Source organism: Uliginosibacterium sangjuense (assembly GCF_059132465.1).
The window spans coordinates 733,032-775,000 of record NZ_CP101132.1 but is presented as its reverse complement, the minus strand read 5'-3'; the positions used below and the strand labels follow the sequence as shown (position 1 = coordinate 775,000).

At 64.7% G+C, this 41,969-nt stretch carries 46 protein-coding genes (1 of these 46 only partly in view); 26 read left to right on the top strand and 20 right to left on the bottom strand.

Annotation, left to right across the window (positions count from 1 at the left end; translation table 11 throughout):
- Positions 1–689: 689 nt before the first annotated feature.
- On the top strand, positions 690–1,838 hold the full coding sequence (locus tag NMB43_RS03570) for a M23 family metallopeptidase (protein ID WP_494352107.1): 1,149 nt from the start codon (positions 690–692) through the stop codon (positions 1,836–1,838).
- 77 nt (positions 1,839–1,915) lie between these two features.
- On the opposite strand, the gene erpA is transcribed toward NMB43_RS03570, so the two are convergent.
- The 5 genes from erpA to rpsP form a co-directional block, all read right to left on the bottom strand.
- On the bottom strand, positions 1,916–2,266 hold the full coding sequence (gene erpA / locus NMB43_RS03565) for an iron-sulfur cluster insertion protein ErpA (RefSeq protein ID WP_494350787.1): 351 nt from the start codon (positions 2,264–2,266) through the stop codon (positions 1,916–1,918).
- Positions 2,267–2,383: 117 nt separating this feature from the next.
- Positions 2,384–2,773, bottom strand: coding sequence for a 50S ribosomal protein L19 (gene rplS, locus NMB43_RS03560; RefSeq protein ID WP_494350786.1), 390 nt, complete (start codon positions 2,771–2,773; stop codon positions 2,384–2,386).
- Positions 2,774–2,858: 85 nt separating this feature from the next.
- Entirely contained in the window at positions 2,859–3,590 is a 732-nt protein-coding gene (gene trmD, locus NMB43_RS03555) for a tRNA (guanosine(37)-N1)-methyltransferase TrmD (protein WP_494352106.1), read from the bottom strand.
- A gap of 41 nt (positions 3,591–3,631) precedes the next feature.
- Entirely contained in the window at positions 3,632–4,141 is a 510-nt protein-coding gene (gene rimM, locus NMB43_RS03550) for a ribosome maturation factor RimM (protein WP_494350785.1), read from the bottom strand.
- 22 nt (positions 4,142–4,163) lie between these two features.
- Entirely contained in the window at positions 4,164–4,415 is a 252-nt protein-coding gene (gene rpsP, locus NMB43_RS03545) for a 30S ribosomal protein S16 (RefSeq protein WP_494350784.1), read from the bottom strand.
- Between the two features lie 198 nt (positions 4,416–4,613).
- On the opposite strand from rpsP, the gene NMB43_RS03540 reads away from it, so the two are divergent.
- Positions 4,614–6,107, top strand: a complete 1,494-nt coding sequence (locus tag NMB43_RS03540) for a cyclic-di-GMP receptor FimW-related protein (protein WP_494350783.1) — start codon at positions 4,614–4,616, stop codon at positions 6,105–6,107.
- Position 6,108: 1 nt separating this feature from the next.
- Here NMB43_RS03540 and NMB43_RS03535 read toward each other — a convergent pair whose 3' ends face one another.
- On the bottom strand, positions 6,109–6,960 hold the full coding sequence (locus NMB43_RS03535) for a YihY family inner membrane protein (RefSeq protein WP_494350782.1): 852 nt from the start codon (positions 6,958–6,960) through the stop codon (positions 6,109–6,111).
- 92 nt (positions 6,961–7,052) lie between these two features.
- On the opposite strand from NMB43_RS03535, the gene NMB43_RS03530 reads away from it, so the two are divergent.
- Positions 7,053–7,421 carry a DUF2069 domain-containing protein gene (locus tag NMB43_RS03530; protein WP_494350781.1) on the top strand — a complete coding sequence of 123 codons (369 nt, stop codon included), beginning with the start codon at positions 7,053–7,055 and terminating at the stop codon, positions 7,419–7,421.
- Here NMB43_RS03530 and NMB43_RS03525 read toward each other — a convergent pair whose 3' ends face one another.
- The 6 genes from NMB43_RS03525 to NMB43_RS03500 all read right to left on the bottom strand — a co-directional run bounded on the left by NMB43_RS03525 (position 7,422) and on the right by NMB43_RS03500 (position 14,202).
- Complete coding sequence (locus NMB43_RS03525; protein ID WP_494350780.1) at positions 7,422–8,966, bottom strand: 2-isopropylmalate synthase; 1,545 nt, start codon at positions 8,964–8,966, stop codon at positions 7,422–7,424.
- A gap of 3 nt (positions 8,967–8,969) precedes the next feature.
- Positions 8,970–9,755: a CDP-diacylglycerol--serine O-phosphatidyltransferase gene (gene pssA, locus NMB43_RS03520; protein WP_494350779.1), complete on the bottom strand. Its 786-nt coding sequence runs from the start codon at positions 9,753–9,755 to the stop codon at positions 8,970–8,972.
- Positions 9,756–9,894: 139 nt separating this feature from the next.
- Positions 9,895–10,812 carry a LysR family transcriptional regulator gene (locus NMB43_RS03515; protein ID WP_494350778.1) on the bottom strand — a complete coding sequence of 306 codons (918 nt, stop codon included), beginning with the start codon at positions 10,810–10,812 and terminating at the stop codon, positions 9,895–9,897.
- A 90-nt stretch (positions 10,813–10,902) separates the two neighbouring features.
- Positions 10,903–11,919, bottom strand: a complete 1,017-nt coding sequence (gene ilvC / locus NMB43_RS03510; RefSeq protein ID WP_494350777.1) for a ketol-acid reductoisomerase — start codon at positions 11,917–11,919, stop codon at positions 10,903–10,905.
- 74 nt (positions 11,920–11,993) lie between these two features.
- A complete protein-coding gene (gene ilvN, locus NMB43_RS03505) occupies positions 11,994–12,485 on the bottom strand; it encodes an acetolactate synthase small subunit (protein WP_494350776.1) in 492 nt (163 codons plus the stop codon).
- Positions 12,486–12,498: 13 nt separating this feature from the next.
- The gene (locus tag NMB43_RS03500; protein WP_494350775.1) at positions 12,499–14,202 is read right to left on the bottom strand and encodes an acetolactate synthase 3 catalytic subunit; all 1,704 of its coding nucleotides are present in this window, start codon (positions 14,200–14,202) and stop codon (positions 12,499–12,501) included.
- Between the two features lie 101 nt (positions 14,203–14,303).
- On the opposite strand from NMB43_RS03500, the gene NMB43_RS03495 reads away from it, so the two are divergent.
- From NMB43_RS03495 to NMB43_RS03480, 4 genes are read left to right on the top strand one after another with little or no spacing between them, the layout of a single operon-like run.
- A complete protein-coding gene (locus NMB43_RS03495; protein WP_494352105.1) occupies positions 14,304–14,873 on the top strand; it encodes an RNA polymerase sigma factor in 570 nt (189 codons plus the stop codon).
- A complete protein-coding gene (locus NMB43_RS03490; protein ID WP_494350774.1) occupies positions 14,870–15,244 on the top strand; it encodes a DUF3619 family protein in 375 nt (124 codons plus the stop codon). The genes NMB43_RS03495 and NMB43_RS03490 overlap by 4 nt, the downstream gene beginning before the upstream one ends.
- On the top strand, positions 15,217–15,759 hold the full coding sequence (locus NMB43_RS03485; protein WP_494350773.1) for a DUF3106 domain-containing protein: 543 nt from the start codon (positions 15,217–15,219) through the stop codon (positions 15,757–15,759). Before NMB43_RS03490 ends, NMB43_RS03485 begins: the two co-directional genes overlap by 28 nt.
- The gene (locus tag NMB43_RS03480; RefSeq protein ID WP_494350772.1) at positions 15,756–16,235 is read left to right on the top strand and encodes an RDD family protein; all 480 of its coding nucleotides are present in this window, start codon (positions 15,756–15,758) and stop codon (positions 16,233–16,235) included. Before NMB43_RS03485 ends, NMB43_RS03480 begins: the two co-directional genes overlap by 4 nt.
- Before the next feature lie 11 nt (positions 16,236–16,246).
- Here NMB43_RS03480 and lptG read toward each other — a convergent pair whose 3' ends face one another.
- Both lptG and lptF read right to left on the bottom strand, forming a co-directional pair.
- Positions 16,247–17,320, bottom strand: coding sequence for an LPS export ABC transporter permease LptG (gene lptG, locus NMB43_RS03475; RefSeq protein WP_494350771.1), 1,074 nt, complete (start codon positions 17,318–17,320; stop codon positions 16,247–16,249).
- A complete protein-coding gene (gene lptF / locus NMB43_RS03470) occupies positions 17,317–18,393 on the bottom strand; it encodes an LPS export ABC transporter permease LptF (RefSeq protein ID WP_494350770.1) in 1,077 nt (358 codons plus the stop codon). The genes lptG and lptF overlap by 4 nt, the downstream gene beginning before the upstream one ends.
- Positions 18,394–18,516: 123 nt before the next feature.
- Here lptF and NMB43_RS03465 point away from each other — a divergent pair, with 123 nt between their 5' ends.
- The 4 genes from NMB43_RS03465 to NMB43_RS03450 all read left to right on the top strand — a co-directional run bounded on the left by NMB43_RS03465 (position 18,517) and on the right by NMB43_RS03450 (position 24,257).
- The gene (locus NMB43_RS03465; RefSeq protein WP_494350769.1) at positions 18,517–20,004 is read left to right on the top strand and encodes a leucyl aminopeptidase; all 1,488 of its coding nucleotides are present in this window, start codon (positions 18,517–18,519) and stop codon (positions 20,002–20,004) included.
- Positions 20,001–20,426 (top strand): DNA polymerase III subunit chi, encoded by a 426-nt coding sequence (locus NMB43_RS03460; RefSeq protein WP_494350768.1) that lies wholly within the window; start codon positions 20,001–20,003, stop codon positions 20,424–20,426. The genes NMB43_RS03465 and NMB43_RS03460 overlap by 4 nt, the downstream gene beginning before the upstream one ends.
- Complete coding sequence (locus NMB43_RS03455; protein WP_494350767.1) at positions 20,423–21,331, top strand: hypothetical protein; 909 nt, start codon at positions 20,423–20,425, stop codon at positions 21,329–21,331. Before NMB43_RS03460 ends, NMB43_RS03455 begins: the two co-directional genes overlap by 4 nt.
- A gap of 73 nt (positions 21,332–21,404) precedes the next feature.
- Positions 21,405–24,257, top strand: coding sequence for a valine--tRNA ligase (locus NMB43_RS03450; RefSeq protein WP_494350766.1), 2,853 nt, complete (start codon positions 21,405–21,407; stop codon positions 24,255–24,257).
- Positions 24,258–24,311: 54 nt separating this feature from the next.
- Here the strand turns inward: NMB43_RS03450 and NMB43_RS03445 are convergent, their stop codons facing one another.
- The 5 genes from NMB43_RS03445 to NMB43_RS03425 all read right to left on the bottom strand — a co-directional run bounded on the left by NMB43_RS03445 (position 24,312) and on the right by NMB43_RS03425 (position 29,366).
- Entirely contained in the window at positions 24,312–26,099 is a 1,788-nt protein-coding gene (locus NMB43_RS03445) for a putative bifunctional diguanylate cyclase/phosphodiesterase (RefSeq protein WP_494350765.1), read from the bottom strand.
- 31 nt (positions 26,100–26,130) lie between these two features.
- Positions 26,131–27,306 (bottom strand): S-methyl thiohydantoin desulfurase domain-containing protein, encoded by a 1,176-nt coding sequence (locus NMB43_RS03440; RefSeq protein WP_494350764.1) that lies wholly within the window; start codon positions 27,304–27,306, stop codon positions 26,131–26,133.
- Between the two features lie 216 nt (positions 27,307–27,522).
- Positions 27,523–28,017, bottom strand: a complete 495-nt coding sequence (locus tag NMB43_RS03435; protein ID WP_494350763.1) for a TPM domain-containing protein — start codon at positions 28,015–28,017, stop codon at positions 27,523–27,525.
- A gap of 5 nt (positions 28,018–28,022) precedes the next feature.
- On the bottom strand, positions 28,023–28,760 hold the full coding sequence (locus NMB43_RS03430) for a TPM domain-containing protein (RefSeq protein ID WP_494350762.1): 738 nt from the start codon (positions 28,758–28,760) through the stop codon (positions 28,023–28,025).
- Between the two features lie 9 nt (positions 28,761–28,769).
- Entirely contained in the window at positions 28,770–29,366 is a 597-nt protein-coding gene (locus tag NMB43_RS03425) for a LemA family protein (protein WP_494350761.1), read from the bottom strand.
- 217 nt (positions 29,367–29,583) lie between these two features.
- On the opposite strand from NMB43_RS03425, the gene folD reads away from it, so the two are divergent.
- The 5 genes from folD to NMB43_RS03400 are packed head-to-tail and all read left to right on the top strand — an operon-like array spanning position 29,584 to position 33,927.
- Positions 29,584–30,444, top strand: coding sequence for a bifunctional methylenetetrahydrofolate dehydrogenase/methenyltetrahydrofolate cyclohydrolase FolD (gene folD, locus NMB43_RS03420; protein ID WP_494350760.1), 861 nt, complete (start codon positions 29,584–29,586; stop codon positions 30,442–30,444).
- 1 nt (position 30,445) lies between these two features.
- Positions 30,446–30,946, top strand: coding sequence for a 5-(carboxyamino)imidazole ribonucleotide mutase (gene purE, locus NMB43_RS03415; RefSeq protein ID WP_494350759.1), 501 nt, complete (start codon positions 30,446–30,448; stop codon positions 30,944–30,946).
- 5 nt (positions 30,947–30,951) lie between these two features.
- The gene (locus NMB43_RS03410; protein ID WP_494352104.1) at positions 30,952–32,097 is read left to right on the top strand and encodes a 5-(carboxyamino)imidazole ribonucleotide synthase; all 1,146 of its coding nucleotides are present in this window, start codon (positions 30,952–30,954) and stop codon (positions 32,095–32,097) included.
- Positions 32,098–32,101: 4 nt separating this feature from the next.
- Entirely contained in the window at positions 32,102–32,953 is an 852-nt protein-coding gene (locus NMB43_RS03405; RefSeq protein WP_494350758.1) for a dienelactone hydrolase family protein, read from the top strand.
- Positions 32,950–33,927: an L-threonylcarbamoyladenylate synthase gene (locus tag NMB43_RS03400; RefSeq protein ID WP_494350757.1), complete on the top strand. Its 978-nt coding sequence runs from the start codon at positions 32,950–32,952 to the stop codon at positions 33,925–33,927. Before NMB43_RS03405 ends, NMB43_RS03400 begins: the two co-directional genes overlap by 4 nt.
- Before the next feature lie 67 nt (positions 33,928–33,994).
- Here the strand turns inward: NMB43_RS03400 and NMB43_RS03395 are convergent, their stop codons facing one another.
- The gene (locus tag NMB43_RS03395; RefSeq protein WP_494350756.1) at positions 33,995–34,882 is read right to left on the bottom strand and encodes an NAD(+)--dinitrogen-reductase ADP-D-ribosyltransferase; all 888 of its coding nucleotides are present in this window, start codon (positions 34,880–34,882) and stop codon (positions 33,995–33,997) included.
- Between the two features lie 165 nt (positions 34,883–35,047).
- Here NMB43_RS03395 and nifH point away from each other — a divergent pair, with 165 nt between their 5' ends.
- From nifH to NMB43_RS03345, 10 genes are all read left to right on the top strand, one after another.
- Complete coding sequence (nifH, locus tag NMB43_RS03390; RefSeq protein ID WP_494350755.1) at positions 35,048–35,929, top strand: nitrogenase iron protein; 882 nt, start codon at positions 35,048–35,050, stop codon at positions 35,927–35,929.
- 140 nt (positions 35,930–36,069) lie between these two features.
- A complete protein-coding gene (gene nifD / locus NMB43_RS03385) occupies positions 36,070–37,542 on the top strand; it encodes a nitrogenase molybdenum-iron protein alpha chain (protein ID WP_494350754.1) in 1,473 nt (490 codons plus the stop codon).
- Positions 37,543–37,640: 98 nt separating this feature from the next.
- A complete protein-coding gene (gene nifK, locus NMB43_RS03380; RefSeq protein WP_494350753.1) occupies positions 37,641–39,233 on the top strand; it encodes a nitrogenase molybdenum-iron protein subunit beta in 1,593 nt (530 codons plus the stop codon).
- A 69-nt stretch (positions 39,234–39,302) separates the two neighbouring features.
- Complete coding sequence (gene nifT / locus NMB43_RS03375) at positions 39,303–39,527, top strand: putative nitrogen fixation protein NifT (RefSeq protein WP_494350752.1); 225 nt, start codon at positions 39,303–39,305, stop codon at positions 39,525–39,527.
- Between the two features lie 75 nt (positions 39,528–39,602).
- Entirely contained in the window at positions 39,603–39,800 is a 198-nt protein-coding gene (locus tag NMB43_RS03370; RefSeq protein WP_494350751.1) for a 4Fe-4S dicluster domain-containing protein, read from the top strand.
- 93 nt (positions 39,801–39,893) lie between these two features.
- The gene (locus tag NMB43_RS03365; protein ID WP_494350750.1) at positions 39,894–40,595 is read left to right on the top strand and encodes a dinitrogenase iron-molybdenum cofactor biosynthesis protein; all 702 of its coding nucleotides are present in this window, start codon (positions 39,894–39,896) and stop codon (positions 40,593–40,595) included.
- Positions 40,592–40,864 (top strand): DUF6129 family protein, encoded by a 273-nt coding sequence (locus NMB43_RS03360; protein ID WP_494350749.1) that lies wholly within the window; start codon positions 40,592–40,594, stop codon positions 40,862–40,864. Before NMB43_RS03365 ends, NMB43_RS03360 begins: the two co-directional genes overlap by 4 nt.
- The gene (gene cowN, locus NMB43_RS03355) at positions 40,857–41,183 is read left to right on the top strand and encodes a N(2)-fixation sustaining protein CowN (protein ID WP_494350748.1); all 327 of its coding nucleotides are present in this window, start codon (positions 40,857–40,859) and stop codon (positions 41,181–41,183) included. Before NMB43_RS03360 ends, cowN begins: the two co-directional genes overlap by 8 nt.
- Positions 41,180–41,776, top strand: a complete 597-nt coding sequence (locus tag NMB43_RS03350) for a hypothetical protein (protein ID WP_494350747.1) — start codon at positions 41,180–41,182, stop codon at positions 41,774–41,776. The genes cowN and NMB43_RS03350 overlap by 4 nt, the downstream gene beginning before the upstream one ends.
- Before the next feature lie 13 nt (positions 41,777–41,789).
- Positions 41,790–41,969 carry the start of an NAD(P)H-dependent oxidoreductase gene (locus tag NMB43_RS03345; protein WP_494350746.1) on the top strand. 411 nt of this gene lie beyond the right edge of the window, so 180 of the gene's 591 nt are visible here — the first part of the coding sequence; its start codon is at positions 41,790–41,792; its stop codon lies beyond the right edge, outside the window.

The window sequence follows — 41,969 nt, the reverse complement described above, 5'->3', positions numbered from 1 at the left end:
TCGATCAACCAACCAATCAAGCACCCACACCTATCGGTTGTCATCTTTTTAAAGAGCGTCTCGCTTGTTTGCGAGAGGTGCGCATTATACACACCTTATTTACTTCGTCAAGCTATTTTTGAAATTTTTATTTCAAACTTTGCTCGACTGTCGCAGACCCAAAACACCGGGACTGCAACCCAACAAAGCCGCTGAACTACACTTCGCCGCCTTGCTGTCTCGCCGCGTCAGCAGCAGAGAAGCGAGATTATGGACACCCCTCGCGCACCTGTCAACACCCTTGGCGCGATTTCTTCAAATTTCTTCGCAACGCAGCATCGGTCCAGACTTGGCGCTCTACGGAGCTCTTGGCTGACAACCGGCAGAAAGCGGCGGTACGGGGTTGTCGTATATGTATTGGTGCGGGAGATCCTCCGGTGACGCGGCGTCGATCCGCACTCTCGGGCGCCTGCAACCGCTCAACTAAGTCACGAATTTTGTTAGACTTTTTTACCTAACCAGATCAGAAGTCTACGATGCCATTTTCCGGTTCGATTGAAGTGCACGCCCGACGCTTGGCCGAGAAGTGCTTGCAGCTAGCCCGGCACCCATTAGCTTGGGCCGCCGTTCTTGGAAGCAGCGCCGCAGTGACGGCGGTAGCAGTCGCCGTTCCACAGGAGCTACAGCCTCCTGTGTCTGCCGTGTCGCTGATGCTGCGCCACCCCGACGAGGGCGTCTTGTCGCTCGATGAGAGTCCTTTTACGCACAGTACGACCGTCCAGAGCCAAGACACGATCGCAACCGTGTTGGCGCGCCTTGCTGTCAATGATGATGAGGCGTTGCGTTTCATCGCCATTTCTCGCGAGACGCAAAGCTTGGTGCGTAGCCTGAGGCCCGGCATGCAACTCATGAGCAGCACAGACCGCAACGGCAGGCTGATCTCGCTGAGCGTGCCAGGTTCGGGGTCGGCAGAGACCCTTGTTCTGCGGCGTACTGACAGCGGGTTCACGCTCCAGTCAATCCCCTTGTCTCTGGAGTCAGGCTATCAAACGACATCGGGCGTGATTCGCAGCTCGCTCTTCGCTGCCACCGACGCCGCGGGCTTGCCGGATGAGATCGCGGTCGGGCTGGCAGATATCTTTGGCAGCAAGATCGACTTTCGCCGCGACCTGAGAAAGGGTGATCGCTTCACGGTGCACTATGAGACGCTTACGCTCGAAGGACGTCTTGTGCGCGGTGGGCGCATCCTGGCTGCGGAGTTGATCAATGACGGCCGCCGCCTGACGGCGGTGTGGATGGCGCAGGACGCCAAACGAGGTGAGTATTACAGTGAGGATGGGCGTCCGCTACGCGAAGGATTTCTGCGCTCCCCGCTGGAGTTTTCGCGCGTTACGTCCAGTTTCTCCATGCGGCTACACCCCATCCTGCGCCAATGGCGCACCCATCGTGGCGTGGATTTCGGCGCGCCGACCGGAACGCGTATCCGCGCCTCAGGCGGCGGCACCGTCGGCTTTGTGGGTGTGCAGAACGGCTATGGCAACTTCGTGATCGTCAATCACACCAATGGCATTTCGACGGCCTATGCGCATCTGAGTCGCTTTGCCGCCGGCCTGCGGGTGGGGCAGCGCGTTGAGCAGGGAGAGGTGATCGGTTACGTGGGTCAGACGGGGTGGGCAACAGGCCCGCACCTGCACTATGAGTTCAGGGTCAACGGTAGCCCCAAGGACCCCATGACCGTAGCGCTGCCGACCGCACCGGCGCTGACCGGCGACCGCTTGGCCGCTTTCCGCCAACAAGCTGCGCCATTGCTTGCACAACTCAAAGCGTCCGCCTCGGTGGCCGCCGTGGCTGCCGACTGACTAGCGCGGGCGCAACTCTCACAGAGCAAACGGGCGCCCGCAGGCGCCCGTTTTTTTGCGACTCTTCCGCCCCTGGATCAGACGGAGAACGACGAGCCGCAGCCGCAGGTCGTCGTCGCGTTCGGATTGCGGATGACGAACTGCGAACCCTCCAGGCCGTCGCTGTAGTCGATTTCCGCGCCAACCAGGTATTGGTAGCTCATCGAGTCGATCAGCAGGGTCACCCCGTTTTTGCTCATGGTGGTGTCGTCTTCATTGACGTCTTCATCAAACGTGAAGCCGTACTGGAACCCGGAGCAACCGCCGCCTGAGACGAAAACACGCAGCTTGAGGTTGGGGTTGCCTTCCTCGTCGATCAGTTCCTTGACCTTGTTGGCCGCATTGTCGGTGAAGACCAGCGGTTCGGGCATTTCGGTCATGGCGTTCATGGTGTTGCTCCTAGGGGGGTCACGTATTGATTATCGAACTGGGGGTGAGTTCCGTCAATTTCAAGGCGCACAAAGAAAAACGCCCCGCGAACGGGGCGTTGTCCGAGCAGGCCTCGATCAGGCTTGTTCCTTCTGGGCCGCAGCTGCGCGCGACACCAGCTTTTCCTTGATGCGCGCCGACTTGCCGGAGCGTTCGCGCAGGTAGTACAGCTTGGCGCGACGGACGTCGCCGCGACGCTTCACTTCGATGCTGGCCACCAGCGGGGAGTAGGTCTGGAAGGTACGCTCCACGCCCTCGCCGGACGAGATCTTGCGCACGATGAAGGAGGAATTCAGGCCGCGGTTGCGCTTGGCGATCACGACGCCTTCGTAAGCCTGCAGACGCTCGCGGTTACCTTCCTTGACCTTCACTTGCACGACGACGGTGTCGCCGGGCGCGAATTCGGGAACGGTCTTGCCCAGGCGGGCGATTTCTTCCTGCTCGAGTTGTTGAATCAGGTTCGACATGTGCGTAGCTCCAATCAAAGTTAATGGCCTGTGGCCTCGCACGCAGAGCAGGTCGCCACCTGATGCGTGCCTTTCTGTCTTCCGGTCAATCCTGACCGGACGCTTCGTGCTCACGCCGGAACTCCTCCAGCAAGCGCACATCCTCTCGCGACAAGGCCCGCCTCTCCAACAGGTCGGGCCGCCGCAACCAAGTCCTTCCCAGCGACTGCTTCAATCGCCAGCGCCGGATTTCCGCGTGATTACCTGACATCAACACGGGCGGCACGCCCTGTTCTTCGTACAGTTCGGGCCGCGTGTAGTGCGGGCAATCCAGCAGTCCGTCAGCGAAGGAATCTTCCTGCGCCGAATCGGCATCATTCAAGGCGCCAGGCAGCAGCCTGACCACCGCATCCACCAGCATCATTGCCGGCAACTCTCCGCCGGATACCACAAAATCACCGACAGCGATCTCTTCGTCGACCCAGCCGTCAATCAGACGCTGGTCGATTCCTTCATACCTGCCGCACAGGAGAATCGCCCCTCCCGCCTCGGCCAGACGCACGGCCTGTTCGTGACTGAAGGGGACGCCCTGCGGCGACATGTAGATCACCTTGCCCGCCCGGCCCGACACGGCCTGCCGAGCCGCCTGCGCCGCCTCGATCGCACGTCGCAGCGGCTCAATCAGCATCACCATGCCAGGACCGCCGCCGAAAGGCCGGTCGTCCACCGTCCGGTGCGCGTCCTGCGTGAAGTCGCGCGGGTTCCAGCACTGCAGTTGCCACAAGCCGCGCTCCAGCGCGCGCCTCGAAATTCCGTGCTCACACACGGCCCCAAACATCTCTGGGAACAGGCTCACTGCATCGAAGCGACACAGGTCGCTCACCAGTCCGTTCCCCACTCGACCCGGATGCGCCGCCCGGCGAGATCGACATCCTTGACGTAGGCCGCCACAAACGGAATCAGTCGCTCTTTCTCACCATCGGCCAACTGGAGCACGTCATGCGCCCCGGTTTCGATCAGTCCGGTCACCACCCCCAGCACTACGTCCTGCTGGTTAAGAACTTCGAGGCCAATCAGGTCGGCCCAGTAGTACTCATCCGCCGCCGTACTCGGCCATGCCTCGCGCGGCGCGGCCAGGTACAGACCTTCGAGCGCCTCGGCACCGGAGCGATCGGTGATGCCCATAAAGGACGCCACCAAGCCCTTTCCGTGCGGCTTGCACTCGTCCAGCGAGTACGCCCGCCAAGCAGTGGCGTCGCCCGCATCTGGATCCGCGCCCAACCACCATGTCTTCATGCGCCGCCATTCGACAGGATCGTCGCCGAACGGATGCACATGCACCCAGCCACGCACACCAAAGGGGGTCGCAATCCGCCCCAGTACGATCATGGCGCGCCGACCGGGTTGTCGCTCAGGCGGCAGCCTTGGCGCTTTGCTTGACCAGGCGCTCGACCGTCGGCGACAGTTGGGCGCCGTTCTGCTGCCAGTAGCTCAGACGTTCGCTGTTGATCGACAGACCCACGTCCTTGCCCGATGCCACCGGGTTGTAGAAGCCCACGCGCTCGATGAAACGGCCATCACGGCGGTTACGCGAGTCAGTGGCAACGATGTTGAAGAAGGGGCGGCCCTTGGAGCCACCACGCGAAAGACGAATCACGACCATGATAAATCCCGTTCTGTGAAGCGGAAAAACCCGGCATTCTAAGCGAGAGCGCCAGTTAACTCAAGCACTTGAGCAATGCCTGCGTCAGACATACCGCCGCCGCCTGGCGAAGTGCCCGATGGCCCGGCTGCGCAAGGGCTGGGCGATGCAATAGAATGGGGCGATCCTGACACTCGGCCCCGGCGCTGCCTCCTGAACATGACCGCCGCCTTATCCAGCAGCGACGCGACCTCTGCGATCCTGGACTGGCTCACTTCGCCGCCCTCGCTTGACAACGGGGAGGACACACGCGCCCTGAGCGCGCAACTGGCCGCTATCTATGCGCCGGGGATCACGCATGCGCAGTTCCATCGCTGCATTGAGCTGTTCTACAGCCGGGCGCTACGCCTATGCAGTGAGTTCCGGCGTGAGCTGCGCGGCGCGGCCTTGCCGCTGCCCCAGCCGCAAAGTCAGGACGTGCGCCTGCTACTGGACGCCCTGCTTCGCATCGCAGAGGGCTTCGAGCGCGTACTCGGGCATGCACGGCAGGGGGCGATCCGCACTCAGCGACGGCTCAACGAGACCGTCTCGGCGCGCGCACTGCGCCTGCTCTCCGAGCACTATGTCATTGCCAACCAGGTCGGCACGGAGCCCGGGCGCTCGCTGTGGCGCGCCACCGGGAAGATGTACCTGCTTTCCCGCACCGAAGCCAATCCCAGTGCGGCCCCGGGCAGCCCCGCGGAAACCTCGCTGTTTGTGCTTAAGCGCCTGCTGGGCCTGATCGCGCTGGAGCCACACTCCCTGTCCGCCGCCGAGCTGGATTGGGCGGCAGAGTACTTGGCGCGCATCTGTGGTCAGATGCATGTACAGGAGGAGCGCCCCAGCTCACTGGACGGCGCCTGGTACTGGATGGATCTGGAGCGTGGCGGCGAGCCGATTGCGTGCCTACGCCGCGAGCCTCCCACCGACAGCAAGACCCTGCTGTTCTTCTCGACCACCGCGCTGGCGCGCCGCGCGGCCGAAGCGCTGGCCCGACATGAAGGTGGCCGAGCCAATCTGGAGCTCGAACCCAGCGAGATGTTCCCGGGCGTCCAGCCTGTCTCATTGCTGGGGCGGCTGCGTCAGCGCTGGTCGACGCCCGCCAAGCGGGAGCTGCCGCGCCGCAAACAACAGTACGGTGTGCAGGCCTGCACCGGCCTGCCAGCGATCTGGCAGGTCATCTCCGGGCGCGACTCGGCAGAGAACAGCCTGGTCTCAGAATGGGATGTCACCAATGAGAGCCCCAGCGGCTTCTCCATCATGCATGTGAAGGGCGCCAGCAGTGGCCTGGCTGCTGGGATGGCCATCGCCCTGCGGCGCGACGCTGCGGAACCCTGGAGCCTGTGCGTGGTGCGCTGGTTGCGCAGCGAGAGCCCCGGCGCCATCGAAATGGGCGTGCAGATCGTTTCGCGCGGAGCGATCCCGGTGCAGGTGGGCTTTCGCAACCCTGACCGCAACACGACGATGGTGAAGGCATTGGTGCTGCCGGTGCTGCCGGCCCTGCGCCAGCATCAGGCAGTTTTGGCGCCGAGCGGGACCTACACCTCGCGCCGCTTTTCGCTGGTATCGGACATCGACCGCCTCTACGTGGCGCAAGGCCGGCTGCTGAGCCTGGACATGCAGACCTCGAACGTGGAGCTGTTCCAGTTCGAGATCGACCCTTACCCGCTTTGATTCACTCCGTCGTCGCGCCTGCCCGTCGCCGGCTGGGCTTGCCGCCGGCATGTTCGTGCAGCGTGGCCGCCACGGTGGCACCGAACAGGATCACCAGCCAACTCGAATGCAGCCAGATCAGGAAGATCGGCAGCACGGAAAAAGTGCCATAGACCAGAGTGAAGTTCGGCAGCTTGGACAGGTACAGCCCGAACAGGCGCTGCACCAACACGATGCCGACGCCCGCCACGATGCCCCCCACCACGCTATGCCAGCGCACCAAGGCCTTGTTGGGCACCACGTGGAAGACATAAGCGAACAACACCGACAGCAGGGCGGCCGAGGCGAACTGGTACACCAACTTGGCGACCCAGCGTGGCTCGTCCAACAGGCCCAGCGAGGCCGATACAAACAATGAGGTGACATATACCCCAAGGCCAAACAGCACCGGCCCCAGGGTGAGCGCCAACAGGTAAGCCGGCAAGCGCACATACCAGGGACGCGGGGTATTGATGTGCCAGATGCTGTTGAAAGTACGGTCAATGGTCTGCAAGAGCATCAGCGCAGTGAGGACCAGCAGACCAGTGCCCAGCAAGGTCAGGCCTGCTGCCTTCTGACTGAACTGCAGCGCGTAAGTCGTGATGACCTTGCCGGCACGGTCCGGCAGCAGATTGCGGATCAGGAACTGGCGCACCCCAGCCCCCACGCTCGCGAAAGCGTCAACCTTGCTGGTCACCATGATCATCACAGTCAGCATCGGCACGATCGACAGCAAGGTAGTGAAGGACAGGCTGCCTGCCGTCTGCATGGCACGCACCTCGCGTAGCTTGCGGAACAGATGCTGAGGGAATCGAAAGAGGCGCAGGACGGCCATGGCGGCGGTGATGAGTGGCGGGAACCTATAATGCGCGCCATTCTAATGGCTCAGCGCCCAGACCCGCGCGCAGTGAAACCTTATTCCGACAGATGAAGATGACCCTCCACCGCCTGCAGCAGCTCAGCCTGATGGTTCTTGTCGCCCTGATTGCCTTGGGGCTCGCGATGGAGCTGTGGCTGAGCCCGATCCGGCCCGGCGGCTCCTGGCTCGCACTAAAAGTACTGCCGCTGGTGCTATGCCTGCGCGGCGTGTGGCATGGGCGTCGCTACACTTTTCAGGCACTGAGCCTGCTCGTGTGGCTGTACTTCGCCGAAGGCATCGTGCGGGCCACCAGCGATGGCGGCCCCTCGGCCTGGCTGGGCGGCATTGAGGCCGCGCTGGCGCTGGCGCTGTTCTGCACCTGCGCCGCCTATGCCCGCCTCAGTGCGCCGTCGCGGCAGCGCCCGGGCGCGACCTGATCAAACCGTCTCGCCCTGCGGATCAACGCGCTGCGTGTTGGCATGCAGCTTGTTCAAGGCATTGATGTAAGCCTTGGCCGAGGCCACCAGGATGTCGGTGTCCGCCCCCTGCCCATTGACGATGCGATTGCCATGCGCCAGGCGCACGGTGACCTCACCCTGCGCATCGGTACCGGTGGTGATCGCGTTGACGGAGTACAGCAGCAATTCGGCCTCGCTGCGGGCGACCGTTTCCAGTGCGCGGAACACCGCATCGACCGGCCCCGAACCACTGGATTCGCATTTGTGCTCGGCACCGCCCACCGTGAGCGTCAGCGCGGCAGAAGGCGGCTCGCCGGTTTCCGAGGTGATGCGCGAGGCGACCAATTTGTAATGCTCGGTCTCGGGCGTGACGGCCTCGTCTGACATCAAGGCATGCAGGTCCTCGTCGAAGATTTCCTGCTTCTTGTCGGCCAGCTCCTTGAACCGCGCGAAAGCGTGGTTGAGCTGCTCTTCCGACTCGACACCGATGCCCAGCTCCTGCAGGCGCGCGCGGAAGGCATTGCGCCCCGACAGCTTGCCCAGGGTCAAGCGGTTGGCGGTCCAGCCCACATCCTCGGCGCGCATGATCTCGTAGGTCTCGCGGTGCTTGAGCACGCCGTCCTGGTGGATGCCCGACTCATGCGCGAAGGCATTGGCACCGACGATGGCCTTGTTCGGCTGCACCGGGTAGCCAGTGATCTGCGAAACCAACTTGGAGGCCGGCACGATCTGCGCGGTGTCGATACGTGTCTGTACCGGAAACAGGTCACCGCGCGTACGCACGGCCATCACCACCTCTTCCATCGAGGCGTTGCCGGCGCGCTCGCCTAGACCATTCACGGTGCATTCGACCTGGCGTGCGCCGGCCATCACGGCGGCCAGCGAGTTGGCCACGGCCAGGCCGAGGTCGTTGTGGCAGTGCACCGACCAGATGACCTTGTCCGAATTCGGCACGCGCTCGATGAGCGTGCGGATCACGGCGGCGAACTGCTCCGGCACGTTGTAGCCCACGGTATCCGGCACGTTGATCGTCTTGGCGCCGGCCTTGATGACCTGCTCGAAAATGCGGCACAGGAAGTCGATCTCGGAGCGCCCGGCGTCCTCGGCAGAAAACTCCACGTTGTCGGTGTACTCGCGCGCCCAGCCGATCGCCTTCACGGCCTGCTCGACGACCTGGTCGGGCGTCATGCGCAGCTTCTTCTCCATGTGAATAGGGCTGGTCGCGATGAAGGTGTGGATGCGACCGGACTTAGCGGGACGGATCGCTTCACCGGCGCGCCGGATGTCGTTCTCGTTGGCACGCGCCAGCGAGCAGACGGTGGAGTCCTGCACCGCCTCGGCCACCGCGCGCACGGCTTCGAAGTCGCCGTTGGAAGCGGCGGCGAAGCCGGCCTCGATGACGTCCACGCGCATCTTCTCGAGCTGGCGCGCAATGCGCACCTTTTCCTCGCGCGTCATTGAGGCGCCCGGACTTTGCTCACCGTCGCGCAGTGTGGTATCGAAAATGACCAGGTTGTCCTTCATCACTTACTCCTCGGAACCGATGCGCGGTGCGGAAGGCGGCAGCGCCAGCCCGCGCCGGCGACGACGCCAGCGCAACACACTCATGATGTAGCCCGACAAGGCGTAGCAGACAAATACGCCGAACAGCACACCCTGCGGATAGCTCGACACGAACAGCAGCACCACCACGAACAGCAGCGCCATGGCGAAGGGAATCGCGCGCCGCAGGTTGATGTCCTTGCCGCTGTAGAAGAAAACGTTGGAGACCATCGACACGCCGGCAAACACCGTCATGCCGGCGGCAAAGTAGCGCACGTCCTGACCGGCAATGCCGTTGTCTATCATCAGCCAGACGAAGCCTGTCACCAACGCAGCCGCCGCCGGGCTGGGCAAGCCTTGGAAGAAGCGCTTGTCGACGACGGCGATGTTGGTGTTGAAACGCGCCAGGCGCAGCGCGGCGGCCGCGCAGTAGACGAAGGCGGCGATCCAGCCCAGCTTGCCCATGTCGCGCAGGGCCCATTCGTAGGTCACCAGCGCGGGCGCGGCGCCGAAGGACACCATGTCGGCCAGCGAGTCGTACTCGGCGCCAAAGGCACTCTGCGTATTGGTCATACGCGCCACACGACCGTCCAGACTGTCCAGCACCATGGCGATGAAGATCGCCTGGGCGGCCTGATCGAAATGCCCGTTCATGGCCTGCACGATGGCGTAGAAGCCGCAGAACAGGCAGCCAGTAGTGAACAGGTTGGGCAGGATGTAGATCCCGCGGCGACGCTTTTCGGCGCCGATGATGGTTTTAGGACTCGGCACGCTGGTGCTCCAAGATGACTGACGTTGTCGGGACCACGTTCAGGCTCGCGGGTTCCGCGCGACGCGCACGAATGCGGCGCGCCTTGTCGATGCGCAAGACGGGTCCGTCCGGGCGCCAATTGTAGCCGCAGGCGAGCCCTCAGGCGCCTGAGGCAAACACGGTATCGCCCAGATAACGCTCTAGGGACTGGATGAACAGGCGCACGCGCGGCGGGACGTGGCGCGTATCAGGGTAGACGGCATGGATGGTCTTGAGCGGCAGCGTCCAGTCCTCCAGCACGCGCACCAGATCGCCACGCTGCAGGTCGTGCATGCAGTCGAACTCGGTCACCGCGCTGAGGCCCGCGCCTTCGCGCAACAAGGCTTGCAAGGCGGCCGGGTTGTCGGCCTTGACACGACCCGAGGTGTGCACCGTGACTTCGTCTTCCCCCTTGCTGAAAGTCCAGGTGTAAGGCGAGGCGATGCGCGAGAACGCGACCCAGCTATGGTTGGCCAGGTCTTCCGGGACTTCGGGGTGTCCGTGTCGCGCGAGATAGGCCGGCGCGCCCACCACGAAGCGGCGGAACTGCCCGATGTTGCGCGCATGCAGGCTGGAGTCGCGCAGCGGGCTGTAGCGCACGGCCACGTCGACACGATGCACGACCAGATCCAGGGTGTCGTCCGTCACCATCAGGTCGACATGCAGGCGCGGATACTCGGCAGCGAAGCGGGCCAGGAAAGGACCAATGACATGCTGGCCGAAGCCGGTCGACACCATCACGCGCAGCAGGCCCTGCGGTTGGCTTTCGACCTCGGTGAGGTTCTCCAGGACACCCTCGAGCTGCAACAGCAGGGGCGCGCAGTCGGCATACAAGCGCTGCCCACCCTCGGTAGGCACCACGCGCCGCGTATTGCGCGTGAACAGCGACATATGCAGCTCGGACTCCAGGCGCGCGATCTGTTGGCTCACATGCGTTTTGGCGACGCCCATGCGCTTGGCAGCTGCGGTGAAACCACCCGACTCCATGACGCGCAGAAAGATGATGAGCCGGTTCAGATCGACGGACGGGAGTTCCATGCCTGCCACCACGTGAGTCCGGAACGCCACCCGGGCGGGCGGCAAGAAAGGGGCCGGTGATCAGCCGGCCCCGACACTGCTTCTGACTGCTTAGTTCTTGCTCTGGTCGACCAGCTTGTTCTTGGCAATCCAGGGCATCATGCCGCGCAACTGGCTGCCGACCGTCTCGATCGGATGCACGGCGTTCAGGCGACGACGCGCCGTCATGGCCGGGTAGTTGGTCTTGCCTTCCTGGATGAACATCTTGGCGTATTCGCCGGTCTGGATGCGCTTGAGCGCGTTGCGCATGGCTTCGCGCGACTGGGCGTTGATGACTTCCGGACCCGTCACATACTCGCCGTACTCGGCGTTGTTCGAGATCGAGTAGTTCATGTTGGCGATGCCGCCTTCATACATCAGGTCGACGATCAGCTTGAGCTCGTGCAGGCACTCGAAGTAGGCCATCTCGGGCGCGTAGCCGGCTTCCACCAGCGTCTCGAAGCCCATCTTCACCAGCTCCACGGCGCCGCCGCACAGCACGGCCTGCTCGCCGAACAGATCGGTTTCAGTCTCTTCGCGGAAGTCGGTCTCGATCACGCCACCCTTGGTGCCGCCGTTGGCTGCGGCGTAGGACAGCGCGATGTCCTTGGCACGGCCGGACTTGTCTTGGTAGACCGCAATCAGCGAGGGCACGCCGCCACCCTTGAGGTATTCGGAACGCACGGTGTGGCCCGGGCCCTTGGGGGCGACCATGATCACGTCGAGGTCAGCGCGCGGCACGACCTGGTTGTAGTGAATGTTGAAGCCGTGGGCGAAAGCCAGCGTCGCGCCCTGCTTGATGTTCGGCTCGACGTTGTTCTTGTAGACCTCGGGGATGTTCTCGTCCGGCAGCAGGATCATCACGACGTCGGCACTCTTCACCGCCTCGTTCACTTCGGCCACCTTGATGCCGGCCGCTTCGACCTTGGCCCAGGACGCGCCGCCCTTACGCAGGCCGACGGTCACATTGACGCCCGAATCACGCAGGTTCTGCGCATGCGCGTGACCTTGCGAACCGTAACCCACGATGGTGACCTGCTTGCCCTTGATGAGGGAGAGATCGGCGTCCTTGTCGTAATAGACCTTCATTGCATTTCCTTTCGAGTGAGGAGTGTAGGAGGTGTGAGGAGGCCGAATCTGCGGGGCCGCCTCCGCACGCCTCACTAGATTTTCAGTACGCGCTCGCCGCGGCCGATGCCGCACACGCCCGAGCGCACGGTTTCCAGGATGAGTTCGCTGTCGATGGCGCTGACGAAGGAATCCAGTTTGTCCTGGGTTCCGGTCAGCTCGATGACATAGCTGGTCTCGGTGACGTCGATGATGCGCCCGCGGAAGATGTCCGCCATGCGCTTCATCTCCTCGCGGTCCTTGCCGACGGCGCGTACCTTGATGAGCATCAGCTCGCGCTCCACGTGCGCGGCCTCCGAGATATCCACCACCTTGACCACCTCGATCAGCTTGTTGAGCTGCTTGGTGATCTGCTCGATCGTGTCGTCAGATCCGGTGGTGATGATCGTCATGCGCGACATGGAAGCGTCTTCAGTCGGCGCGACGGTCAGGGATTCGATGTTGTAGCCACGGGCGGAGAACAGCCCGGAGACGCGCGACAGCGCACCCGATTCGTTCTCCAGCAGCAGGGAAATGATATGTCGCATGGTGTCGGCGTCCTTACAGGTCTTCGGCCAGGATCATCTCGGTCAGGCCCTTGCCACCCTGGACCATCGGATAGACGTTCTCGGTCGGGTCCACCTGGAAGTCGATGAACACCAGCTCGTCCTTGTGCTTGATGAAGGCATCGCGCAGCGCAGCCTCCACATCGCCGGGCTTGGTGACCTGGATGCCGATGTGGCCATAGGCCTGCGCCAGCTTGGCGAAGTCCGGCAGCGAATCCATGTAGGACTCGGAGTAGCGGTTGCCATGGAAGAACTCCTGCCACTGGCGCACCATGCCGAGGTAGCGGTTGTTCAGGCTCAGCACCTTGATCGGCATGCGGTACTGCTTGCAGGTCGACAGTTCCTGGATGCACATCTGCACCGAACCTTCGCCGGTGATCACCGCCACCGGCTTGCCCGGGTGCGCCAACTGGATGCCCATGGCGGCGGGAATGCCAAAGCCCATGGTGCCCAGGCCACCCGAGGTGACCCAGCGGCGCGGCTCGTCAAAGCCGTAGTACTGCGCCGCCCACATCTGGTGCTGGCCCACGTCGGTCGCCACGAAGGCTTCGCCCTGGGTGACTTCCCACAGCTTCTGCACCACGAACTGCGGCTTGATGACCTCGTCCGAGTTGCGGAAGTTCATGCATTGCTTGGCGCGCCACTCCTCTATCTGGCGCCACCAGGCGGCCGTGTTGTCGGGATTCGGGCGCTCGGCTTCGATCAGGCGCGCCAGCTCTTCCAGCACTTCCTTCACGTCGCCGACGATGGGCACATCAACCTTGACGCGCTTGGAGATCGACGAAGGATCAATGTCGATGTGGATGATCTTGCGCGGCTCAGCCTGGAAATGCTTCGGATCGCCGATCACGCGATCGTCAAAGCGGGCCCCCACTGCCAGCAGCACGTCGCAGTAATGCATCGACATGTTGGCTTCGTAGGTGCCGTGCATGCCCAGCATGCCGACGAACTGCTTGTCCGAGGCCGGGTAACCACCCAACCCCATCAGCGTGTTGGTGACCGGGAAGCCCAGCTTGCGCGCCAGCGCGGTGAGTTCCTTGGCCGCATTCGACAGCACCACGCCACCGCCGGTGTAAATCATCGGGCGCTTGGCTTCCAACAGCAGTTGGGCGGCCTTCTTGATCTGGCCGTGATGGCCCTTGACGGTCGGATTGTAGGAGCGCAGCGAGACCGATTCCGGATAGGCAAACTCGCATTTCTGCGCCGTCACATCCTTCGGAATGTCCACCAGCACCGGGCCGGGACGGCCGGTCTGCGCAATATAGAAAGCCTTCTTGATCGTCGACGCGATGTCCTTGACGTCCTTGACCAGGAAGTTATGTTTCACGCAGGGGCGGGTGATACCGACGGTATCCACTTCCTGGAACGCATCCAGGCCGATGGCTGCAGTCGGCACCTGGCCGCTGATGATCACCATCGGGATCGAGTCCATGTAGGCCGTCGCGATGCCGGTCACCGCATTGGTTGCCCCGGGGCCCGAGGTCACCAGCGCGACGCCAACCTTCTCGGTCGAGCGCGCATAGCCGTCCGCCGCATGCACCGCGGCCTGCTCGTGACGGACGAGCACATGGCGCACCTTGTCCTGCTTGAATAATTCGTCGTAGATGAAGAGGACCGCCCCCCCGGGATAGCCGAAAAGGTACTCGACCTTTTCTTCCTGGAGACACCTCACTACAATCTCTGCTCCGGTTAGGACCATCTCAGCACCCAGATACAGCCATTTAAGAGAACCCGCTACGTTACCGGCGCCGCCCCGATTGGTCAAGGCAGCGACGGGTTCCGGGCGCCCCGACAAGCGAGCTGACACTGGCTTCACGCACCGAACTTTCCGACTTCCTGGCCGCCGTCGAACGTCGCGCCTTCCGCCAGGCGCAGTTCGCCCTGCGGGACGAGGAAGCCGCGCTGGACGTGGTCCAGGATGCAATGATGAAGTTGGCCGAGAAATACGGCCAGCGGCCGGCAGAAGAGCTGCCGCTGCTGTTCCAGCGCATCCTGCAGAACGCGATCCGCGACTATATGCGGCGTGCCAAGGTCCGCAACATGTGGACCACGCTGCTGTCAGCGTTTACCCGCGAAGACGACGAAGACAGCGACCCGCTGGAAACTCTCACCGCCCATGCCGGGTCAGAGTCGCGGGAAACCCCGCACGACCAGTTCTCGCAACGCCAGACCCTGGCCCTGATCGAACGCGAGATAGAAAGGCTACCGGCACGTCAACGCGAAGCCTTTCTGCTGCGTTACTGGGAGGAACTGGACATTGCAGAGACCGCAGCGGCGATGGGATGCTCGGAAGGCAGTGTGAAGACCCATTGCTCGCGCGCCACGCATACGCTGGCTGCAGCACTGAAGGACAGAGGGATCGAGTTATGAACGAACAGCTTTTCGGCCTGAAGGTCCGCAACAAGCTCAATACACAACTGCTGGCCACGCCACCCGAAGTGGCGGATCGCCTGTTCCAGGCGCGCCAGGCTGCGCTTGCGCGCCACCAGCGGGTAGCCGCTGGATTTTCGCTCGCCGGCGTAGGTATCCGCATCGCCAGTGGCTGGAGTGACTACGCCCGCCAGATGCTGCTGGCCCTGGTACTGATCAGCGCAGTCTTCATTGCCGATGACTTGCTTACGCAAGAACGCGCCGAGGAGCTCAGTGAGATCGATAGCGCGCTGCTGGCCGACGATCTGCCGATTTCCGCTTACCTGGATCGCGGTTTCGACACATGGCTGCACGCTCCCGACTCGCGCTGAGTCTGCTCGCCTGTCTGTCCGCCGCCGTGCTGGCGGCAGGCCCCAGCGCGCCGCCCCCAGCCGCGGGCGCCCCCAACTGGCAGCAATTGAGTCCGGCGCAGAAGCAAACGCTCAAACCGCTTGAGCGCGAGTGGAACAGCCTGGACGACACCCGCCGCCGCAAATGGATCAGTATTGCCGACCGCTATCCGGCGATGACCCCGCAGGAGCAACAACGCCTGCAGGAACGCATGGGGGAATGGGTCGAACTAAGCCCTAGCGACCGCCAGAAGGCGCGTGCACAGTACAACCGCTTGCGCACGGCACCGCCTGAGGAGCGCCGCGCGCTGGAACAAAAATGGCGCGACTATGACGCGCTGCCAGGCGAGGAAAAACAGCGCCTGAAATCCGCACCCAAGCCAGTCACGCCGGTCGCCTCGACGCCCATGCCAAAGCCGGCCGTAGTCGCTCCGCCCCGCAAAACAGCGCCGCCGGCCAAGCCGACGACGACTGCCCGCAAAGAAAACGCGCAATGACCGACCTGACCGCCCTCCCTGCGGCCTCCCAGCGGCCGCAGGTCGAACTCGCCTCCTTGCGCCGTCGCCTCGCCAGCATGCTGTACGAGAGCCTGCCAGCCTTTGGTGTCATCGTGGTCGGAGGCCTGGCTCCGCAGACGGCGCTGGGCCTGGCCTTCGGTCTGAGCGTGCCGGGAGGCTGGCTGTGGCTGCACCTGTTCCTGCTGCTGGGCCTCTACTTCGTGGGCGTTTGGCGCTACAACGGGCAGTCGCTGGCCATGCAGACCTGGAGCATGCAACTGGTGGATGCCGAGAGCGGCAAGCGCCCCAGCCTGCGCCAGTTGCTGATCCGCTACCTCGCGGCTTGGCCCTCTTTGCTGCTGATCCTCAGCGGCGTTGGCGTCCTGTGGGCGGCCTTCGTCGATCGCGATCGCCAGTTTCTGCATGACCGTCTGGCCGGCACAGCACTGGTGGCGTTGCCGCGGCAGCGCCGCTGAATCAGGCACGCTCAGCGGCGCTCGACCGCGAACACCATGGCGATCGCCACCAGCAGGAACATCGCCGCCGGCGCTGCGGCCGTGGCCACCGACGGCCAACTGTGCAAGACGCCCAGCTTGGACAGCAGGCTGTTGACCAGGTGAAAGCCCAGGCCAATGAAGACACCGGCCAGCAGACGCATGCTGACCCCACCTGCCCGCACGCTGCCGTAAGAGAAGGGGAGCGCCAGCCCGATCATGACCAGCACGGTCAGCGGATAGAACAGCTTCTTCCACATTGCGACCTCGTAGCGCGTGGTCGCCTGCTTGTTGCTTTCCAGGTGGTCGATGTAGCGGTAGAGATTGCGGATGGACATGTTGTCCGGCGTGATCATCACGGTGCTGATCATGTCCGGCGTCAGGCTGGATTTCCATTGCAGCTCGGCGTGCTCGACCACCTGCGTGCGCTCGGCCTCGAACACGGTCTGGCGCACCCCGACCAGCACCCAGCCCGCGTCGCGCGAGTACGTACCTGTCTTCGCCTCGCTGATCGACAGGATGCGGTGCGCTTCATCGAATTCGTACAGGCGCACCTCCTCCATGCCTGCATCGGGCGACACCCGGCGGGCATTCACGATGAGATTGCCATCGCGCACCCAGGTCCCGGTTCGCAGTTCCTGCGGCGCCGTCGCATCCGCCGTACGCAGGCGCCACTTCTGCGCGGCCCGCTCCAGCGGCGGTGACACGAACTCGCCCAACATCAGCGTCAGCGCCACGAAGACCAGACCCGTGCGCAGCAGGGAACCCAAGAGACGCATCGTGGACACGCCGGCGGTGCGCATCACGCTTAGCTCGGAGCCCCGGGCGAGCTGGGTCAGCGCGTACAGGCAGCCAATCAGAACAGCGATCGGCATCACCTCGTAGGCTCGCCCCGGGATGCGCAAGAGCACGAAGATGAATGCGTGCTTGAGGCGATAGGTGCCGCGACCGATGTTCTCCAGCTCGCTCAGCAGATCGAAAAAGGCGAACAGGGCGAGGAAGGCCAGCAACACCACCCCGGTGGCGGCAAGCACCTCGCGACGAAGGTAAGCACGCAGGGTTTTCATGCGCGCCGCCGTTTCAGGGAGTGGATCATGCGTTGCGCAAAAAGAACCAGCAGCAACAGGGCCATGAGGCCGTGCACGCCCCACATGCCTTCGCCATAGCCCACGCGTCCCTGGGCCACCCAGGCCTGGGCCACGCCCAGCAGGTTGAAGTAGATGGAGAAGGTCAGCACGGCGAAGATCAGATTGTTGGCACGCCCCGCGCGCGGATTGACGAAAGCCAGGGGAATCGCCAGCAAGGCCAGCATCACGGTGGCCAGCGGAATGCCGAAGCGCCACACCAGCTCCCCCTTGCCGGCCGGCAGCGGGCTGGCCAGCAGCACATGCGTGGGCATCAGGCGCGGCTGCTGCTCCACTACGCCCAGTTCCTTCGGGTCGATACGGATCGCATGCCGCTTGAACTCCGTCACCTGGTAGCGTGCCTCACCCGGCAGCCCCTGGTAATGCCGGCCATCCAGCAGGACCAGGAAGCGGTCGCCATTGCCGGCCGTCTCCAGCAGCCCCTCGGCCGCCACGGTCACGCTCTGCCGCCCCTCGCGCCGGGTATCGATGAAGATGTTGCGGATCCGCCCCTGGTCTGGTGAGGCTGACTCGACGAAAAAGACGCGCTGCGAACCCAGCGACTCACGGAACACGCCAGGCGCGACGCGCGTCACATCATCGCGATTCTCCAGGCGCTTGCGATACTCGGCCGCTTTCTCCTGGGCCCAAGGCGAAAGGAAGATCGACATCCCGGCAATCACCACCGCCAAGGGCAAGGTGAAGCGCAGCACCGGACCGACCCAGCCAGTCAGCGGCATGCCGGAAACAAACCACACCACCATCTCGGAGTCGCGATAGCTGCGCCCGATGGACAGCAGCACGCCGACGAACACCGCCAGCGCCAGCGCCACCGGCAGGTGATTCAGCGTGGAGAAGCCGATCAGCGCCAGCAGCGCGTCGGCCGGAATGCGCCCGCCCGCCGCCTGGCTGAGCATGCGGATCAGCGTCATGGTCAGCAGGATCAGGAACAGCGCGACAAATAAGGCGGCGGTGGTGCCGGCGAATTCGCGCATCGCTGCGCGGCGGAAGATCATGTCGGATAGATGCCCGGAAGGTTTGCCTCGCCCGGCGCCAGCTTTGACGCCACGCGCGACGAGCGGGGATAATGCCTTTCAGCGAGCCGCCTCGTGCCGCGGCCACAGACAGGAAAAAACGCGATGGAATTTAGCATAAAAGCCACCTCCCCCGAGAAGGCCAAGACCCCTTGCCTGGTCCTGCCCGTGTTTGCTGACGGCGAACTGGGGGCCCAGGCCCTGCAGGCCGATGAAGCCGGCGCCGGGCAGATCGCCCGCCTGGCCCGACGCGATCTTGATGACAAGGCCGGCAGCTTGTTGCTGCTGCCCGGGGTGGCCGGGCTGGCTGCCGAGCGCGTGCTGCTGCTGTCGCTGGGCAAGCGCGAGGACTTCGCCGACAAGGCGCTGCGCAGCGCGCTCGGAGCGCTGGGCAAGTGGCTGGCTGCCGCGCGCTTCGATGCGGCCACCCTGGCCGCCACCGATCTCGTACCGCTCACGCGCGACCTGCCCTGGACCCTGCGTACCGCCAGCCAGTTGCTGGGCGACGCCGCGTACCGCTTTGACGCCCCGCGCAAGGACAAGAATGGCAAGACCGGCGGCATCAAGGCGCTGGACTACCTGCTGGTGGCCAAGACCGATGCCACTGCGCGCGCCGCCATGACACAGGGGGCAGCCATCGCCGAGGGCATGGCGCTGACGCGTGACCTGGGCAACCTGCCGGCCAATGTGTGCACGCCCTCCTATCTCGCCGACACCGCCAAGAAACTGGGCAAGCATTACGACTTCAAGGTCGAGGTGTTCGACCGCAACGGCATCCACAAGCTGGGCATGGGCTCCTTCCTGTCGGTCGCGCAGGGCGCGACCGAGCCGCCGCGCTTCATCGTGATGCACTACAAGGGTGGCAAGGCGAAGGATGCACCCGTGGTGCTGGTCGGCAAGGGAATCACCTTCGACACCGGCGGCATCTCGCTGAAACCCGGCGAAGGCATGGACGAAATGAAGTACGACATGTGTGGCGCCGCCTCCGTGCTCGGCACTTTCAAAGCCATCGCGGCGATGAAGCTGCCGCTCAACGTGATCGGCCTGATCCCCAGCACCGAGAACATGCCCGCGGGCAACGCCACCCGCCCCGGCGATGTGGTCAAGTCCATGTCCGGCCAGACCATCGAGATCCTCAACACCGACGCCGAGGGCCGCCTGATCCTGTGCGATGCGCTGACCTACGCGGAACGCTTCAAGCCCGCCGCCGTGGTCGACATCGCCACCCTGACCGGCGCCTGCATCATCGCCCTGGGCCACCAGACTTCCGGCCTGATGGCAAACGACGACGCGCTCGCGGCCGAGCTGCTGAGCGCGGGCACGGAGGCCGGCGACCGCGCCTGGCAACTGCCGATCTTCGAGGAGTACCAGGACCAGTTGAAGAGCAACTTTGCCGACATGGCCAATATCGGCGGCCGCCCCGCCGGCAGCATCACGGCCGCCTGCTTCCTGGCGCGCTTCACCCAGGCCTACAAGTGGGCTCACCTGGATATCGCCGGCACGGCCTGGAAGTCCGGCGCCGACAAGGGCGCCACCGGCCGCCCGGTACCGCTATTGAGCCGCTTCCTGCTGGCGCGCGCCGGTCTGGCATGAACGAAGTCAAGTTCTACCACAACGCACCGGACCGCCTGGCGGCCGCCTGCTCGATCACGGGCAAGGCGGTCGCGCGGGGTCGCCGCGTGGTGGTGTACGCGCCGGACGATGCCCTCGCCCGCCGCTACGACACGCTGCTGTGGAGCCTGCAGCCGCAGTCCTTCGTGCCACACGTCGGACAGGACTCGCCGCTGGCCCCCCGTACCCCGGTCGTCATCGCACGCGACCTGGGCAATCCGCCGCACAATGATGTATTGATCAATCTGGGGGACGCCCTTCCCGCCGGCCACGAGCAGTTCTCGATGCTGGTGGAGGTGGTCTCCCGCGACGGCGAGGATGTCCCCGCCGCGCGCCGCCGCTGGCAGGGCTACAAACAGCAGGGCCTCGCGGTGACCGCACACGATCTGGCAACACTGGCATGACTCCCAATCCCACCGTGACCGAAGGCGAGCTGAGCGACGCGCTGCTGAACAAGGCGGACGCGCTGATCCGGCGCAACCGCCCGGACGGCGTGGGCCTGGAGTCGGAAGAGCTGCCGCTGCTGACCGAGATCGTCGACGACCTGCCCGAGCTGACCGACACCCTGGTGGTCGGCCGGCCGGACACCTTGATCCGCGAAGAGCGCAGCAGCTTCTCCTTCGATCTTGGCTACGACGAGCGCCCGGAGCCCCTGGCCAGCCCCGCCGGCACCAGCTTTGGCCGGGTCGAGTCCGCCGCCTACCCGCCCCCTCCCCCCGCCACGGCGGAACCCGCCGCGCCAGGCAGCCTAAGCCGCGAACAGGTCGACCTGCTGATCGAGGACGCCATCCAGCGCACCCGCGACGAGTTGTTGCGACGCCAGGGTGACGCAATCCACGACACCGCCGAACGCACCCGGCGCGAACTCGCCACCGCGCACGCCCAGCAACTGGAGCAGTTGCGCCGTGAGCACCAGGCACAGTTGCAACGTGCCGTGCAGGAGGCCACCGAGAGTGTGCGCGCGGAAAACCGTGCGATGCAGACGCGCGCCGTGCAGGCCGCGCTGGAGCAAGGCCGCGAAGAGGGGCTGGCGAGCCAGGCGACCTACCTCAACGATGTGCGCCAGGAAGCCGCCGAGCAGGCCACCATGCAGATCAGCGAACACCTGATCCAGCTCGACGCCTACATCGCGCAGGCCATCGACGGCTGGCTGGCGCAGGAACTGCCGCAGATCATCGCGGGCGAACTCGACAGCATGGTCGAGCGCCTGCGCATGCAGACGGCGGCCCATATGCGTGCCACCCTGCTGCCGGAAATCTCCGACAAGCTGTCCTCGATCCTCGACGCCACGCTCGATCGCCCGCGCTGAAGCGGGCTTTTGGGGGCAGCACGCGCCCGGCCGGTATAATCGCGGGTTTCCGTGAATCCAACCGAGCCCGCACATGGAACTCGCCAAGAGCTTTGAACCGGCCGACATCGAGCGCCGCTGGTACCCGCAATGGGAGCAGTCCGGCTATTTCGCCGCCGGCACCGACACCAGCAAGCCTGCTGACCAGTCCTTCTGCATCCTGCTGCCGCCGCCCAACGTGACCGGCACGCTGCACATGGGTCATGGTTTCAACCAGACCATCATGGATGCGCTGACCCGCTACTACCGCATGCGCGGCCAGAACACGCTGTGGCAGCCGGGCACCGACCACGCCGGCATCGCGACGCAGATCGTCGTCGAGCGCCAGCTTGATGCGCAGGGCGTCTCGCGCCACGATCTGGGCCGCGAGAAGTTCATCGAGAAGGTGTGGGAGTGGAAGGAATACTCCGGCTCCACCATCACGCGCCAGATGCGCCGCCTGGGCACCTCGCCCGACTGGAAGCGCGAGCGCTTCACGATGGACGCGGGGCTCTCCAAGATCGTCACCGAAACCTTCGTGCGCCTCTACAACGAGGGCCTGATCTACCGCGGCAAGCGCCTGGTGAACTGGGACCCGGTGCTGGGCACCGCCGTCTCCGACCTGGAAGTGGTCAGCGAAGAGGAAGATGGTTTCCTGTGGCACCTGAACTACCCGCTGGCCGATGGCTCGGGCCATCTGACGGTGGCGACGACGCGCCCGGAGACCATGCTGGGCGATACCGCCGTGATGGTTCACCCGGAAGACGAGCGCTACAAGCACCTGATCGGCAAGATGATCCGCCTGCCGCTCTCCTCGATGACGGGTGACGCGCTGGATGCCAAGCAATGGCGCGAGATTCCGATCATCGCCGACGAGTATGTCGACAAGGAGTTCGGCACTGGCTGCGTGAAGGTCACGCCGGCGCACGATTTCAATGACTATGCGGTGGGCCAGCGTCACCACCTGCCGATGATCTCGGTGCTGACACTGGACGCCAAGATCAACGAGAACGCCCCGGCCAAGTACCACGGCCTGGATCGTTTCGAGGCGCGCAAGCAGATCGTGGCGGACTTCGAGACGCTCGGCCTGATGGGCGAGATCAAGCCGCACAAGCTGCAGGTGCCGCGTGGTGACCGCACTAACGTGGTCATCGAGCCGATGCTCACCGACCAGTGGTTCGTGGCCGTCAACAAGCCCGGCGCCGATGGCAAGAGCATCGGTCAGAAAGCACTGGAAGTCGTCGAGTCCGGCGAGATCAAGTTCGTGCCCGAGAGCTGGGTCAATACCTACTACGCCTGGATGCGCAATCTGCAGGACTGGTGCATCTCGCGCCAGCTCTGGTGGGGTCACCAGATTCCTGCCTGGCATGGCACCGACGGCCGCGTGTGGGTCGCCCACGACGAAGCCGAAGCCAAGGCCTTGGCTGCCAAGGATGGCTACAGTGGCGAACTCACGCGCGATAACGACGTGCTCGACACCTGGTACTCGTCTGCCCTGTGGCCCTTCAGCACCCTGGACTGGACGCCAGAGTGGCCGGCCAAGAGCAACCCGGCGCTGGACCTCTACCTGCCCTCCTCCGTGCTGGTCACCGGCTTCGACATCATCTTCTTCTGGGTCGCCCGGATGATCATGATGACCAAGCACATCACCGGCAAGATCCCGTTCAAGCACGTCTACGTGCACGGCCTGATCCGCGATGCGGAAGGCCAGAAGATGAGCAAATCAAAAGGCAATGTGCTGGACCCGATCGACCTCATCGACGGCATCGGCCTGGACGATCTGATCGCCAAGCGCACCACCGGGCTGATGAACCCGAAGCAGGCCGAGAGCATCGCCAAGAAGACACGCAAGGAATACCCGGATGGCATTCCCGCCTTCGGCACCGACGCGCTGCGCTTCACCTTTGCCTCGCTCGCCTCGCCCGGTCGCGACATCAAGTTCGACATGCACCGCTGCGAGGGCTATCGCAACTTCTGCAACAAGCTGTGGAACGCCACGCGCTTCGTGCTGATGAACTGCGAGGGCAAGGACTGCGGCCTGGATAATCACAAAGTCAGTGAATGTGACGGCCAGTACCTGCGCTTCTCGTTTGCCGACCGCTGGATGGTGAGCCGCCTGCAACGCGCCGAAGCCGAGATCGCGCAGTACTTCACCGACTACCGCCTGGATCTGGCCGCACGCTGCATCTACGAACTGGTGTGGGACGAGTACTGCGACTGGTACCTGGAACTGGCCAAGGTGCAGCTCAACACCGGCGACGAGGCCACGCAGCGCGGCACGCGCCGCACCCTGGTGCGCGTGCTGGAGACCATCCTGCGCCTGGCGCATCCGCTGCTGCCCTTCATCACCGAAGAGCTGTGGCAGACGGTTGCCGTGGTCGCCGATCGCAAGAAGAGCGACTTCATCGGCACCGCCGCCTACCCGACCTGCGAGCCCAGCCGCATCGACGAAAGCTCCGAAGCCCAGGTCGCCCAGCTCAAGGACATGATCAACGCCTGCCGCAGCCTGCGTGCCGAGATGAACCTCACCGGCCAGCGCGTGCCGCTGCTGATCGCCGGCGATGAGGAGACGGTGAAGCGCTACGGCCCCTACCTCGCCTCCCTGGCCAAGCTGTCGGAAGTCAGCGCGGTCGGTGCCGAGCTGCCGCAGTCGCCGGCGCCCGTGCAGGTGGTCGGCGAGTTCCGCCTGATGCTCAAGATCGAGATCGATGTGGCCGCCGAGAAGGCGCGTGTCGGCAAGGAGATCGCGCGCATCGAGGGCGAGGTCGGCAAGCTGGAGACCAAACTCGGCAACGAAGGCTTCGTCGCCCGCGCTCCGGCCGCCGTGGTGGAGACGGAACGCAAGCGCCTGGCTGACTTCCAGTCCACGCTGGACAAGCTGCGCGAGCAACTGACCCGCCTGGGCTGATCCTCCGCCAGTCCTCACCCACGACAAGGCCCGCCCATGCGGGCCTTGTCGTTTTCATCCGGCCGGCGCGTCGCAGGCGCTCGACTGCAGGGTGTTGCGTATCGTCGCCTCCAGCATGCGTAGCGGCAAGGGCAGGCCGAAGAGGTAGCCCTGGAACCCGGCGACCCCGCGGGCCCGGAGCCACTCAAGTTGCTCATGCTGCTCCACGCATTCAGCCACCAACTGGATGTTCATGGCCTGCGCGATGGCCACCACGCCTGAAATGGCTGCCTGGCTGAACGCGTTGCTCACCACGTCGCCGACGAATGCGCCGTCGATCTTGATCTGATCGAAAGCCAGGTACTTGAGGCCTTCCAGCGAAGAATGCCCGGTCCCAAAATCGTCCAGCGCGAAACGCACGCCATGCGCATGCAAGAGTTCGATCACACGGCCAGCGTCCTGGAATGACTTGGTACGTACATGCTCCGTGATTTCCAGGCACAGCCTGCCCGGCGGCAGGGAGTACTTGTCGATCAGCCGGATGACGGTCTGGGTAAAGGCCGGATGCTCGAAGGCCTTGGCGGTGATGTTGACCGACAGGGTCAGCTCCTGCAGGGCCGGATCGTTCTGCCATTTGCCGAGGGTGGCGCAGGCGCTGTCGAGCACCCAGTTGTCGATGTCGTGGATCAGGCCGCAAGTCACGGCATCCGGCAGGAACTCGGCGGGCAGCAACAGACCGCGCGCCGGATGATGCCAGCGCAGCAGGGCCTCGACGCCGACCGGCTTGAGCTGGCGATCCACCTGGATCTGGTACAGCAGCTCCAGTTGCCGCGACCGGAGGGCTGCACGCAGGTCCTTTTCCAGGTTGTCCTTGTACTGAAGCTCCGTCTCCATCGCCGGCTCGAAGAAGCGACAGATGTTCCGCCCCCGCCTCTTCGCCCGGTAGAGCGCGATGTCCGCACGCTTGATCAATTCCTCGACAGTCCAGCCATCCTCGGGGGAGCAGGCCACCCCGATGCTGCCATAGGAGTACAACTGCAGATCGCCCAGCACGTAAGGCTGGGCCAGGATGCCCAGGATGTCGCGGCACAGTGCGTCCAGGCGGGCGCGGAACGCCCCCTCCCGCCCCGGAGCGTCGCATACCAGGAGCACGAACTCGTCGCCACCGAAGCGCGCGATCATGTCCTCCGCATCGCAGCAGGCCTGCAGGCGCTGGGCCACCTGGCACAGCAGGAGGTCGCCTACATCATGGCCGTAGAGATCGTTGATCTTCTTGAAGTCGTCGAGGTCGATGAAGAGCAGCCCGAAGGCCTGTCCGCCACAGCTGACGAGCTGGTGCAGGCGCTCGTGCACGGCGCGGCGGTTGTGCAGGCGGGTCAGCGGGTCGGTCGTCGACAGGCGCTCCAGGTGGCTGTTCATCTGGTCGAGCTGCTGATTCTGCAGCGACAGCAGCCGGTTGATGCGCTCCATCTCTTCTTCGCGCTGCTTGCGATCGTTGATGTTGAAGGTCACGCCGATGAAGCGCCGCATCGCGGTGTCTTCCTGCGCGTTCATGACGCGGCCATAGTTGGCGTACCAGATCCATTCGCCGGACTTGGCCCGCAGGCGGAACTCGGCCCGGTAGTTGTCGGCCCGGCCATCGCGATAGGCCGCCAGCGCCGTGTCAAGCAGGGGGCGGTCATCCGGATGCAGGAGGTCCAGCCAGAAACTCATGCTGTCCGCCCCTTCCTCGATGGTGTAGCCGAGTTCGACGAAGGTACGGCTTGCCGGATGAGTGACCTTGCCGGTGGCGAGGTCGTTCTCCCACAGGTCCAACCCCGCTGCTTCCAGCGCGAGCAACAGTCTGTTGTGGTCTTCGTTCATGGCGCCCCCAGCCGATTCCTGCCCTGGCCGATCAGTACGGCAAAGCTCCCGCGTAGCCCAACGATCGCAGCAAACCCGCAAACGAGGCCATCACGCCGGGCGTGGCAACCAGTTGCGGCGCCGCCACTACCTGGATGAGGCTGACAGCCTGACCCGTACTCTGCTGCGCGTTGAAGTCGTAGTAGACCTGAAGATCGGGAGTGGCATTGGAGAACCCGGCCCCCTGCGACTCGGAGTAGTAGCAGATCGAGTCGGGCGCCAAGACTACTGGCGCGAAAGCCTGGGCGGAATAGAGGATCAGGTTCTCATTCAGGTTGTAGAGGTAGAAGCGGCTGGTGCTGAGCGCGGGGTCCGGGTTGTCGTCCAGACGGATGATGCCGGCATCGAGCGAGGCACTGGTGGTCGCTTGCGTGATCTGCGTGATGAAGTAGTTGGTCGCCACCGCGCGGGCGGCACGCCCGGTCTGCAACGTTATCTGTTCCACCACGGACTGGGTGGCCCAGGGCCCCTGACGGAGGAAGCTGCCGAGTGCGCGTGTCTGGCTCAGTGTGTTGGGCAGGTACTGCCCCGTCAGCGCAAAACCATTGGCCGGTCCCGAGGGCCACATCGAAATGCCGGCAAACGAACCGAAGGCTTTCACCACCGCGCCGCCCAGGGTTTCCACCTGCGGCGTAGTAGGCACACTCAGCACCGCCGACTGGATCTGCGCTGGCTCTGTTGCGTTGTCAGCCACCACGCAAGGACAGGGCGGCAAGCCGGCCGCCCCCGCGAACGTGGTCTGCGGCAGCTCAGGCACCGCGCGGCCGGCACCATCGCCATCCACCACCCATTGCACCCCGCCCAGACCAAGGGCTGCAGCCAGCAGTGGCACCAGGGAATTGATCGGCCCCGTCTCGATGGGGATCGCACAGTGCGTCACGAAACCGCAACTCTGCGCCTGCATCAGCAAGGTGTTGCCAATGGACTGCTGCAATTCCTGCAGGCTCATCTGGCCGGCCGCATCCGGCGAGCCCATCATCGCGATCACGCTGCAAGGGCTTTGTCCGTCGTATGGCTGGACCGGCACGCTGCCACTCCAACCACTGGCCACCAATTGCTGCAGGATCAACAAGGCATCCTGATAGCCCCCGCCACCGCCACTGCCCAGCACCGCCGCACCTGCTGCCACATCGAGCAGCGCGTCCATACCCCAAGCCTGTACCGCCATCACTCCCCCGATCGAATGAAGTAAGCCCAGCGTTTTCTCCACCACAGTTCTGTTTCGGTCGTCGTGCAGAAAACTTTAAGAAACAACACGCAAGGCCAGGGGCGGTCCGCAGCCGCGCCGCCGGCTACGCGGGAGGCGGGCTGTTCGCGGGTCAAGCCGGCGCGAGGACGCAACACCGGTGCGTCCGGACGCAGAGAGGGGCGCCGCGGCCTTGGTTCAGAAGCGCAGGGGCGCGTCGGGCAACTCGTTGGGATTGGCTGTCACGGCGGGAAAGTGCTCGACCAGCAAGGCGGTGATGCGTTGTTCCGCCGCCACCATGCCCTGGACATACTCACCGCGCGAAAAACACTGGGTGGCCGTGGATGCGATGGCATCCCATTCGGCCTGCGGCACACGGCGGTGGATGCCACGATCGGCCACGATCTCCAGCCGGTGCTCGGCCATCAGCAGGTAGATCAGCACGCCTGAGTTCTCTTCGGTGTCCCATACGCCTTGCTGGGCGAAATGCATCAGCGCCAGCTCACGGCTGGACGGCACGCCCTGCAGGGCGGCCCAACCCAGTCCGCCCTGGATCACCACACGCAGCTCGCCGCGATGCTGCGCTTCGGATTGCGCCACGACCTCGCCGATACGCGCCAGCGCGGCCGCGGGGAACACCCGCCGCGCCTCGCGCTCGCCCGCCCACAGATGACGCCAGAGTCTGTTCAGCACGCCCATCACCAGCCTCCCGAGGCGCCACCGCCACCGAAACCGCCGCCGCCCCCGGACCATCCGCCGCCCGAGCCCCCACCCCAGCCGCCGCCGAAACCGCCCGGCAGGATCACCGTGCGTGCGCCGCGCCGGCCGGTGCTGTAGGCCCGGCCACTGCCGCCGAAGACACGGCTCAGCACGAAGAACAGGATGATCAGGACGATGAAGCCGACAGACCCGATGTCCTGCATGCTGCTGCGCCGGCTGCCCGGGCGCGGTGGCGGCAGCCCCTCGGCGCCCACCCGCTCGGCGATGCGCGCGACACCCGCAGCCAGCCCGCCGTGAAAGTCGCCCTGCTTGAAGTAGGGCGCGATGTCATCGGCGATGATGCGCTTGGCAATGGCATCCGGAATCGCCCCTTCCAGCCCGCGCCCGACCTCGATGCGCAACTGCCGGTCCTGCAAGGCCACCAGCAGGATGACGCCATCATCCACGCCCTGGCGCCCGAGCTTCCACGCCTCCGCCACGCGGATGCCGAAGGCCGCCAGGTCCTCCGGCTGCGTCGTCGGCAACAGCAGGATCGCCACCTGGCTGCCCTTCTGCTGCTCGATCGCGGAGAGGCGGGCCGCCAGGTCCTGCCGCGCGGCGGCATCCAGCACGCCGGTGAGATCGACCACGCGCCCGCTCAGGGCAGGCACCGCCACCTCGGCCTGCGCGATGAGGCCCAGGCCCGCCAGGCACAGCGCGAGCAGCCAGCGCTTCATGGCCGGCCCTTACTTCTTGCCGCCGAAATCGACAGTCGGCGCATTGCTGATCGCCGCCTCGTTCTCCACGGTGAAGCTGGGCTTGGTCTTGTAGCCCATGACCATGGCGGTGAGGTTGTTGGGGAAGGTGCGGACGCCCACGTTGTAGGTTTCCACCGCCTTGATGAAGCGGTTGCGCGCCACCGTGATGCGGTTCTCGGTGCCCTCGATCTGCGCCTGCAGGTCGCGGAAGTTGGCATCCGCCTTGAGCTGCGGGTAGTTCTCGCTGACCACCAGCAGGCGGGCGATGGCGCTCGACAGTTCGCCCTGCGCCTTCTGGAATTTCGCCAGCGCCTCGGGGTCGTTGGCCAGCTCGGGCGTGACATTCATCCCGCCCACGCTGGCGCGCGCCTCGGTCACGCGGGTGAGCACCTCCTTCTCGTGTTCGGCATAACCCTTGACCACGTTGACCAGGTTGGGCACCAAGTCGGCGCGCCGCTTGTACTGGTTCAGCACCTCGGCCCAGGCCGATTTCACGGCCTCGTCGTTGATCTGCATGTCGTTGTAGCCGCAGGCGCTCAGCAGCAACGCGGCCAGACTCAGCACGAGCATTCTCAGCAGGGACATCGCCTTCTCCTTCCGATCCGGGACATGACATTCGAACACGCATCATACGGGCAGCGGGTGACAGGGATATGCGCCCGCTCGCATTGACCACCGGGAGCCTCCGGGCGTTCCCGCAAAACCCTGCATGCTCAGTCACTTAAAGCGGGTTCGGCGCTTTGCCCTGCCCGCCGGCACGGGTATACTGCGCGGTTTTTCCCAACGCTCCGGGTCTCCCCCCATGACTGCACGCATCATCGACGGCAACGCGCTTTCGGCCAAGGTCCGCGAAGAGATTGCCCAACGTGCCGCCGCGCTCACGGCGCAAGGCATCCAACCCTGCCTCGCCGTGATCCTGGTCGGCGACAATCCGGCCTCCGCCGTCTACGTGCGCAACAAGGTCGCGGGCTGCGAAAAGGCCGGCTTCCGTTCGCTGAAATTCGACTACCCGGCCGACGTGTCGCCCGAGGTCGTGTTCGGCAAGATCGCCGAGCTGAACGCCGATCCGGCGGTGCACGGCATCCTGGTGCAACTACCGCTGCCCAAGCAGTTCAACGAAGATCAGGTGCTGGAAGCCATCTCGCCGGACAAGGATGTGGACGGTTTCCACGCTGAGAACTTCGGCCTGCTGCTGCAGGGGCGCAAGAGCTTCTACCCCTGCACGCCCTGGGGCGTGATGAAGATGCTGGAGTCTGAGCAAATTCCGCTCAAGGGCAAGGAAGCCGTGGTCATCGGCCGCAGCAACATCGTCGGCAAGCCGATGGCGGTGATGTTGCTGTCGCAGGGCGCGACCGTCACGGTGTGCCATTCGCAGACCGCCGACCTGGCCTTTCACACGCGTCGCGCCGACATCCTGGTCGTCGCCGTCGGCCGTGCCAAGATGATCAAGGGCGACATGGTCAAGCCCGGTGCCGTGGTCATCGACGTCGGCATGAATCGCGACGAGCACGGCAAGCTGTGCGGCGACGTCGATTTCGACTCGGCCAAGGAAGTCGCCTCGCTGATCACCCCGGTGCCCGGTGGCGTCGGCCCCATGACCATCACCATGCTGCTCGCCAATACGCTGGAATCCGCCAAGCGCGTGGCCAACAAGAAGAACTGACATGTCTGAACAGAAACCCGTCATTGGCATCGTCATGGGCTCCAACTCCGATTGGCCCACGCTGCAAGCCGCCGCCCGCGTGCTGAAGGATTTCGGCATCCCCTACGAGGCGCGCGTGGTATCCGCCCACCGCACGCCGGACCTGATGTTCGACTACGCCGAGCGCGCGCGTGGCCGTGGCCTCAAGGCCATCATCGCCGGCGCCGGTGGCGCCGCCCACCTGCCGGGCATGCTGGCGGCCAAGACCACCGTCCCCATCCTGGGCGTGCCGGTGCAGAGCAAGGCGCTGTCGGGCGTGGACTCGCTGCATTCGATCGTGCAGATGCCCAAGGGCATTCCCGTCGCCACCTTCGCCATCGGCGAGGCCGGCGCGGCCAATGCAGGCCTGTTCGCGGTAGCCATGCTGGCCAACGAAGACCCAAAGATCGCTGCGCTGCTGGAAACCTTCCGTGAGCGCCAGACGCAGAGCGTGCTGGACATGAAGCTGGACGACATCGCGTGAGCAAGATGATTCTCCCGCCCGCCACCCTGGGCATGCTGGGCGGCGGCCAACTGGGCCGCTTCTTCGTGCTGGCTGCCCATGAGATGGGTTACAAGGTCTGGGTGCTGGACCCGGATGCCAACAGCCCCGCCGGCAAGGCAGCCGACCGCCACCTGTGCACCGCCTTCGATGACTTCGCAGCGCTGGACCTGATGGCTGCCGAATGCGCCGCGGTGACGACCGAGTTCGAGAACGTGCCGGCCGCCACGCTGGACTACCTTGCCAAGTTCATCCCCGTGCGCCCCTCGGCCGATGCCGTCGGCATCTGCCAGAACCGCGTCGCGGAGAAGATGTTCCTGCGCAACAACGGCATCCCGCACGCACCCTTTGCACCGATCAACAGTGCCGAGGACCTGGCCAACGCACCGGCCGAGCTGTTCCCGGGCATCCTGAAAGTGGCCCGCTTCGGCTATGACGGCAAGGGCCAGGCCCGCGTGACGAGCCGCGAGGAAGCGCTGGCCGCCTGGCAAGGCTTCCACGGCGAGCCCTGTGTGCTGGAACAGATGCTCAAGCTGGACTACGAAGTCTCCGTGGTGCTGGCACGCGACGAGCACGGCCGCGCGCGCTGCTTTCCGGTGGCCGAGAACGCACATGCGCATGGCATTCTCGACATTTCCATCGCGCCGGCGCGCGCCTCTGCCTGCCAGCGTGACACAGCGCAGGAACTGGCCGAACGCATCGCCGACAAGCTGGACTACATCGGCACGCTGGGCGTGGAGTTCTTCGTCTCGCGCGGCGAGCTGTACGTCAACGAGATGGCGCCGCGCCCGCACAACAGTGGCCACTACACGGTGGACGCCTGCATCACCAGCCAGTATGAACAGCAGGTGCGTGCGCTGTGCGGCCTGCCCTTGGGCGATGCGCGTGCGCACAGCGCGGCGGTGATGGTGAACCTGCTGGGCGACGTGTGGTACGACGCGCAGGGCCACTACCGCGAGCCGGACTGGAGCCTGCTCTTCGCTTATCCGAACCTGAAGCTGCACCTGTACGGCAAGCACCACGCCCGCCCCGGCCGCAAGATGGGCCACTTCACGGTCGTCGATGCCGACCCGGTCAAGGCGCAGGAAACAGCGATGGCTGCGCGTCAGGCCATTGGCATCCGCGACGAGTAGCCCTATGCGACACCTGGCCGCCCTGATGCTGGGCCTGCTGCTGGGAACGGCCCAGGCAGGCACGCCCGAGGCCGTCACCATTCCGCCAGCCGGCCTGTCCAGCTCGCCGACGCCCTTGCGCGCGTACTTGTTCAAGCCCGCTGGCGACGGCCCACACCGCGCGGTGGTGATGGTGCACGGTTGCGGCGGTGCCTACGCCAAGGACGGCAGCCTCAACGCACGCCACCAGATGTGGGGCGAACACCTTGCGGCGCATGGTTACCTCGCCCTGATGCTGGACAGCTTCAGCTCTCGTGGCCTGAAAGAACTGTGCACGCAGAAATACGCCGAGCGCACGATCAAGGAGGCCGACCGCGTCGGCGACACCTACGCCGCGCTGCACTGGCTGCGCCAGCAGCCGGGTGTGGATGCGCAGCACATTGCGCTGCTGGGCTGGTCGCATGGGGGCGGCGTCACGCTCGACGCGATCCGCCGCAAACCCAAGAGCATGACTGAGGGTTTCGCGGCTGCCGTCTCCTTCTACCCAGGCTGCACCTCGCGCAACAAGAAGGCGGCCAGCTTCATGCCCTACGCTCCGCTGCAGATCCTGATCGGCGAAGCGGACGACTGGACCCCGGCCGCCTCCTGCGTGGCGCTGACCGACACCGCACGCGCACACGGCGCGCCGATGCAGATCCACACCTACCCGGGCGCTTACCATGACTTCGACAACCCGGGCCTCACCAAGGTACGCATCCGCAAGGACGTGCCCAACGGCGTGAACCCCGGCCAGGGCGTGCATACCGGCCCCCACCCGGAAGCACGCGAAGACGCCAAGCAGCGCGTGCTGGCCTTCCTCGCGGAACAGCTCAAGTGATCGTCACCGACAGCGACGCCAACATCGCGCGCGCCGCCACCCTGCTGCGTGCCGGCGAACTGGTCGCCCTGCCCACCGAAACGGTCTATGGGCTGGGCGCAGATGCGATGAACCCACAGGCCGTCGCACGCATCTTCGCCGCCAAGAATCGGCCGGCCGACCACCCGCTGATCGTGCACCTGGCCGACCGCGAGCAGATGACGGAGTGGGCACGCGAGATTCCGCGCGAGGCCATCGCGCTGGCCTACGCCTTCTGGCCCGGCCCGCTGACCCTGATCCTGAAGAAGGAAGAGGATGTGCCGGACGTGGTGACCGGCGGGCAGGACACGGTGGGCCTGCGCGTACCTGATCATCCGGTGGCCCTGGCCCTGCTGCGCGCCTTCGGTGGTGGCGTGGCGGCCCCGTCCGCCAACCGCTTCGGCCGCATCAGCCCGACCACGGCACAGCATGTAGAGGAAGAGCTGGGTGACTCGGTCGCCATGATCCTCGATGGTGGCGCCTGCGACGTCGGCATCGAGTCGACGATCCTGGATCTGTCGCGCGGCGAGCCGGTGATCCTGCGCCCCGGCATGATCGGCCTCGACGCCATCGCCGCTGTCATCGGCCGGCGCCCCCGCCTGCGCGAGGCGGCCGAACATGCGCCGCGCGTCTCCGGCGCGCTGGCCGCCCACTACGCACCACGCACGCCGATGCGGCTGGCCGCCAAGGCGGAACTGGAAACGGCCGACGCCGGCTGCGCGATCCTCTCGCACAGCATCGAACGCCCCGCCCGCCTGCATGCCATGAGCATCGTCGCGCCGAGCGACGCGCAGGGCTTTGCCCACGACCTGTACGCCAACCTGCGCGCGCTGGATGCCAGCGGTGCGCGCGAAATCCTGGTCGAGGCCCTGCCCGAGGATTCGGCGTGGGACGCCGTGCGCGACCGCCTGGGTCGCGCAGTGGTGGGGTCGGGGATCGAGGACGACGAAACTTAGGGCGGAACGCGAAGCGGTTCCGCCTATCCTGTCTCGCGCCGACTCCCGATTGCCGCCCTGCGGGCGGCTACACCCTCACCCGCCTCACCGCATACACCCCACCCAGCGCCAGCACCTCGCCCTCACCCTGCAGCTTGCCGGGCATGAGGGCGGAGCTGCAGAGGATCTTGGTCAGCGGGACTTCGGTCTCAATGATGATGTCGCCGAACTCCTCGGCACGCTCACGCTCGGTGGAGAAGGAGTTGATGCTGTTGAGCAACACCAGCTTCTGGCCTTCGTACTCGCCCAGCACTTCGTGCGCCTCCCAGCGGTTGAGCCCGCGATAGAGGTGGAAATGGGTCTGGCCGGCGTAGCGCCGCACGAGCTCGGCCTGGGTCCAGGTGTAGAGCAGGTCGAGCTGACTTTCGAGCGCATTGGTGTTGTAGAGGCCGGTGGCGCGCTGCTCGAGGTAGATGCGGTAAGCCTCCCCCGAGAAGTCGCGGATCGGCGCCCGGTGGTAGCGCGGCAGCAGGCCGAAGCGTGACTCGGCCCAGGACTTGAGCACGGCGCCTTCGATGGCATCGGAGTTGATGTGCCAGCCACGGATGAGCTTGAGGTAGTTGAGCTTGCCGCGCCCCTTGGGCTTGCTGAGGTCGAAGCCGGCTTCGTCGAGCGCATCGAGGCAGAAGCTGACCGCCATGTACTCATGCAACATGCGCTCGCGCGTGGCCGGCTCGTCGTATGCGTCCAGCATTTCGAGGAATTTGCGGTGCAGGGCGGCCACGCCGTCCAGCTCCAGCGGCGAGGGCTTGAACTGGTAGGTCAGGCTGCCCAGGATCACCGCCGGCAGGTTGCAGCGGTTGATCGGCAGCCGCGCCCAGGTGGGGAGCGTGGGGCGCTCCGGCGGCTTGTCGCCATCCTGACAGGCTGCCCCCAATTTGTCGCATGCCAGACCGGCACCCTCCTCCTCATCCATCGTGTTTTTCCTTTTGTTTCAATGCCCTATGAATCTCAGCAGGGCGTGGCACATGGGTTGCGATTTTAGTTCCGAGCGATCAGCCATGTGCGCCTTGCGTCCCCCTCGCAACTCACGTGCCTGATCCGGCGCAACCCCGCGAAACATTTTCTCAAGGAGTGAGCAATGGCAAGGATTCGTCAGGCCGCAATTTACGGCAAGGGTGGTATCGGCAAGTCCACCACGACGCAGAACCTCGTGGCCGCGCTGGCTGAGGCCGGCAAGAAGGTGATGATCATCGGCTGCGACCCGAAGGCCGACTCGACTCGCCTGATCCTGCACAGCAAGGCCCAATCGACGGTCATGCACCTGGCGGCCGAGGCCGGTTCGGTGGAAGACCTGGAACTGGACGACGTGCTCGCGGTGGGATTCGGCGGCGTGAAGTGCGTGGAATCCGGTGGCCCGGAACCCGGCGTGGGCTGCGCCGGTCGTGGCGTGATTACCGCGATCAACTTCCTGGAAGAGGAAGGCGCCTATGACGAGGACCTGGACTTCGTGTTCTACGACGTGCTGGGCGACGTGGTGTGCGGTGGTTTCGCCATGCCGATCCGCGAGAACAAGGCGCAGGAAATCTACATCGTGGTGTCGGGCGAGATGATGGCCATGTACGCGGCCAACAACATCGCCAAGGGCATCGTGAAGTACGCCACCTCGGGTTCGGTGCGCCTGGCCGGCCTGATCTGCAACAGCCGCAAGACCGACCGTGAGGACGAGCTGATCGAGGAACTGGCCCGTCGCCTGGGTACCCAGATGATCCACTTCGTGCCGCGCGACAACGTGGTGCAGCACGCCGAGATCCGCCGCATGACGGTGATCGAGTACGACAAGAAGGCCAAGCAGGCCGACGAGTACCGCGCACTGGCCCAGAAGATCATCGACAACAAGAAGTTCGTGATTCCGACCCCGCTCGAAATGGAAGAGCTGGAGTCGCTGCTGATGGAGTTCGGCCTGATGGAAGCCGAGGACGAATCCATCGTCGGCAAGACCAAGGAAGCCGAGACCGCGTAAGGACGCGCGACCACGCCGTCGTGCCAGCGCATGCAGGCATGGCGGCTCGGTCGGGCGCAGCAGGCTGAATGCCCGTTTGATTTCGTAGTAGTTCAACTTGTGTGCCGTGGCCGAATGGCGCCCGGCGCAAGGAGATTCGCATGACCGAACTGACCCGTGAAAAGGCCCAGGCCCTCATCGAAGAGGTGCTGGAGGTCTATCCCGAAAAGGCCAAGAAGGACCGCGCCAAACACCTGATGGTCAATGACAAGTCCATCACCCAGTCGAAGAAGTGCATCACCTCGAACCGCAAGTCGGTGCCCGGCGTGATGACGCAGCGCGGCTGCGCCTATGCCGGTGCGCGTGGCGTGGTGTGGGGCCCGTTCAAGGACATCCTGGACGTGTCACACGGCCCGATCGGCTGTGGCCAGTATTCGCGCGGCGGCCGCCGCAACTACTACACCGGCATGTCGGGCATCGACGCCTTCTGCGACATGATGTTCTCGTCCGACTTCCAGGAGAAGGACATCGTGTTCGGCGGCGACAAGAAGCTCTCCAAGCTGATCGACGAAGTGCAGCAACTCTTCCCGCTAGCCAAGGCCATCTCGGTGCAGTCCGAGTGCCCGATCGGCCTGATCGGCGACGACATCGAAGCGGTGTCGAAGAAGAAGGCGGCCGAGATCGGCAAGACGGTGATTCCGGTGCGCTGTGAGGGTTTCCGTGGCGTGTCGCAATCGCTCGGTCACCACATCTCGAACGACGTGATCCGCGACTGGATTCTGCCGGCGCGTGACGGCAAGCTCGAAGAAGGCACCCCGTATGACGTGGCCATCCTCGGCGACTACAACATCGGCGGCGACGCCTGGGCCTCGCGCATCCTACTCGAAGAGATGGGGCTGCGCGTGGTGGCGCAGTGGTCCGGCGACGGCACGATCACCGAGATCGAGAACACGCCCAAGGTCAAGCTGAACCTGCTGCACTGCTACCGCTCGATGAACTACATCGCGCGCCACATGGAAGAGAAGTACGGCATTCCCTGGCTGGAGTACAACTTCTTCGGCCCGAGCAAGATCAAGGAGTCGCTGCGCGAGATCGCCTCGCACTTCGACGCGAAGATCCAGGAAGGTGCCGAGCGCGTGATCGCCAAGTACACCCCGGCGATGGACGCCATCATCGCCAAGTACAAGCCGCGCCTGCAGGGCAAGAAGGTGATGCTGTACGTCGGTGGCCTGCGTCCGCGCCACACCATCGGCGCCTATGAAGACCTGGGCATGGAAGTGGTCGGCGCCGGTTACGAGTTTGCGCACAACGACGACTACGACCGCACGATGAAGGAGATGAAGGACGCCACCCTCATCTACGACGACGCCACCGGCTACGAGCTCGAAGAATTCGTGCGCCAGCTCAAGCCTGACCTGGTCGGCTCCGGGATCAAGGAGAAGTACGCCTTCCACAAGATGGGCGTGCCCTTCCGCCAACTGCACTCCTGGGACTACTCCGGCCCCTACCACGGCTTCGACGGCTTCGCCGTGTTCGCCCGCGACATGGACATGACGGTCAACAACCCGTGCTGGTCGATGCTCAAGGCACCGTGGGAGAAGGAAGCCGAAGCCCCCGCACAGGAAGCAGCCTGAGCGAAGCCCCCGTAGCGCGGCGACGGCCCGCCGTCGCCGCCAGCGAATGACCTGAAGGCCCGCGTCCACGCATGGTTGGCCGGGCAAGGAGATGCAAGATGCAAACCGTCGACAAGATCGAACCGTGTTTCCCGCTATTCAATTCGGATGAGTACCAGGACCTGATGGAACGCAAGCGTGCGTTCGAGGAACCGCATGCGAAGGAGAAGGTGCAGGAGATCTTCAACTGGACCACCACGCTGGAGTACCAGGAACTGAACTTCAAGCGCGAAGCGCTGACCGTCAACGCAGCCAAGACCTGCCAGCCCCTGGGTGGCTCACTGTGCGGCCTGGGCTTCGAGAAGACCATGGTCTATATCCATGGCTCGCAAGGCTGCGTGGCCTACTTCCGCACTTACTTCAACCGTCACTTCAAGGAGCCGGTCGCCTTCATCGCCGACTCGATGACGGAAGACGCCGCCGTGTTCGGCGGCCAGAAGAACGTGCATGAAGGCCTGCAGAACGCGACCAAACTGTACGACGCCAAGATGATCGCGGTGTGCACCACCTGTATCGCGGAAGTCATCGGTGATGACCTCGGCGCCTTCATCGGCAACGCCCGCAAGGAAGGCTACGTCGACAAGGACTTCCCGATCCCCTACGCCAACACGCCCTCCTTCGTCGGTTCGCACATCACCGGCTGGGACAACATGTTCGAAGGCATCGTCAAGTACTTCACGGGCGCCATCGATGAAGCCACCGGCGCAGTCACGACGAAGAAGCCGGCCACGGTAGGCAGCAACGGCAAGCTCAACATCGTGCCGGGCTTCGAGACCTATCTGGGCAACTACCGCGTCATCAAGCGCATGCTCAGCGAGATGGGCGTGGGCTACACCTACCTGTGCGATCCGGAGGAAGTGCTGGATACGCCGGCCACCGGTGAGTACGAGATGTATGCCGGCGGCACCACGATCCCCGAGATCGAGGATGCGCCGAACGCCATCGACACCCTGTTCCTGCAGCCCACCACGATCGAGAAGAGCCGCAAGTTCGTCAAGGAAACCTGGAGCCACGCCGCGCCCACCATCAACATCCCGATGGGTGTGGACTGGACCGACGAGTTCCTGATGAAGGTCTCGCAACTGACCGGCAAGCCCATCGCCAAGTCGCTGACCACGGAGCGCGGCCGTCTGATGGACATGATGACCGACTCGCACCAGTGGCTGCACGGCAAGAAGATGGCGGTGTTCGGCGATCCTGATTTCGTCATGGGCCTGGTGAAGTTCATGCTGGAACTGGGCATCGAGCCGACCCACATCGTCTGCAACAACAGCAACAAGCGTTGGGAAAAGGCGATGAAGAAAGTGCTCGAAGCCTCGCCCTACGGCATCCACGCCAAGCTGTACCCGGGCGCCGACCTGTGGCACCTGCGCAGCCTGTGCTTCACCGACAAGCCGGACTTCATCGTCGGCAGCAGCTACGGCAAGTTCATCCAGCGCGACACCCTGCACAAGGGTGCCGAGTTCGAAGTGCCGCTGATCCGCCTGGGCTTCCCGATCTTCGATCGCCACCACCTGCATCGCATGACCACCCTGGGCTATGAGGGCGGCATGTACATCCTGACCACGCTGGTGAACGCGGTACTGGAGAACCTGGACAACCAGACCAAGCTGCTCAACAACACCGACTACAACTACGACCTGGTTCGCTGACGAACCCGGCGTCGGGAGCGGAGAGTCACCAGACAGCCCGCTCCCGACGCGCCACCCCCGAGGAAAAACATGGCCGACATCATGATCCGCAAGGTCGCCAATGGCGGGTTCTCCTTCTACCTGCCCAAGCGCGACATCGAGGACGGCATCGCCTCCATCGAGTTCGATACCCCGGAGAAATGGGGCGGCGAACTGAAGCTGGCCAATGGTGGTTCGTACTACGTGGAGCCCATTCCGCAGCCGGCACGCTTCCCGGTCACGCTGCGCGCGAAACGGGTGGATGGGGTGGAATGAACCGGGGAGTAGGGATTGGGGAGTCTGAATGCCTCTTCGACTCCCGACTCCCGACGCACAGATAGGAGAAACAGCATGTCCATGAAGATTCTCGTCGCCGAATGCAGCAGCTGCGGCGATTGCATCAAGGTCTGCCCGACCGAATCCATCTACGACAAGGGCGGCATCGTGAAGATCAAGGCCGACACCTGCAACGAATGCGAGGACAGCGACGACGGCCCCAAGTGCCAGTCGACCTGCCCCTCGGGCGACGCCTGCATCGTTTACATGTGATGGCGGGAGTGGGGAGTAGGGAGTCGCAAAAGCAGCCGACTCGCGCGACTCCCGGCTCCCGACTCCCCACTCACGACTCCCGAGGGACACACCATGAACACCTCCATCACCCGCGAAGCCGCGCTGCGCGTCGGCCTGGCCGCCATGGAACTGAACGTCTCGGTGCGCGAGCTCACCACCGCCATCGTCGACAAGCTGGAACTGCCGCTCACCGAAGACAAGCTGGCGGGCTTCTCGGTCGAGGACCTGCGCGTGGCGCTGTACGGTGAGGACAGCATCTACGTCGAGCACAAGGACTCGCTCAAGCGCGCGGTGCGCCTGCTGTGGGGCGAAAGCGTGGCATTCAGCGAACTGCCGACGCGCGAGGCCTACCAGGAAGGTGACATGCCCGGCTCGGTACGCCTGGCCTGTGCGTCGAATACCGACGAGATGCTGGACGGGCACTTCGGCTCCTGCGAACGCTTCCTGATCTACCAGGTATCCGCCACCGAGGTTCGCCTCGTCGATGTGCGCTCCACCCTGGAAGCCGAGCATGCCGAGGACAAGAACGCCGCGCGAACCGCACTGATCCGGGACTGCCACGTGGTCTACGTGCAGTCCATCGGCGGCCCTGCCGCCGCCAAGGTCGTGCGCAGCTTCATCCACCCGGTGAAGATTCCGCAGGCCTGCGCCGCACGGGCGGCGGCCGAGCGCCTGCGCCAGTCGCTGATGAATCCACCGCCCTGGCTGGCCCGCATCATGGGCGTCAGTTCGCCCTCGCTGGCGCGCATCGCGGCCATGGAGAGCGAAGCATGAACAGCGACATGGTCGAGGGCGTGCGCGACATGCTGGCTGACGGCGGCGTCGCCCAACCGGGCCTGCTGAACCGCCTGCGCCTTGCCTTCCCTGGCCTCGCCTTCAGCCTGTGCGACGACGCCGACATCCCCTCCCGCCTGCGGCCGCTGGCCGAACACGCGGACTATGCCCTGTATGGCGTCAACACCGGCGGGCATTGCGCCAGCCTGACCGCCCACCTGGAGAACGCCGACGGCCTCGCGATTGCCCTGAAGGACGCGGATGACTGAGCCCGCCCCCTGTGGCTGCTCGCGCGCCGCTGCCGATGACCACGACACACGCGACCGCTATGTGAGTTTCGTGGGCCTCGACTGCGACGGCCAGGCACGGCGTTTGTTCGGCCTGCTGCGCAAGTACATCGACACGCCTGCGTTGAGCAACGCGTTCTGGCAACTGCTGGACCGCAAGCTCCACGCCACCAGCGGACCACGCCACGACGAGCTGTTCCTGATCCACGCGCACCTGAACACGCTGCGCGATCAGCTGGAGCAGCACGGCGATGCGGAAGCGCTCGCGCTGCTCGACCAGATCGAACATGAGTGCTGTTGAAGAAACCGAACCACAAGGAAACCATCATGCTGTTCAAGGACTATGAAGCCCGCGGGCTGCTGTTCAACACCAACCTGACCGAGCGCTGCACCAGCGAAGCACTGGATGTCTATCGCGGCGAGCTGGTCCTGGTTCAAGGCGAAGTGTCCGACTCCTCCGGCCGCCGTGCGCCGCCCGCCAGCGTGCTGCAGCAGGTGGTGGCGATGGCTGATGACAAACAGTTGCGCTTTCTCTCCGGCAGTCTGCCCGAAGTGGCCAGCGTCTCCACCCTGCTGGAGAAGTTTGGCGCGGAGCTGTTCGTCGGCAGCCTGGTGATCCTGTTCGTGTTCGACCTCGCCAAGCCGCTGACCGTCACCACCGACACCTGCACCCTGCACCTGCTGCCGCTGGAAGAAGGCCTGACCTGGAACGAACTGGTCGACCTCGCTGCCCTGGAGAAGAGCGACCTCAAGGGTCTGTCCAGCGCCGACAAGGTGCTGGCGGTCTATCGCGAGCTGATCGGCTTCCGCCCGCGTGGCACCAGCGAGGTCACGCTGGCGCAGGCCCTGGCCGCCAGCACCGGTCGCCAGCGCGTACTGCGCGGCCCGGTCTGAGCGGGTGGCGGCGATGCATATCCTGATCGTTCTCGCCCACCCCAAGCCCGGCAGCTTCAACCACGCGCTGGCCGACTGCGTGCGCAGCACACTGGAGTCCCTTGGGCATGCGGTGTCGCTGCGCGACCTCTACGCCGAGGGCTTCGATGCCATCTACACGCCAGACGAGCTGGTGCGAGGCAGCGAACCACCA

Excerpts from the sequence above, each read along its gene's own strand:
- purE (WP_494350759.1), top strand. The coding sequence starts at position 30,446 with ATGTCTGAACAGAAACCCGTCATTGGCATCGTCATGGGCTCCAACTCC.
- NMB43_RS03460 (WP_494350768.1), top strand. The coding sequence starts at position 20,001 with ATGAACGAAGTCAAGTTCTACCACAACGCACCGGACCGCCTGGCGGCC.
- NMB43_RS03445 (WP_494350765.1), bottom strand. The coding sequence starts at position 26,099 with ATGAACGAAGACCACAACAGACTGTTGCTCGCGCTGGAAGCAGCGGGG.
- NMB43_RS03360 (WP_494350749.1), top strand. The coding sequence starts at position 40,592 with ATGAACAGCGACATGGTCGAGGGCGTGCGCGACATGCTGGCTGACGGC.
- NMB43_RS03480 (WP_494350772.1), top strand. The coding sequence starts at position 15,756 with ATGACCGACCTGACCGCCCTCCCTGCGGCCTCCCAGCGGCCGCAGGTC.
- nifK (WP_494350753.1), top strand. The coding sequence starts at position 37,641 with ATGCAAACCGTCGACAAGATCGAACCGTGTTTCCCGCTATTCAATTCG.
- NMB43_RS03370 (WP_494350751.1), top strand. The coding sequence starts at position 39,603 with ATGTCCATGAAGATTCTCGTCGCCGAATGCAGCAGCTGCGGCGATTGC.
- rpsP (WP_494350784.1), bottom strand. The coding sequence starts at position 4,415 with ATGGTCGTGATTCGTCTTTCGCGTGGTGGCTCCAAGGGCCGCCCCTTC.
- NMB43_RS03440 (WP_494350764.1), bottom strand. The coding sequence starts at position 27,306 with ATGGCGGTACAGGCTTGGGGTATGGACGCGCTGCTCGATGTGGCAGCA.
- NMB43_RS03540 (WP_494350783.1), top strand. The coding sequence starts at position 4,614 with ATGACCGCCGCCTTATCCAGCAGCGACGCGACCTCTGCGATCCTGGAC.
- NMB43_RS03490 (WP_494350774.1), top strand. The coding sequence starts at position 14,870 with ATGAACGAACAGCTTTTCGGCCTGAAGGTCCGCAACAAGCTCAATACA.
- lptG (WP_494350771.1), bottom strand. The coding sequence starts at position 17,320 with ATGAAAACCCTGCGTGCTTACCTTCGTCGCGAGGTGCTTGCCGCCACC.
- NMB43_RS03410 (WP_494352104.1), top strand. The coding sequence starts at position 30,952 with ATGATTCTCCCGCCCGCCACCCTGGGCATGCTGGGCGGCGGCCAACTG.
- NMB43_RS03500 (WP_494350775.1), bottom strand. The coding sequence starts at position 14,202 with ATGGTCCTAACCGGAGCAGAGATTGTAGTGAGGTGTCTCCAGGAAGAA.
- cowN (WP_494350748.1), top strand. The coding sequence starts at position 40,857 with ATGACTGAGCCCGCCCCCTGTGGCTGCTCGCGCGCCGCTGCCGATGAC.
- NMB43_RS03365 (WP_494350750.1), top strand. The coding sequence starts at position 39,894 with ATGAACACCTCCATCACCCGCGAAGCCGCGCTGCGCGTCGGCCTGGCC.
- NMB43_RS03485 (WP_494350773.1), top strand. The coding sequence starts at position 15,217 with ATGGCTGCACGCTCCCGACTCGCGCTGAGTCTGCTCGCCTGTCTGTCC.
- NMB43_RS03405 (WP_494350758.1), top strand. The coding sequence starts at position 32,102 with ATGCGACACCTGGCCGCCCTGATGCTGGGCCTGCTGCTGGGAACGGCC.
- trmD (WP_494352106.1), bottom strand. The coding sequence starts at position 3,590 with ATGTTTGGGGCCGTGTGTGAGCACGGAATTTCGAGGCGCGCGCTGGAG.
- NMB43_RS03430 (WP_494350762.1), bottom strand. The coding sequence starts at position 28,760 with ATGAAGCGCTGGCTGCTCGCGCTGTGCCTGGCGGGCCTGGGCCTCATC.
- NMB43_RS03525 (WP_494350780.1), bottom strand. The coding sequence starts at position 8,966 with ATGAAGGACAACCTGGTCATTTTCGATACCACACTGCGCGACGGTGAG.
- folD (WP_494350760.1), top strand. The coding sequence starts at position 29,584 with ATGACTGCACGCATCATCGACGGCAACGCGCTTTCGGCCAAGGTCCGC.
- erpA (WP_494350787.1), bottom strand. The coding sequence starts at position 2,266 with ATGAACGCCATGACCGAAATGCCCGAACCGCTGGTCTTCACCGACAAT.
- NMB43_RS03455 (WP_494350767.1), top strand. The coding sequence starts at position 20,423 with ATGACTCCCAATCCCACCGTGACCGAAGGCGAGCTGAGCGACGCGCTG.
- NMB43_RS03535 (WP_494350782.1), bottom strand. The coding sequence starts at position 6,960 with ATGGCCGTCCTGCGCCTCTTTCGATTCCCTCAGCATCTGTTCCGCAAG.
- NMB43_RS03465 (WP_494350769.1), top strand. The coding sequence starts at position 18,517 with ATGGAATTTAGCATAAAAGCCACCTCCCCCGAGAAGGCCAAGACCCCT.
- NMB43_RS03425 (WP_494350761.1), bottom strand. The coding sequence starts at position 29,366 with ATGTCCCTGCTGAGAATGCTCGTGCTGAGTCTGGCCGCGTTGCTGCTG.
- ilvN (WP_494350776.1), bottom strand. The coding sequence starts at position 12,485 with ATGCGACATATCATTTCCCTGCTGCTGGAGAACGAATCGGGTGCGCTG.
- NMB43_RS03515 (WP_494350778.1), bottom strand. The coding sequence starts at position 10,812 with ATGGAACTCCCGTCCGTCGATCTGAACCGGCTCATCATCTTTCTGCGC.
- NMB43_RS03530 (WP_494350781.1), top strand. The coding sequence starts at position 7,053 with ATGAAGATGACCCTCCACCGCCTGCAGCAGCTCAGCCTGATGGTTCTT.
- rplS (WP_494350786.1), bottom strand. The coding sequence starts at position 2,773 with ATGTCGAACCTGATTCAACAACTCGAGCAGGAAGAAATCGCCCGCCTG.
- nifH (WP_494350755.1), top strand. The coding sequence starts at position 35,048 with ATGGCAAGGATTCGTCAGGCCGCAATTTACGGCAAGGGTGGTATCGGC.
- nifD (WP_494350754.1), top strand. The coding sequence starts at position 36,070 with ATGACCGAACTGACCCGTGAAAAGGCCCAGGCCCTCATCGAAGAGGTG.
- lptF (WP_494350770.1), bottom strand. The coding sequence starts at position 18,393 with ATGATCTTCCGCCGCGCAGCGATGCGCGAATTCGCCGGCACCACCGCC.
- nifT (WP_494350752.1), top strand. The coding sequence starts at position 39,303 with ATGGCCGACATCATGATCCGCAAGGTCGCCAATGGCGGGTTCTCCTTC.
- NMB43_RS03395 (WP_494350756.1), bottom strand. The coding sequence starts at position 34,882 with ATGGATGAGGAGGAGGGTGCCGGTCTGGCATGCGACAAATTGGGGGCA.
- ilvC (WP_494350777.1), bottom strand. The coding sequence starts at position 11,919 with ATGAAGGTCTATTACGACAAGGACGCCGATCTCTCCCTCATCAAGGGC.
- NMB43_RS03450 (WP_494350766.1), top strand. The coding sequence starts at position 21,405 with ATGGAACTCGCCAAGAGCTTTGAACCGGCCGACATCGAGCGCCGCTGG.
- NMB43_RS03570 (WP_494352107.1), top strand. The coding sequence starts at position 690 with ATGCTGCGCCACCCCGACGAGGGCGTCTTGTCGCTCGATGAGAGTCCT.
- rimM (WP_494350785.1), bottom strand. The coding sequence starts at position 4,141 with ATGATCGTACTGGGGCGGATTGCGACCCCCTTTGGTGTGCGTGGCTGG.